We start from the raw sequence: 56,731 nt of genomic DNA, 5'->3' as shown, positions 1-56,731 counted from the left end.
TTCCATAAAATTTTATTTATGATATAAGTATATCATGGCGGCAGGACGCCATCATTTCTTTTTGTCTTATTATATAGAAGTACCCATTTTATTAAGCATACGAAATCTAAAAAGTTCTTTTATTTTTGAGAAAGTGTGTTATAATTAAATCGTAAGTAGTAAGTAATAAGTAGTAAGTATCCGGGAGAGGAGTTGTTACTTATGGAGGAATATAAATTATCACAAAAGGCGGCACTTGCAGGCCTGAACACCCTGGAATCCAATCATAATACAACGGCAAAAAGTGCTGTGGTCCGGGGGATTGCTGCCCTTATGTCCCTGGAACCCATGCTTTCTGACATGGACGAGGGGCAGGCAGCAGGGTTTAAAGAATGCCTGAGCAAAATAATACAGGATGTAAAGAAGCTGGACAAAAGAAAGATTAAGAAGATTGAGAAAGAAACGGCAGGATTTTTAAAGGCAGAGGGTGTTCTGGAGGAGGTTCCGGCTCTGATTGCATGCGATATGAATTACGAAACTGCCGGAGTGAAGATTTTAGAATACCGAAGCAGTGAAACAGAGTACAGAAAAGTAGTAGAAAGCGTGCGTGCTGAGGTTTTGGACGCCGGGATGCCTTCTGTGGAAACTGTTTGTCTGCTGTGGATGTTCCGGGAATCCTGTCTGATGTCTGAGTTCTTTTCATCATCAGAACAGACAGAAGTAAAACAGCGGATCGGTGATATTTCAACACAGAATGAATGTTACCGGATTCTGTTTGAGGCAGAGTTCCACAGTGCATTGGGAAATTTCAGCACCGGATTTTTAAAGGCAAAGAAAAACCTGTTTCAAAATCCATACCTGGAAGGGGTAAATCTGCTGTTTCCGTTTCTGGAAAGAAGAAGTGCTGTTTTTATTGACATGGTAGTTCTTGGTTCAACGGTGGCAGGCCGGAGGGAAGCAGTTCTTTGCTATTTAGCCGAACGGGGCCATTATGCAGAGGAAGTCAAAAACGGAAGCGAGACTCTGCTGCGCATAGACAACAGCTATTACAGAATTTTTCCTACAACAAAGGCAGTGTATAAATTACCGGTACAGGGCATAACCCTGGTTCCGGCTTATCAATAGGTGATGCCATGTCCAGACAGAGAAGTATGGATAAGATTCTCTCATCCGAGTATGTGACAATAGGGGAGCTGGTCCGCCTGACCGGATGCCGTTACAGCACATTAAAATATTATACGGAGGAAGGGCTCCTTTTGTTTGAACAGGAGGAAGAGAATTTAACGCGCAGATACCGGAGAGAAGAGAGCACTGCAAGGATAGAAAAAATAAAGAAGCTTAAAGATGCTGGAAACACAATTTCAGAAATTAAAAATATTTTACAAAAGGAAGGCCGCTGAGGCCTTCCTTTTAACTGCCGGTTAAGTTTCATGAGGAAAAATAAAAAAGGATTCAATTGTCCGCGGCCTGAAGGATTGATACAATGAAATCAGAAAAGGAGACAGGCATATGAAGATCAATAAGACAATCCGGGAACTTAGAATAAAAAAAGGAATGACGCAGGAGCAGATGGCATCGCTTCTTGGCGTATCTGCACCCGCCGTGAATAAGTGGGAAAAAGCGGTATCCTATCCGGATATTACTCTGCTTCCGGCACTGGCACGGTTACTGGATACAGATTTGAACAGGCTCCTGTCTTTTAAAGAGGAACCTACATCTGAGGAAATCATAAAGTTTTTAAACGATTTGGCAGAGGATGCATCCTGCAATAGTGCGGAACATGCATTTCATATGGGAATGGAAAAGGTGCGGGCATATCCGAACTGTGATCTCCTGGTTTTGCATGTTGCCATTGCACTGGAGGGGATTTTAGGTCTGTATTCCTATGACGAATGCGCTGCTTTTCTGGATGATATTGAAAAACTGTATGAACGGACAGCACAGAGTACAGACCCAGAGATCAGAGACAGGTCACGTACCCTGCTGATCTATAAATATATAGACAGGGAAGAATATGAGAGGGCGGAAAGACTTCTGGAAGAGATTCCGGAGGAGCCTGTGATGGATAAAAAACAGGTTCAAACGAAGCTGCTGATGAAACAGGAACGCTGGGATGAGGCGGCATACGTTCTGGAGAGAAAGCTTGTGATGAGATTAAGTGATATTCAGGCAGTTTTATTGGACTTAATGATCATAGCACTGAAAGAACACAGAAATAGAGATGCAGATGAGATTGCGGATATATCAGAAAAGGCGGTGCAGCTGTTCGGGCTGTGGGACTATGGGGCTTATTCAGTGCCGCTTCAGCTTGCATTTACAAGGAAAGATACAGAGCAGTGTATAAAAATATTGAAGAACATGATTCCTGCAGCCCTTAAAAACTGGGAACCGGGAAAGACACCTTTGTATAAACGTATAGCAGCAAGAGCAGGCACAAAAAATTTGGGGAACACTATCCTTCCAAAGTTATTAAGGCTATTTGAAGATCCTGAAAATAAGGAATTTGAATTTCTTCAGAAAGAACCGGAGTTTCAGCAGCTTTTGGCAGAGTGGAAAAAACATTCAAACTGTTTGCAGTAAAACAGTTTGAATGTTTTTTTGTCTATTTCTGATTTAACTGTAAAGTCCAAAGCTTAACAGATAAGCTACGAGCACAGCAGCAGGTCCGGTTACAAGTCTTGTAAAGAGCATAGCCGGTACACCGGCGCTTACCGTTTCGTCTTCTGCCTCAGCCAGTGTCAGTGCAACCGGTACAAAGTCACATCCTACCTGAGAATTAATGGCAAACAGTGCAGGAAGGGAATAAGCGATCGGGATTGTGCCTTTTCCGATCTCTACGCCGAGGAGTACGCCGACTACCTGGGCAATGACTGCGCCGGGTCCTAAAACCGGGGACAGAAACGGGATGGCACAGAAGACAGACAGTCCTAAGAGTCCCGGAAGACTTCCGGCCAGCGGTTTAATGGCATTGGCAAGGAGATCACCGATTCCCGTATAATTGATAATTCCCACCATGATGCTGACAAAGATCATAAACGGAAGTATATTTTTCAGGACAATATCCAGGGTATCCCGGCCTGCCTGATAGAAGACATTGACGATACTTCCGATTCCCCGGCCCATACTTGTGATAAAGTTAAAAAACTTATTGCCGCCGGGATCTGTTGTTTCTTTTGCTTCGGCAGCAGGAGCTTCAGGAGCTGTCTGTTCTGTCTTCTCAGGTTCACAGGATACGGCCCCGCCGTTTAAGGAGATGCAGTCCAGGGTAGTGCCGGAGACAAAGTTATCTTCTTTTATGTATTTGCTGAGAGGTCCTGACGGAGAGATTGGGTGGATATCAATGGTCTTAACACCCATTTTCGGGTAAACGCCGCAGCGCAGTGTTCCGCCGCAGTCCACCACTGCGATAATGATCGTGTCGGGTTCCACTTTATTGTTAAATGCATCTACCACAGGGACACCCAGAAGGTCCGCAATCTTTTCGGCCAGTGGATGGATAGAGCCTCCGGTGACAGAAGCAACAACTTTTCGGGTTTCTGTCTCATAGACAGTCAATGGTCCGCCCCATCCGCTGGAGCCTTTTGTAATCGTTACAGCTGGTTTCATTTTGCAGCACCTCCTTTATTTCTTGCCATGATTTTTTTCGTGAGAAACTCTGTGGCATTGCCGCGGATAAATATAACAATGACACCGGCCAGCAGATACCGCACAGCCAAAGGCATGGTGGAATAACCAAGCTTTGTAATGCCGGCAGCGATACCGGTCCAGACAAAAAGTTCCCCTGCATTGCCGTGAGGAAACAGGCCTGTTATAGGGTGGGCAAAAGAGAAGCAGGCATCAATGAAAGCAGGCTTTTGGTCTTCCTCCACGAACCGCCCCATGGTATAGCACATAGGGTTGGTAAGGAAAAACAAAGAGATCACCGGAAGCAGAGTGTAGCGCAGCAGGCGGAAACGTGTCAGCTTTTTAGAAAAGTTCATGACCCGGTCTTCCCCAACCAGTGTGATGACCGCATTGATACAGGTGAGCAAAATCAGCAGATTCGGAAGGATTCCGGTGATCAGTCCCATCAGGTTTTCTCCTCCGGCAGAGACAATTCCGGTAAATCCCTCGGCCAGTTTTACAAATACATTCATAAGTTCATCCTCCTTAACATGGACAGACAGCAGTTTTTCGTTTTTCAGCAATTTGTTTCAAGGCTGATGCATAAGCGGCTTTCTCATTTTTCTTCTTCATCAAAGCTTTTGCATCTTTGGCAGAACATCCGATGAAGCCTTTTTTCTGATGAAATTTTGAAAACACAGTCCGCCCTTTCATTTCATAGTAATCTACAATTTCCTCCGAATGGTTCACCACCACCAGTACAATCACGCCCGGGCGGAAGGCAAGGCCGGATTTTGCAAAACCGGCAGCCAGGATATTCGGGGTGTGTCGGCAGGCCTTTTTCAGATCTTCGATTGACTGGTACATGCGTTTGATCTGAAACCAGCCTAAGGCTGCCTGAGCTGTCATTGTGACCATCAGAATCCCAAGAACATAAGTAATCATAAAGCGGTTAGCACCTCCTTGATATGAATAGGTTGACAAGCAGTTTCACGTGAACACTTAACATGTGTTGATACTAGCCCGCACTCAAAGTGAAGTCAATTCTTCTGAATGTTTTGGAACATAATTTACGATTGTACAAAAATAAATACAAAAATCCGGAGGGTTCCGTAACATTTGTTCCAAGTCTTCACTTTTGATTGACGGAGGTTCAGAAAGGAAATTATGATGGGGATGAATTTCAAGAAAACCCTGAATTATAAGAAAGAGGTGCAGACTATGCAAACACAAGCAATCAGACTTTACGGAAAAGGGGACCTGAGGCTGGATACCTTTGAACTGCCGCCGCTGCAAGAGAATGAAATTCTCGTGAAGATTATTTCGGACAGCGTCTGTATGTCTACCTATAAGCTGGCTAAACAGGGAGCATCCCATAAAAGGGCAAGACCGGACCTGCAGGAACACCCATCAATCATCGGACATGAGATGTCAGGTGTTATCATTCAAGTGGGGGATAAGTGGAAAGGGGAATATAAAGAGGGACAGAAATTTACTGTGCTGCCAACAGTCACTCAGGACGGACAGTTAAAAACAGCCGGATATTATTATGAAACTTATGGAGGAGACTGTACCTACTGTATACTTCCGGAGGAAGTGATGAGACACGGATGCCTGATCCCGTTTGAAGGAGATTCCTTCTTTGAGGCATCTTTATCTGAGCCGACAGCCTGTATCATTGCCGGGTACCGGAGAATGTACCATACATCGGAAGAAGACCATGAACACCGCATGGGCGTGAAGCCCGGGGGAAGCCTTGTGATCTTCGGAGCCTGCGGCCCTATGGGACTGGAATGTATTGATTATGCCCTTCAGCTGGAAAACGGCCCTTCCAAAATCATTGCGGTCGATATGTCCGGAGAAAGGCTTGAAAGGGCAGAAAAAATACTTGTCCCTGAACCGGAAAGCGGCAGGGAATTAATCTTTGTGAATGCAGGAGAATGTGAAGATTTAGTGGAAGAACTGAAAAAATTAAATAATGGCAAAGGCTATGATGATGTGTTTGTTTATGCTCCCGTGGAATCTTTGATTGAACAGGCAGACCAGGTACTGGGAAAAGACGGGTGTATGAATTTCTTTGCAGGACCTGTGGAGCAAAAGCTTTCTGCAAGGATCAATATGTACAATGTGCACTACTCCTACACTCATCTGGTCGGATTTACCGGAAGCACCAATGAGGACCTCCGCGATGCCCTTAAACTGATGGAACAAAAAAGAATCCGCCCAACGGTTATGGTGACCCACATCGGAGGATTGGAGAGTGCCATTGAGACGACTCTTCATGTACCTGACATCCCGGGCGGGAAGAAAATGATTTATACCCAGATTGACTTGCCGCTGACAGCTATAGATGATTTTGCAGTGCTTGGAAAGAAAAATCCGCTGTTTAAAAAGCTGGCGGAATCCTGTGAAGCTCATAATGGATGCTGGAATGCAGAGGCAGAAAAGATATTATTGGATGCATATGAAGCAGGATGTGATGGCTGAATACCTTTCAGTTCTGCTATAATCGGGGAGGAAGAGGGAATACGTTTTTTTGTGGGAGGGAGACCAATGGCAGATGCAGAAGAAGTCAGAATGCTTGCGGAAATTACGCGGCTTTACTATGAGGAAGAATGGACCCAGCAGAGAATTGCAAAGAAGTTTAATATGAGCCGTTCGCTTGTATCTAAGCTTCTTTCAAAAGCGAGGAAAATCGGGATTGTCGAGATCATTATCCATGATGAGGAATTCCATCCGTACAGAAAACTGGAGGAAGAAATAAAAAAGCGGTTTCAGATCAAAGAGGCTGTTTGTGTCAGCGTGGAAAACAGTGAGAAGCCGGTAAAAACAGTGGGTGCGGCTGCTGGCAAATATTTGGCGAGGAAACTGTCCTCTGTAAAATATGTGGCTATGACAGCAGGTAATACAACCCGTCAGATTGCGGAGAACTTTTCATCCGGGGTACCGTTTGACCATGTGACATTTGTGCCCATGTCCGGAGGACTGGGAGAAGAACGGTGGGAGATCCAGGCCAATGTGGTTTGTGAGAGAATGGCAAAAAACAGCGGCGGAAACAGCCTTCAGCTGCATGCGCCCATTGTTCTGGACTCAAAAGAAGCAAAAGAGATGCTCATGAAACAGCATTTTATTAAAAGTGTTATGGAAAAAGCCCGGAATGCAGATCTGGCGGTTGTAGGCCTGGGAAGCTCCCCGCAGTATTTTGAACTGACAGAATCCTATCTCCACGGAATCAACCGGGAAAAGGATGACATCAGCAGACGTCTGATCGGAGATATTTCTTATAATTATTTTGATAAGGGCGGGGAATTGATCGACTGCAAATGGAATCAGCAGCTTATGTCTTTGAATATTGGCGAGATTAAACAGATCCCGGAAGTGATCGCTGTGACAGAGGGAGCGGAGAAAGCCGCAAGTGTGTATGCGGCTCTCAGGCATAAGATTGTGGACGGGCTGGTTACGGATGTTCAGACGGCACAGGAACTGATAGAGATGGATAATAGAAGGCTCATGGGAAAGGAAATGAACTTTTAGAGGAGACTGTTTAAAAAAGGGCCAGGTGAAGTGCAGTTTCCTCTATGTTTTACTGCGGTCAGAAATAAGTATAAATCAGGTTTAGAACGATTTTAACTGTAAAGTATAAGATAGATGCACAGGAAACGTATCTTCCTATTTTACTTCCCAAGTCATTGGGATGTCTTATGGCTGTGACAATTCCTAAAATACTGAATGTCAGATATAAATATAAACTATAGTGAAGCCCATCCAGTGAGATGATGCCATTTTGATTACCTGACCAAATTGGGATTCCAAATCGGGCCAGAATCATGTCTCCATAACAAATCATAGGAGGAAAGGTAAAACCAAAAAATAAGGTAATTATGCTGATGACGATTGAATATGTCCCCAAACCGGGTGTTTTGCTGCTGACATATCGGTTTGTCAGACAGAAGATTGACTTATACAGCGCATATCCTAATACACCTCCCAAGGTATTGGCGATAAGGTCATCAATATCTGCCAGTCGTCCCACAAAGAAAAACTGAACACATTCTATGATTAGCGAAAGAGAGAATACAAACAGTATGGTTCTTTTCAGACTGCGATTTTCTTTCTTCTGTACTAAGGGGAGAAAAACTCCCATTGGAAGGAACAGCAGAACATTCAGAATGATATAGGAAAGATCTTCACCAATGAAAGGAATTAAGTTGTAGTTATGGGCACCATGAAGGCTCCAGGCATCAAAAGAAAACATGCCGGTGACAATTCCTATAAAAATCAAATATATAGTAAAGAGGCAATGCAGAACCCAATTTCCGTTTTTTAATGACTTGGTTTTTCCCATAACCTTTAAAACTGCAGCAGTCATTCCATATATAATAAGTCCTGCAGTTAGTGCCTGAGCAAGAAGTATGGCCCCTTTTGAAAAATTCTCTCTCATATTTTTTCCCCTTTCTTCCAGCGAATCACAGACAGCAATGTCAAGAAACTTCCAACAGACAGAAAAAATATCACTGTTGTCAGTCTCGTACGGATAAATATATTCCGGTGATTCGGATATAGGCCTAGAAGAATTATTTGGCTGATCAAATAAGCAGAAAATAGCCATCCAAAATAAACGGACAGATGCTTAATTGTGACCTGCATCAGATAATTTCCCGGTTTGATAAACGATTCTCTGTATAATTTTCTGACAGCCAGCATTAAAGCCAAAGCGGATAAGAGAAAGATCAACAATGTTTGAGCAATGGACAGATGGTATAAATTATATTTTATTTCCGGTGGAATGATATATTCATAACCGGTTTCTTTTACAATTTTTTTTATTTGACGGGCCATTTCATGATATTCTTTTTTGTTATTATAGTGAAGATAGCCTTCGCATTTGTCTGACAGCAGAATTTTTTTAAATTCTAAAGTGTCCCCTGTGGATAATTTAATACTGGGCATGATTAAATAATTATCTAAATTGATATTTTCTCCATCTATGCTGGCGGTTGTATTTTTATCAAGAAACCCTATGATTTTGCAGCGGATATTTTGGGTCGCCAGATAGGAGTTTTCAAGAATGGAGTTTAATTTAAAAATATGTTGATAATTTGCACCTGCCACTACAGGAATAATTTGTCTGGAGGTTTTTTTGTATGCAGATTGGTCAAAAAAACTTCCAGAATGTACTTTAAGGTTTAGATTTTGTTTTTTTACATAGAGTTCTGATACCTGTATGGATTTTAAAGGTGTAATCAACATACCATTGACTTTTTGATTTCCCTCACCATTAATGAAATTCTTACTACCATTAAATCTTTTATTATAGATAAAATTTTGATTTGAGATTTCATAATAATCGATATTTTTAATATTCAGAAGATGTTGGTATACTTGTTGTAGTGTTTCCAGAGAGTTTTTTTCTCTTAAGAAATTCTCATAACTGTGGCCTTTTCGATCATAGTTATCGCTTAAAAGCCAGTCACCCTGATCATAATTCTGTGGAATTACAGAATTATTTCTTTCTATAAGCAGTCCATAGGAATAGACAGATGACCCAAATACAAATATAAACATAATCAATAGAAAGACCAGATAATTTTTAATATTTTTATTGAAAACCATAATATACACTTGAAGAATATAGATTTAACAGGCAGCAATTTTTTGTAGCCCAGCCTGTACTATTATCTACTTTACCCTTCCCCCATATTTTTTAGAAGTCTTCCAGCAGCCGGTTGAATAATCCGCCCATAACTTAACTGTTACATAATGTTTTGACTTGCTGTTACGTAACCCTTTCCATTTCCTTTAAGGTACCCTTTTTTCCAATTTTTATGTGATTTTGCTTCTGCTGCTGTAATCTCTTTGACTGAAACCCAATGTTTTGATGCTTTTACTCTTTTATCCATTGCGAAAGTGGAAGATGGTGCGGAAAATAAAATAGTTGTAACTAATAAACTAATCAAAAGTCTTTTCATGTTAATACCTTTTTTTCTTGTAATATTAATAAATTCCATTATATGCATATAATTTGTTATAATATACCAGATGTGTATTTTGATGTCAAGACTAAAAATCAAGTTGTATTTTTTGATAGAGAATTAATAAATTTAGAAATGCTCATGGGAAAGGACTAATATCCTTTCCCATAACAGTCCCAAAATGCTTTTACTGTGTCTGATACTTCCGATGGATGATATAGCAGATTTAAAGAAATGGTGAACGAAGTTATTTTTTTCTTTTTGGCGCTGTATGCGGTGACTTTAATAGTGCGCCAGCCGCTTTCATTGGAAAATTCCATGCTGTGTATATCTTCCCAGTGAAAATACTCTCTGCAGTGAAGAGGAACAGAGTCATAGATAAGACCCTTTTCATCAATCTCAAGACAGGGATGTTTTCTTGTTATTTGTACAATTCTTGTAATTCCCAGATAAAGCATGTAACAAATGGCTCCTATGCAGAACACAAATTTAACGAGACTCATTTGTATGTTATCTCTTAAAACCCACAATATAAATGCAATAGAGGCGCAAACGCAGAGAAAGATAATGACAGATGATTTTATGATCCACGGTTTGTCATAACAGGCAATAAAGCTGTTTTCGTTTTTCATTTTAAATCCTTTCTTTTATCTTTTGTTATACTGAAAAGCTTATGAAAGCTTTTCCAGAAGAGTTTCCAGCATCCAGTCACAGGAAGCAGTTACGGATTCAATATCTGAACGGCTTAAATCAGGATAATGGATGCCGCATTGTACGCAGACAGGTTCTCTCAGGCAGTCCCAAAGTGTTTTAGCCCAATGGCCGCTGATATATGCATCTTTATGGCCGGGAAGCTGTATGGTTTCATTTATTCCATTATAACCCATAAAGCTGACTGCGCCAATATGGGTGCGGCTTCCTCCGGAGATATTCACCTGGATTCCTTCTTCCAGGCGGATGATACGGGCACAGATTTCGCAGCCGAACAGTTCTGTTTTTAGCATAGTCTGGTCTGTCATTTTCTTACCCTTCCCAGCGCTGAAATTCACTGTATATTATTCCAAACTGGTCTAAAATTTTACCAGTGATGTGTTTTGTCATATCTTCCACCGACTGAGGATGATTGTAGTAGCTCAGCACAGGCGGCAGGATAACGGCCCCTGCCTGTGAAACCTCATACATATTTCTCAGGTGGATATTGCTGAGAGGACATTCCCTTGTCACAAGAACCAGTTTTCTGCGTTCTTTTAATGTAACATCGGCGGCACGCAGAAGCAGATTATCGCTGTATCCGCTGTAAATCCCCGCTAAAGTTTTCATACTGCATGGGACTACGATCATTCCGTCCATGGGATAGCTTCCGCTGGCCGGGGCTGCGCCGATATCTCTGTTGTCATAGACTGTATGGGCAAGGCTGCAGAATTCTTCCAAGGGCAGGCCGGTTTCAATAGAAAATGTCTTTGCGGCACTGTCTGTATAAATTAAGTGGGTTTCTATTCCAGCCGCTTTTAATGTCTGCAGCAGTTTTGCAGCGATTGGCATGCCGGATGCTCCGCTGATGCCTACTGCCAGCCGTTTTTTATCCATAGTTTATACCTCCCGTTTTTTAGGTTCAGAAATCCACGGACTGGGATCTACATCCAGGAACTGTGCACGGCGGAACCGCTCTTTTAATGCAAAAGGAACTGTGCAGTCAAAAATGGTTTTGCATGCAATACCGTGATCCCGAATGCTTGCTGAAAAATCAGGGTCATTGGAAGGATCCAGCGGATGGCAGCGGACACCGGGAATGGTAATCAGATCGGAGTCCCCCTGGAACCGTGTGTTCATAGCCCACAGAACATCATTCATATCAAAGCAGTCTACATCCTCGTCCACAAGGAAAATATGCTTCAGTTCACTGAAGGCTGAAAATGCCAGGAGAGCAGCCTGTCTCTGGCGGCCTTCATCGCTTGGATCCTTCTTTTGAAATTGAAGTACTGCCATATATTTTCCTCCTCCTGAAGAGCAGCAGTATACATTTTTAAGACGCCCAGGCATGGCTTTTTCAATCATGCCGATGATGCTTGCCTCTGTGGGGATACCAGCCATGGATACATGTTCTTCACTGGGGCCGATGCATGTCTGCATGATGGGATGTTTCCGATGGGTTACAGCTTTAACTTTGATCAGCCGGCACTGGCTGCTGGCCGGACCGGTATAACCAGGAAACTCCGGCATGGCATATCCTGTACGGGTGTTTTTGTCTTCCTGTACCCTTACTCCGGGGATGACTTCGCCTTCGATGACATACTCTGCGTTCGCAATGGCATGCTCGCAGACAGTCAGACACCGGCATAGTTCAACCGGTCTTTGGCGCAGAGCACCGGCTATAGACAATTCGTCAAATCCCAGCGGTGTGGTTGGAGGCTCAAAGCATGAACCAATCTCAATGGCAGGATCAACCCCGATACTGATGGAAATCGGAAGTCTCTGCCCTAATTCCTCTGCACGCTCAGCCATGGCGCCGATATGCCGTGCGCCGGGAGTAAAAAAGATGGAAAGTTCATCTTTGCCCTGGATGCAGAGCCTGTGTATGGTTACATCGCTGAGGCCGGTATCCGGGTGGGATGCATAACACATACCCAGAGTAATATAAGGGCCGGCATCCACGGGCGTGTTAGTAGGGGCCGGCACCAAAGTTCTTAAGTCAAAGTCCGGGGAGTCTGCAAGGTGAACCGTTTCCTGGGATTTACCCTGTCCGTCTATAACAACTGGTGCAACAGGGTGTTCGGCACATTCGTACAATTTCCATCCAAGTTTTTCAGAAGGGCAGTCCAGCAGAGCAGCCACCCGCTCCCTGCTTGCCAGAATCCCTATGGCAGCTTTGGCATCGGGATGACCCTTTATGTTGTGAAACAGCATAGCGGGCCCTTCCTTCGTCGGGCGCATAACAGTCCCTCCGGATCCCACATGGCGGTAAATGCCGGAAAGCTCGGCCATGGGTTCTACAGGCACATGAGTCTCCAGAAGCTGGCCCGGTATTTCCTTTAACCGTTTTAAAGCGCTCCGAAGATCGGTAATTTGATCAGACATAAATCTTACTCCTTTTATTTTATGATTTTTCTGTGAAACAGGGTTCTTTTGTACCTATATTAGCAAGGGGCCGGTAGTGAATCAATTCGATCTGTAGTATAATTGATTCCATAATGGAATGAATAGGAGGCGCCTATGACCTTTGAGCAATTAAGTGATTTGATCGCTGTGGCAGAAAATGATACCTTTCTGGAAGCGGCGGAAACTTTAAATTTATCCCAATCCACGCTGTCTAAAAAGATCATGAAGCTGGAAAGAGAATTGAATGTGAAATTATTTGACCGGAGCAAAAGAAAGGCGGAACTGACTGAGGCGGGGCAGGTATTTTATCAGGAAGCCTGCCGCCTTACTAAGAATTATTCTGAAATGCTGACAAAGCTGAGGCCTTATCAGGCGAATCATAAACAGAAGCTTCGTATAGGAACGCTGCCCATCTTAACCCAATATGACCTGACAGCACGCTTAAAAACATTTACAGAACAAAACCGGCAGATTGATTTCTCTTTTGAAGAGGCAGAGGAGGCAGAACTCTTGGTAGGGCTGCGCCAAAAAAAGTATGATTACATCATTGCACGCCATAACCTGTTTTCAAAGCTTGGATGTGTTTCTTACCCGCTGGCGGAAGATGAGCTGACAGTTGTGCTTCCAAGGAACCACAGATTATCCGGCCGTTCCTCTATAAAACTCACCGATCTGACTGAGGAAAAATTCATTTTAATGAATCCATACACCTCGGTATATGAGCTTTGCATCCAGCTGTTAAAGGAAGCGGGAATTACACCTGAAATTATACGGACGGGACGTGTGGAATCTATTATCAGCGGAGTAGCTGTGGGTGAAGGATTGAGCCTTCTTGCGAAAAGCAACTTTCGGATTTTTCATGCAGATCAGGTGAAGATCCTTCCGTTAGATCCGCCCCAGACTATATCCGTGGTACTTGCAAAACTTGAAGGGACATCACAGACTGAGGCAATGAAGAAATTTGCAGAATACATCTGCGGTAAATAAAATGTTATACATATAAAAACCGGAACTGCTCATCCTATCGTTATAGCAATAACTGACAGAAGGAGAATCCGGATGAACTGCCGTTTAGAGTTGGACCAGGTGAAATATAAAAATAATGTACAGATGAAAATTGCAGCGCATTGTGCGCAGGTGTTTGCCGGGGTGAAACCGTCAAACACGGTGACTCTGGACAGGGAAGACACAAGTACTCTGATACAGTCACTTAAGGGAACCAAAATCCGGTGCAGTCTGATATATGCCGGAGTAAAAAGGTGTGTATGGCTGCTTTACAGGGAGCAGGAACTCAGGCAGTATCTGATGAAAACAGAGCATCAGAAGTTTATAAAAACCTGCGGTTATCCGTCTGTTCAGTTAAACGACATTTTTATAACCCTGCAAAAAAATTATGAAAAATATAAGAGAGGAGAAAAAGGATTTCCCCATGAACTGGGCTTAATCCTTGGCTATCCCCTGTGCGATGTAGAAGGGTTTATCCGGTATCAGGGACACGGTTATCTGTTTTCAGGGTACTGGAAGGTTTATGGAAATGCACAGTATACGAGAAAGTTATTTGAAGTTTATGACCTGGTAAGGTATCAGATCATAAAACAGGTACAGTGCAAAAAGTCCTTGGCACACATTGATGCATCCTACAGTAACTACAAGATTCCAAAAACAATATTAAAAACAGCAGGAACATCTGCTGTCCCTGCCGTACTAATTTGATATTTGATCAGAGCATGATAACGGTTACGCCCATATCTCCTTCTCCGAATTCTCCGTCCCGATAGCCGGAAATACGTTTTTGTTTTTTCAAAGTTTTTAAATAATTATGAACACCCTTCCTCAAAGCGCCGGTTCCCTTTCCGTGAATGACAGTAATCTGTCCCAGGTTTGCCAGACAGGCGTCATCAATAAATTTGTCCAGCTGGGAAACAGCTTCGTCCACAGTCATACCCAGAACGTTAATCTCCGGACGGATGCTGGAAGACTTATTGATTGCCGTCCGCCCGCTGTTTCTGGCTTCATTTCTCGCATTTTCACGTTTCACCTGTTTTACGCTTTTCGTGATCTCCAGATCTTTAACATTAACTTTAGAGCGCATCATGCCCATCTGAACATACAAATCACCTTTGGTATTTGGCAGTGTCTGTACGGTACCGCTCAGAGAAAGACTGGTTACATAAACCTCATCTCCTATCTGGAAATCTTCGGGCTCATGTTTTTTGGTATTCCTTTTTTTAGAACGGTAGGCCATATCCTTTTCCAGGCCGGACATCCTGCCCCGCAGGTCGCTGCGCATATGCTCCATTTTCCGGTTTGCATCTTTTCCGGACTGTTTTTTTAATTTATTGTACTCTTTGATGGTCTCATCGGCAGTTTCCTTTGCCTCGGAGATGATCCGGTAGGCTTCCTCACGGGCTTCCCGCAAAAGCTTATCCCGTTTTTCTTTTATATTGTCCTGGCGTTCCTTCAGGCTTTTTCTGAGTGTTTCAATCTCTTTCCGGTACTCAAAGATTTCTTCCTGTTCCTGTTCAATGGTCTGCTTGCTCTTTTCAAGGTCAGCCAGTATGGTCTCAAAATCCTTTACAGACTGGTCGATCTGGCCGGAAGCATGTTCAATGATATGGTTATCAAGTCCCAGTTTCCTGGAAATAGCAAAAGCATTGCTCTTTCCGGGGATACCGATCATCAGCCGGTAAGTCGGAGAGAGGGTTTCCACATCAAACTCACAGGAGGCATTTTCAACACCTCCGGTGGAGAGGGCGAACATTTTCAATTCGCTGTAGTGGGTTGTTGCCATTGTTTTCACACCACGGTCATGAAGATCTGTCAAAATAGAGATAGCCAAAGCGGCACCTTCTACGGGATCCGTTCCGCCGCACAGCTCATCCAGCAGCACCAGAGAACTCCTGTGGGCGTTTTGGATAATAGAGACAATGTTGGTCATATGGGATGAAAAAGTACTTAAATTCTGTTCAATACTCTGTTCATCTCCGATATCTGCAAACACTTCCTCATAAATCCCCAGGCTGGAACCCTGGAATGCAGGAATGTGAAGCCCTGCCTGGCCCATGAGCGTAAATAAGCCCACGGTCTTTAAAGATACGGTCTTGCCTCCGGTATTGGGCCCGGTTATAACCAGCATGGAAAATGAGTCGCCGAGTGTTACATTGATCGGCACCACTTTTTTAGGATTCAGCAGCGGGTGGCGTCCCTGTTTGATATTAATGACACCGTCTTCCCGGAAAACAGGTTTGCTGCCGTCATAGTCTTTGGCATATTTAGCTTTTGCAAAGATGAAATCCAAATCAATCAAAAGCTTTTGATTCTGAGCCAGTCCATCCATATCATAGGAGGCCTGTTCACTCAGCAGAGATAAGATGCGTTCGATCTCTGTCTGTTCCTGGCCTTCCAGCTCTTTCAGCTGATTATTCAGTGTGACAACAGCCATAGGCTCGATAAACAAAGTAGAGCCGCTGGATGACTGATCGTGGATCATACCCTTAAACTGTCCGCGGTATTCCTGTTTTACCGGAATACAGTAGCGTCCGTTTCGCATGGTCACAAGGGCATCCTGCAGCATGTCCTTGTTGGATGAAGAACTTACCATAGCGGTGAGCTGGCTGTGGATCTTTTGATTGGTCAGTTTCATATTTCTGCGGATATCTTTTAAGGCAGAAGAAGCATCGTCACTGATTTCTTCCGGGGAAATGATACAGTGCTTAATATCCTTTAATAAGCCGTCCATTGGCACCAGAGATTCAAAGACAGAATCCAGTGAGTCGGCATCTGCCATGTCATCCCGCTGTGCGCCGTAAGCCAGAGCATTTTTCACAGCCTCCAGGAGTCCGGCGATCTCCAGCAGCTCCCCGGCACTTAATGTCCCTTTCATTTTCAGTCGTTTCAGAGAAGCCCCCAGATCCTGGACGCCAAAAAAAGAAATGCTCCCCTGCTTATAAAGCCTTGTAAGGGCATCCTGGGTCTGTTCCTGGGCCAGAGAGATCTCCGGTTCCTCTGTCATAGGCCGCAGCTTTTCACAGGCTTCTTTTCCAAGCTCTGTGGTGGCATAGGCCGCCAGCCGTTCAATGACCTTGTCGTATTCTAATGTATTTAAAACTTTTTGATTCATAGCGATTCCCTCAGTTTGTTTGAAAACCATTATTAAAGAAGGTTTTCCTTTTTTGATTCAGAAAAAGTGTAGCATAAAACAAAGGGCATGTAAACGAGGCAGACGGCAATTTTCCAGTGGATTTTCAGGGAAGTTTATGTAATAATAGGGAAAGTAAAAGAGGTGCGGGCTTTGAGACGGCCCTAGAAAGGTTAAATTATGAGATATATAAGTGAACTGCATGAAGGAGATATGGTTTCTGAGGTATTTTTGTGCAAAACAAAGACATCCGGCACATCAAAATTTGGGAAGACCTATTATTCACTTTCGCTCCAGGACAAAACCGGAATGATCGACGGAAAAGTATGGGAGCTTAACAATGCCATCGGTCATTTTGAGGCTATGGATTATATCATGGTCAAGGGGAAAGTCACAAACTTCCAGGGAAATAATCAACTGAATATTGAGATGATCCGGAAAGCAGATGAAGGAGAATACCAGATTTCTGACTACATGCCGTCTACAAAAAAAGATATTGATGAAATGTTTGACGAACTTTTGGGGATGATCGAAAAGGTGGAGAATCCTTTTTTAAAAAAGCTTGCCCTGAAAGTCTTTGTGGAAGACAAAGAATTTGCAAAGAAATTTAAGATTCATTCCGCAGCGAAAAGTGTACATCACGGATACATCGGAGGGCTTTTGGAGCACTCTGTCAGTGTGGCAAAATTGTGTGAGCAGTATACCGTGCTGTATCCCCAGTTAAACAGAGATCTGCTCGTCACATCGGCACTGTTCCATGATATTGGAAAAGCAGAAGAATTGTCTGCATTTCCTGAGAATGATTATACAGATGAAGGGCAGCTGGTGGGACATATCGTCATGGGAACTATCAAGCTTTCAAAACTCATGGATGAAATCCCGGGCTTTCCTGCAAAGCTTGCCAATGAAGTGAAGCACTGTATCCTGTCCCATCACGGAGAGCTGGAATTTGGCTCACCGAAAAAACCTGCACTGGCGGAAGCTCTTGCACTGAGCCAGGCTGATAACTTAGATGCAAAAATGGAGACATTTGCAGAAGCAATCGAGAAGAAGCAGGAAGGCCAGGAATGGACCGGCTTCCAGCGTTTATTTGATACAAAGATCAGAGAGACATCCATTTAGCAAGCATAAATGGAGCGTTATATATAAGAGGTGCCTATGGAATTTAAAAAGAATCAATTAGTGGAAGTAGAAATTGATGATATGGGCAATGAAGGAGAGGGCATCGGCCATGCAGACGGCTATGCCCTCTTTTTAAAAGATGCCGTAGTGGGGGACAAAGTACTGGCCCGCATCATCAAAACAAAGAAGAACTATGGATTTGCAAGGGTTGAAAAACTTCTGGAGCCATCCCCGGACCGGGTGGAGCCTAAGTGTCCTTCTGCACGTCCGTGCGGAGGCTGCACGTTGCAGCATCTTTCTTATGAAAAGCAGCTGGAGTATAAATTTAATAAGGTGAAAAACTGCCTGGAGCGGATCGGCGGGATCGAGAATGCAGCTTCTCTGATGGAACCAATCTATGGGATGGACGAGCCGTATTATTACCGAAATAAAGCTCAGTTTCCGGTAGGGCGGAACAAAGACGGAAAACTGATTACTGGATTTTATGCGGGAAGAACCCACGCGATTATCGACTGTATCCACTGTTCTATCCAGCATCCGGTGAATGAGCAGATCCTTACCAAGGTGCTTGACTATATGGAGAAGAATCATGTGGAGCCTTATGATGAGGAGGAACACAGGGGGCTGGTGCGCCATATCATGACCCGGGTCGGGTTTGTTACCGGTGAGATCATGGTCTGTCTTGTTGTAAACGGAAGGAAGAAAGATCTTTTGAATCTTTCTGAGCTTGTTGAGTCATTGAAAGAGATTGAGGGTATGACCAGCATTTGTGTGAACAGCAACAGGGAGAAGACCAACAGGATTTTGGGAAGTAAAGTAGAAGAAGTCTATGGACCGGCTTATATTTATGATTATATTGGGGATGTGAAGTACCAAATCGGGCCGCTGTCATTCTTTCAGGTAAACCCAAGACAGACAAAGGTGCTTTATGAGAAGGCACTGGAGTATGCCGGTCTATGCGGGGATGAAACTGTGTGGGATCTTTACTGTGGGATTGGAACGATTTCTCTGTTTTTGGCCCAGAATGCAAAGCAGGTCTATGGGGTTGAGATCGTTAAGGAAGCTATTGAAGATGCCAGGTTAAATGCTGAGATGAACCATATGGGGAATGTTCAGTTTTTTGTGGGGAAAGCGGAAGAGGTTCTGCCGCGGGAGTATGAAAAGAATGGGGTTTATGCAGATGTGATTGTTGTTGACCCGCCTCGGAAGGGGTGCGACAGGACACTGCTTGACACTATGGTGAAAATGGGGCCTGAAAGAATTGTTTATGTAAGCTGTGATCCGGGGACTTTGGCACGGGATTTGAAGGTGCTGGGGGAAGAAGGATATGGCGTGGAGAAAGTGGCGGTTGTGGATCAGTTTGGGCATACGGGGCATGTGGAGACGGTGGTGCTGCTCTCCCACAAATAATCTGATAGAGCAATCAATGTAAAAGTGAAGTTTGGCAAGAGTGGAGATTAAGTGCCGTTTGACAATATTGCCAAGAGAGCCGAAGCTTACAAGCCGAAAGAGCGAGTTACTTATAAGATGATTAAGGAGTACATAGAAGCGAAATATGGCTTCAAGGTACATATTGCATATATTGCAGAAGTAAAACGGGATTTAGGCTTACCGATGTACGATGCACCTAATACGGTAGAGGAATTGAAACAGCCGAGGAAGCATCCGACAGCAGAAAAAGTGGAAGCGATTAAGGATGCGTTGAAGCATTTTGAAATTATTTAATTAGTTTTAACTTATAGATATGGAGGAGATTTTTTGAAAGAACTAGAGATTGAAATAAATAAAATTAAAAATATAAAAAAGGGGAAATTATCAATTCCGCTTCGTCGAGGTATTTATGGTATTATTGGGAACAATGGTACAGGGAAAAGTACAATTATGACTTGTTTAGCTCAAGTTGTGTTTTCTCATAGTTTAGATGCATTAAGAGATGAAGATATAGTAGAGGAATCCTATGTTTGGTTAAGTGATGGAGAAAAAACTGCTAAATGGCATCGTCAGAATGATGCATGGAAGTCAATAGAACCCCCAAGGAAAAGAGTTCATTATAACGGTATGTACGAAGGCAGCTTATTCTATGGTACTAGATTCAATGATTCCAAGATTGTTGATGATTTGCTTTATATGGAAAAAATTGATAGTCGTGATATAATAGAAGCAGATGATTATATCAAAGATAATCTGAGCTATATTTTGCATGGTAATTATAATTTTTACAGGACATTGAAAAGAATTCGTAATAAACGGATAGCAGCAATTTTAGAATTGGAGAATACACCCTACTTTCAAGAATTTAGAGGAAAGTTAGTGAGTCAGTATAGGATGAGTTCTGGAGAATGCCTTTTAATATCGCTGTTACATTTTATATATAATGCCATAGTTAGAAGATCATTGCCTCAAGATCAACCCATAATAATGTTGATTGATGAAATTGAGTTAGCTTTACATCCGATTGCTGTTGTTAGGTTGCTTGAGTTGTTAAGTGAACTAATAAAACAGCATCATAATTTAGTAGTAATTTTATCTTCACATTCGCCAGAGGTTATAAGAATTATTCAACCTAATAATTTATTTCAGATAGAATTATCTAAGCAAGAAGAAGGGCTGATAGAAGTGAATACTCCTTGTTATCCGAGTTATGCTATTAGAGATGTGTATATGCATGATGGCTTTGATTTTGTAATATTGGTGGAGGACTATTTGGCTAAAAAGATAGTACAAGCTATTATTGATGAAAAAGATATATCTAGAAGTAAGCTCATAAATATTTTGCCAGTTGGAGGATGGAGTAATGTACTGAATTTACAACATGAATTGTATATACATTCTACTTTTGGTGCAGGAACAAAGATTTTCAGTATTTTGGATGGTGATATAAAAGAGAGTGTTGGACAACAGTATAAGGATTATCCCAAACTTTTTATACCAATAGGAAGTATTGAAAAATTTTTAAAAGAAGTATTGGTTACGAATGTGAATGCACAAATAAAGAAAGAAATAAACGATAAATTTTTTAATGTGAAATCTGTAGATAATCTTATAGCTGAATATGTCAAAACAAACAAAAAAAAGGACGAAGACGGAAAAGAGTTGTATAAAATAATTCGTGTTGATTTTGAAAATCGTTCTATAGCCGAGATGACATTTGTAGAAAACATATGTAAAATTGCTAAAAAATATATTGATTTTTCCAAATTTGAAACTAATTTAGAAAAATTTTTAAAAAGCGAATAATTACAGTTGATGCAAATCAAAATCTTATAGTATAAGGAAAAGTTAAAAAATATATTGTGAACATTTGAAGTGACAGCTAGCTTATACTTATTAACAGCAACACAGGCAGCTGCAAGGCGTGCAATTGCATCCCTATTTATCTTTTTCCTTTGAAATTACATACGAACAGGCAGTAGCTTATCGTAAGCTTACTGGAAATTCTGTTCGCAAAAACAGTTGGAAAGATCTGACTGTAGAAGTTTCTATTACGCTATGACAAAAAGTGTCGTTGAGAAATCAGCGGCACCTTTTGCGTGCCAAAACAAGGTTAGGTGATATATTTGATGTTTGAAGAAAAAAGAGGATTAAAGATTGCTATCTAGGTAAAGGGATTTTCAGAAAGAGAGAAAAGAGTGTTTCCAGATAAAGACCCGATGAAGATATGTAAAGAATTCATCTAGTCGCAAATAGGAGAGAGTCTTGTTAAAGAATATTATGATAATTATTCAAAGAGTGGTTATCTTCCTATGCTTAATCAGATGATTGAAGACGCATTGCATTATTTTAAAATGATATAAGCTTAATTGAGGGTGACTGAATGCAAGATAAAACAGATTTAATACGTTTGCAGATTATGCATATAATCTTACATCAGAGCAGAAGGAAACATTTAATAAAGAAAATTCATATTGGAAAGACTTTTTCAATGATAGACAATAGAATAATTGCAGTTTGTATTGGATGAGAAGAAAAAATTCTTTGAATGTAAACTGTGATTTATATTTATGAAGGTGCAATCGGCACATTGGTTTTATGAAAAATTATCCGTTATGATGAAGATACAAAATATGAAACGGAGGAATTCTAATGAAATCAATTTATGAAACTACTGGCAATGGGAATGAGCAACAAGGCGATTATATGTATCCTAATATCCGTGTGAATGTTGAAAATGAGTATCATATCGGTGTATGGGGACAGCGATATCGTAAACTTTTACAAGAACATTACAAGATTATTTACTTCAACTTTTTAACGAAAGGTACGCTTTACGAATATCTTGCCCAGAAGGAAAATGTAACAGAAAAACTCGAGGTAGACAAATACGATGTTATGGGCGCAAAAGATGAATAATATCCGTAGCAGAGCTACAGCAATTGTGAATAGTGAGGTGATTTCTTGTTTTCAAGCAGATGTACCGAATGAAGTAGAGAACATTTCTGCTACAACTACTACGGAGGAAATTCAAGAAATCACACAAGAAATACCTTTGGCAGATGGTGATACGCTTGAACATAATGCAGATAATGTACCGGGGATTGGTGATGTTGAGAAAGAAGAAATAACGTCATTGGTAGCAACAAAATCTACAACGGAAATTGCAGAAATTACAACAAAATAAGAGCCAACAAAAGAAAAAATCACTGTCACAACAGTTTATAAATCTGAGAAGAAAAAATTGAGATTAATCTTACAACACCGACAGTAATAGAAAATAAGATTGACATTGATTATTGCATCAATTATGCAAAGAATTTTGCTCAAAATATCGGTTTAGAAAATAATAATTCTGCCACAGAATGTTAGGATAATCCTATATCAATTACATCAAGAACAACCCATACAATCGCAAATATTGAAAGTCATTAGAACAGATACAAGAACTTATAAGGCTTTGAAAGTGACTGCATTTGGTACGAAAAGGTGAATACAAATGAATTTGAAATCTACATAGGATACATTTAATACAACAGAAGGCAAGGGAACTGAACCCTTGCCTTTGTTCATTTTTATACAGTAAATGAGATGCTATTTTATCTTAGCGAGCAGTGCATTTGTATATCTAGGGGACTATCCCAAAGATTGTGTAAACTTTCAAATTGATGTAAGATAAAACTACTCAGTTTGAAGGTTTTATTATGGTAAGAATAAAAGACACACCACAGAAAGCAGCCATGCGTGACATGATGCGTGATTATCTGAAAAACAATGATGTCAGCATCAAAAGTGGTACCGATGTAAACTCTGTCATGCGGGATATGATGTCTGTCCTGTTGGAGGGCGCGCTTGATTAAGAACTGGGGGAAGAACTCGGTTACTCCAAGTATGATTACCGCAACAAAGAGACGGATAACAGCCGAAGCGGTCACTCACAGAAAACCATGCATACCAGTTATGGGGATATGGAGGTCTCTATCCCACGAGACCGCAATGGAGAGTATGTACCAGCGTTAGTTAAGAAATACCAGAATACGGTTACCCAGGACATGGAGGAAAAGATTCTCTCAATGTATGCCAAAGGCATGACAACAGGCGACATCGAATTCCATATGAAAGAGCTTTATGACATTGATATCTCTGACAGCACTATCTGCCGGATTACCTATAAGATTCTGCCAATCGTCAGAGAATGGCAGGAACCCTCTTGAAGAAGACTACGCAGTGAAGGACGGATTGTGAAACGGGCTGTTTATATTGCACTGGGGATTGATATGGACGGAAGAAAAGAGGTTCTCGACATGTACGTAGGTGAAAATGAAAGTGCTAAGTTCTGGTTGTCCATTATGAATGGATTGAAAAATCGAGGTGGGGCAGATATCCTGATTGCCTATGTGGATGGACTTACCGGTTTTTTGCAAGCGATAGAGGCTGTTTACCCACAAACGAAGGTACAGCAGTGTATGATCCACCAGATTCGCAATTCCACAAAATTTGTATCCTACAAGGACATTAAAAAGCTGATGTCTGATCTGAAGCGTGTGTACGCTGCGTCAACAGAAGAGACTGCTTTGAATGAACTAGATACTGTTTAAAGATAAATGGGATGGAAAATACCCAAAAATCTATAAATCCTGGCATGATAACTGGGCGAACCTGTCTACCTACTTTAAATATCCAGAACCTGTGAGACGCCTGATTTACACAACAAATGCAATAGAAGGATTAAACCGTCAGCTACAGATAGTAACCAAGTGTAAGACGATTTTCCCCTCAGATGACAGTTTGTTAAAAATGCTGTATCTGGCTACAATGGACATCAATAAAAAATGGACAGGCCACCGTCAGGAATGGGGCAGATTCACTCATAGCTGGAGATTTATTTTGAAGAGAGATTAGAAAATCGAAGGATATAAAAAGCACCTGATTCTACCAGTTTTATTGACATGTAAAAAATGGTAGTATAATGCAAATAAGGGCAGATATCTCTGACCTTATGTGACTATTAACCTATCTTATATCAGTTTTTTCTGTTTACACAAAAAACTGATACTCTCTCATATCTAGATACACAAATGTCTCGTTAGGTACTCTAAGACTTATCAGAGTAAATGTATTGTTCAATAGATGCTAATTTATCTTCATCTAGATCATTGATTTTTTCGTTAAATGCAATTTCTCGTTCGTCTATAGTTTCAACACACTCGGATAACCATTCAATTTCTTCAAAAGAAAATCCATATCGAAGCATCCATATCTCGGTTAAGTCTTCTGTCCCATATTTAATCAGTTTTGCCAATCTCTCAGCACGATTATCTTGATATTCAATAGAATACTGATGAAAAATAGCATAAAACAGATCACTTAGCTTAAATCCAATGAGTTTATCAAGAAAATCATATGTATCATAAACAATTCGGTCATAGTCTACATCTTTTCCTTTTGTCTCAGAAGGAAACAAAGGAAAGGCACGAAGGTTTTTGTCAGGGATATCATTATATCCTGCAATATATCGAACTGTCAGATTATCAGCTGTTTCTTTTAGCCCTTTCTGCGATAACAAGCGTCTTTGTGCAGCTTTTGAAACATAAGCGTATCTTTCCTGACATATTTTGCTGAATGTTTTTCCGTGCACTTTCCAAATCATAATTTTTATCGCTGAATCGAAAATATATTTTTCTGCCGCAGTTAATTCTCGACCAAGGTATTGTTTATATAAGCATTGAAAATCCTCATATACCTCTTTGGCAACTGCATTTGGCAATACAAACCCCGTATCTGTAAACATCATATCAAGTAGGGTAGGAACAATAGTAGTGACACTATCGGATTTTAGCTTCTCTAGGTCTTTATTTGTCAGGTTATATTCATCAGAAAATTCACCAGTTTTAATTGCTTCTTTATATTCCTCGTATTTTTTATCCATTGTATCATCTGTTGTATCTAGTCGAGATTCTGGGGAAAGAGTGTTCTTTTTTCGACATACATTACGAAACCTGCTCATTGCATTTGGGCGTAATATCACGCTACCGTAATCGAATACTGGTTTGTTTGTTGAACGGCCTGCTCTACCAATTAGGTTTTTAACGGAGAGTGTCTTACTTTCTTCAAGTCTGTTAAGATAGACTACATCAAACGGCATGTTGATACCCTGTTCCAAAGTAGAAGTTGCAAAACAGATTCTACAGAAACCACGCTGTGTAAAATGTTCTAATATTAGGCGGGCAGTTAATGGCATAGAACCGTGATGAACAACGATACCGCATTTTAATTTTTCTAGCATATCAGAACTATAAAAAAACTTTTCAGTTGTCGAAGCGCCGATATAATCCTTTAGATTTTCTATCATATTCAAAGCAATTGAGTCATCAATCGGGTGGCACATAGAGATATACTTTTGAAACTGACTATATATCTGTTTACTGTAAATATGTGTTTTAGAAACATAGATAAGTACGCTACCACCTTTTTGCAAGGCAGCTTCAATAGGATCGAAAGTTGATTCTAATTTATGTCTTCCAAGTATTTTTGGGTCGCTGCCAAAGTGGTAAAATTTTTGATTAGTCGTATCGTGAGTATAAAAAATTTGTCCAACATTTTTTAACTCATAATTATTGTACGCTGAAGTCGTATCGATAATCTTAATATCATTCTTTTGTAATTGTGCTTCCGGATTTTCAACAAATGGATGTGCAAAAACAAATTTTGCATTAGGGAAATATTTGAGTGCTCGCCTTACAATACTGTCAAAGTAAAGACCACGAACTGAGTTTTCATCGCTAAGTTGAGCTTCATCAAATAGAATCAAATCTATTTTTAGCCAATCTTTATTTTTAAATAAATCTTTTGCTCGTTCGGGAGTCAATATAAAAATATTCCTGTTACTATGTTTTGTGTTTATTTTATCAACAAAAGTTAAAATATTTACCTTTTTTCTATTTACGATGTTACTCAAGCGAGTATAATACTCGTTGATTAAAGCTCTTGAAGGAACAATAACAACTACATCGTTTGAGTAGGCAGATATAAGATTACGGAAAACAAAGGATTTCCCTGTGCTTGTTGGTGCAGAGAAACTAAAATATTGTAATTCCTTGATTTTTTTGAGAATATCTGCTTGCATTGGTGTATAGTCATTTCCAAGCTCGTCTTTAAGTTGATTATGGTACATCTCAAAAATTGACCCAGTAAGACTTTCGATTTTGGGATGTTTGAAAAACAACCCCATTGTTTCAATAATATTCTGTTCATATTTCCTAAAATATTCTGGTTGGAACAATTTTATGTAAGAAATGACTTCCAATACCACAGAGTTATTGGGACCATTTTTGTAAATCTCAGATTGAACATAATTGATAATCTGATCTAAATCTTCCCCTTTGCGTATTTTAGCAATAATATTACCTTTTTGTAATATAGTATTCATAAGTCAACCGCCACCAAGATAATTTCCTCATATTGAAGTAAGAACTGAAAATCTTCACGTTTTTTTATATTTTTTATTATTTTGTCTGTACTTGTGACTTTTGCTGAGAAAGCAGCAGAAAATCCTTTTCTTCCGTCAGCAGCTCCTTGTAACGCTGATAATGTACAGAATGGCTTTAATTCTGGAAGATCCTCAATATCTTTCCCATTTTTAATGAAACCAACAATTTGAGGTAATGCCGACGAGTATGCTGTTGTAGCAGAAACATACTTTGCTTCTCCAAAAATAACAGTATCAGTAAGATTGTTCTGTGAATGAAAATCAAATCCGGGATTTCCAGAACGCTTTTTTGCTACAAGTTCATCGAGTGGAATGTCCAAATAGTCAAGTTTTTGAATCATAGTTTCTCTAGCCAATTCGGATACAACATACTCTCCAGCGTCTTTACTAATGCTGTCATTGATACATTGGTCAAATTTTGTCTTTATGTCATTTATGGTTTTCTGGGCACGAGAAGCAAAAGCCTTTTTCTCAAAGTCTTGATCAAATTTATTTAGCCAAGATAAGTCCATAAGTATACGTAAAATATCTGATAATGTTTCAGATATATCTTCAGGATCTATCCTGAAAAATTGAACTTTTGCAGGTGATAACTCAGTTAACACTTTATGGTCAGTTATTATCAATGAAATCACCTCACTTCAAAATATTGCTCAATATAATCCAATTTTCGCATTGAATATCATCAGAATATTCGTCCATACAAATACAAAGTTCATCGGTTGTAGCATCGTTTCGCACGATACCACCTTTAAGTTTATATTTATCAAGATATGCTTTCAGCACATCAAATTTCTTTGGAGTAAAGATGTCTATATCTTGACTATTTCCACTACGGTCGAAACCGCCTTTTGTTTCTATAATCCATATATCATTACCTGAAGAGAGAATGTAGTCAGGGTAGAATAATTTCTGCTTACTTGAGTTATCTTGGTAAACGACAGATAAATATTCGTTTCCTTTATCGCCGTTCTTGTACCACCAATCCACGCTATCTGAGTTTTCGCAGAACTTTTCAAATTTAACTTCAGGAGCAGAGCGTGGTGCGGCAGAAGACAAGTAGTTTTGATAAACATTTTTTCTTCTTACCAACTGAGTTTTCGCATCGCCATTGTATGTAAATAGACAAGCACCAGGGATATGAAAATCAAAAGTAGATGTAGCTGGTAAATCTAACTGCAACTGTGCGATTTCGGCGGCCATTGCTTCACGCACCAAATATTTAAGTCTATCAGCATTATTAAGCACAAAAGAATAAACCTCTCTTGGCTCAAGAAGCAGCACTTTACGACTATAATTAAATTTTTTGTCAAATAATTTACGGATAATGGTATTCATAAAAGAATATTCCATACCAATCTCTAAGCCGATTTGACCGATTTTTTGATGATAATCTCGTCCGTGAATATGTGTATTAAGCTTTTCAGATACTGCGATGGAGTTCATATCTTTTGATGAAAAATCAAGAGTAGATGTTTCTCCTGAAATTGTATGTTTAATAATATTCTCATCAAATACGAAACCAGCAGTCTGCAAGCGTGTCTTGTTCTCAGTAGTTCTAGCACTAACACCCAATTTTTTTTCCATATATGAAACGATAGCAGTTAATGCCTTTTGTGGATTCCTTGTAGAAGTAACCATCGTTCTCTGTTCGCCAGTGAGAGTGATATTCTTAAATTCATTCTTTAGGAAAAGGGTAGTAGCATTAAGTGCGTTTTTGCCTAGAGCCAATTTAACACCAGCAGTAAACTTTTCATCAAGGGTATATAAGTAGCAACAATCTAGTAGATCGCTTCCATAATGTTTAGCTTCAGGCATACGGCGAATACGACCAATAGTCTGTATTTCAAAAGTTTCGTCCATGTTGTCACGAAGTTTAACGAGAATATGTGCTCTAGGGCAGTCCCAACCAGTAGCAACTGCTTGCTTGATGATAACGGCAGATATCTCTGAATTGACACTATCTATATTTTCTAGGTTTTCGTGTTGATTTGATAACCATACGGCTAACTGTCCGTTCTCGTAGGTTAATCCTTGTTTTTCAAAATATTTTTCTACACCATCTTGTAAGTTATCCGATTTGTTAGGTAACTGAACAACGATAAGAGGGTTAATATCAGCTTTTCTTTGTAAAAACTCTGAACGAAGTTCTTGTTGCTTTACAAGTGCTTTTTCAAGTAAAAATGCAGTTTGATTTTCAGTATCAACACTTTGAGGAAAGTCAGGGTTGATTACAAGCATTTTCTTGATAAGACCTGCGGCAATAACTTCACTTTCAGGGATTTCAATGATCTTTGCTTTTGCGATACTCTTAGGTGTAGCAGAACAACGAATAATCTTGTCGGTATTAAAATACTGAATAATTTCATCTGCTTTAATGGTATTATTTTGATGGCTTTCATCCACAATGATAACGAAGTTCAAGCAGTCATTTAAAGCGTTTTGAATATGCTCTATAAAATTTGTACGTTCACTATCTTTAAGAGCGTTATTGCCTTTTTTAGTGAGTTTTTCCCAGTTGATAAAGCAACTGTCATTTTCCTCAAAACCAGTAGTCATAACATCGGATAAGAGCTTTGTTTGTGAAGCGTGAATGTATTTATCCATCTTCGCTTTGCTCTGTTCTTCAAGATTACCTTTACCCGGTGTGAGCCATACGAATACTGTTTTTGAATATGACTGAATGTACTGGTGCATAAAATAAGTTAAAATGATAGTTTTACCACTACCCGTAGGACTTTTTAAGATGATGTCACGGGCAGAAGTGTCCATTGCTTCAAACAATGATTTCACAGCATTAAGCTGAAATTCTTTTAGTTCCATCTTTAGTCCTCCTGTAAATCCCTGTAATAATAATCAGGGATAATATTGACTTCAATTTCACGCTCGGAAATTGCAAATTCTTGTTCTTCACTTGGTAGGAGGTCGTGTCCCATATAAAGCTTCTTACAAGAAGAAAATGCGTCTATATTAGTAATAAATTCTTCTAACTCGTCCTCAGTAAGTACAAACGCTATTTCCTTATTGCTAGTGAAATTAAGGCTATTTTCAAGCTCAACCAGTTCTTTTATATGAGCAAGAAGTTCATGGGCATATTCATAGTACATACGCTCTGAAATTGGAATATAGTCTACTTTGTAATATTTAAGAGAATCAGAACAGCCTTCTTTGTCGATTACACGCTTAATACGTTTATAAGTAACATCACGGCATATGTTATTCTCATTGTTGGTGCAAAGAATGAATTTTCTATTGCCACCATCCTCGGCATTCAACTTTATTACGGCGTGTCCAGTAGTACCTGAGCCCGCAAAGAAGTCGAGAATAGTGAGATTATGTTCTGGTTTTAGGGAAAGTAAATACTGGAGCATTTCTAAATTTTTGGGGTTGTTGAAATTAGAACGTTCTCCCATTATTTGCGATAAAGTGTTGGTTCCTTCATTTGTTGAAAATTGAATAATGCTACGAGAATTACTTTTTTCTATGGAAACATAAAATAATCGACCGTCTATTTCTTTAATATTATCAATGCTAACGAAAGTGCGTTTTTTTACAGCATAATTAGGTTTTTTTCCGGTAATAATGATGTTGTCTTTTTCAGTATTGAATTTATCTAGAGACCAAGTCCAGCATCCTAGTTTTCCACGCACTTTAGGAGGGAGAATTGGAAAATATCCATTTGAAAGCAATGAACTATCGTGTGAATATATTTCATCTATGCTATTGGATGTTTTTGCAAGTTCTATATCATAATCCGGAAGCCCAATTTTATCATTTGTTTCAGGGTTGAAATATACAGTGTATCCTAAATTTGGACGAGCATTAAGTGTTCCACCTTCACCTCGTGTTGTAATGGCATCGCCTATATAAAAATAACGATTTCCTTCTTTCAAAGCAGGACGCATTTTTTCTGTTTTATGTATTAAAGTTGGTTTTACACGTGTTCCATTTAAGTAGATTGGATTTTTTCGATAAGCAAGGATATATTCGTGATTTTTTTGAATATTTATGGTGTCGTTCTTAGCATTCATTTTATCTTGAATGATTGTTCCCATATAATTATCAGCACCAAAGATTTCATCACATAGTATCTTTAAAGGTGCTTGCTCATTATCATCAATAGAGATAAAAATAGCACCATTTCGACATAAAAGCTTTTTGGCAATTATTAGTCTTTTAGAGATAAAAGAACTCCATTTACTGTGTTTAAATAAATCATCTGTGTTTATAAATGTATCATCATATATAAAGTCTTTGCTTCCAGTATTGTAAGGCGGATCAATGTATATCACATCAATTTTACCTTTATGAGTTTTTTCTAATAATTTAAGTGAAGCAAGATTATCTCCTTCAATGAGGAAGTTCATATTGCCACCATTATTTATGAATAAATCTTCATTTTCCGTTAAAACGGGTGTATGTGTAGATAAAACTTCATCAATTTCCTCACGATGTTCCTCGAATACAAGACCGTACTTTTTACCATTCACATCTTTTTCAAGGTCGGAAAGGTAGGATAGTAGGTTGCCAGTGTTTTCATCTTGAGGAGCAGATGATACAAAAGTGCGTAATTCTTTGATTTTGGCAATCAAATCTTCACGCTTTTGCTTTGAAATGTTTATACTCATAAAAATCCTCCATCATCGGGCGAAGGATAGAGTATCGCTCTCCTAAGTCCGAGTTAATTGTTCAAGTCCTTATGGGGACGGGAGTTTTCTCTCGTCCTCTATATTTTTCTAAACTGTTTTTGTAAATTCAAGAATGTCATCAACTTTGCAGTCTAAAACATTACAAATCTTTTCAATACTTTCCATAGAAACATACTGATCTCTTTTTAAGCGAGTAATAATATTTGCACTGACTTCAGCTTTACTTGCAAGCTGAGCATTGGAAATTTTCATATCAATTAGTAAGTGAAATAACTTATCGTATTTAACAGCCATAACAGTCCTCCCATTACATTAAAAATATCCAATAATAGTATATCACGAAATCGTTAAAAAGCCAATAATTATTACACAACATCACCGTAAAAGGGGCGTAGTTTATTTCTTAAAACTATGTCTAAGAAATAGGTTGTCATTCTGATTTTTAATTCCAAACAAGCGAAGGGAATTTTTATTAATATCCGATATCTTGATGTATGTTAGTACAAACAAGTGAGAGGACTTTTATCCCCTCAATATTTTTACAACTGAATGATTGGCTGAATAAAATATGACCTTGTGAGGATATGAGCAAGGCAAATTCTGTGAAATTTAGAAAGGCATACAGAAACAATATTCAGGTAGACAGATAAAAGCACTTATTCGAAAAATAGAGAAGAAAAATATATTAGTAGGATAAATACCTTGGTTTGAACATTTCGAGGGCTTACAGAAGAAAAAATGTAAATAGTGCCCCGAGATGTTACAAAAAATGATGGTTGGAAATGAGGTGGTAAATTGCCCCGAATGAGTAAAAACAGAAAGTTGGAATGGAGATTTTTTCTCAATTATAGAAAGCGAATCACATATAACGATGTTTGTCGTAAATGTCAAAGGGAGTGCAAGCAGAATTTCTGTGTTTTGGTTATCCAATGCCTAAATTATGTGAGAAAGGAGCAAAGAAAGAAAAATGAATAAGTATTTTACAATATCGGAAGCACAGTGCTCCGTTTTCTACAAAGTGCCAAAGGGGCTGTTTACTGATGATAAATACAAGAAAGTATCTACTGATGCAAAAAAGCTGTACGCATTGTTACTAGACCGAATGTATTTAGTCAGTAAAGAAAGGTCGAATTGATGAATACGGCAGAGCCTATCAGGTATTTACAGTCAAAGAGGCTCAAGAACTGTTAAACTCCGGTCCTCACAAGATAATTAGGTTGTTTAAGGAACTTGAGAACATTTATCTAATAGAGCGTAAGTATCGGGGACAAGGGAAAGCAAGCCATATTTACCTGCTGAAATTATAAGAAGTAGACTTTTGGGACTTCTAAAAGTCGGCATAATAGAATGTAGTAATACTAATAGAACTAGATATTTACTATTTGAAAAAAATATCTCTTTCATTTAAATATATTAATGTATATAGATATCTCCATATTAAGAAGCAATGCTTTTTGCGGGTAGTAAGGAAAGGACAATATTATGGCTAATAAAAATAGAATTAAATTTGAAAACATAGTATTTTTTTCTAAATATTGAAGGTGGTAAAATAAATAGAGAAGTAAAGAAATGCGTTCTGTATCCGAGAGTTAGTACCAAGATTCAGGTTGATGGATAGCCTTGTGGATCAGAAAAATAGTTTCAAGAGGTTTGTAAGCCGTAAGGGAATGGAGATTGTTAGTATTTATGAGGATGCAGGGAAATTAATAGAAGGGCAACCTGCATTTAAGAAAATGCTTTCCGATATAAAGAATGGATTGTAGATAGAGTACATTTTTGTTTATAAATTTTCTCGTTTGGGAAGAAATGCAGCTGACATCCTAAATTTTTTAGAATTTGTTCAAGCTTATGGGATAGACTTTATCTGTATTGAAAAAGGGATTGACTCATTCCAGACAAACGACAGGCTCTTAAAAGCTGAATTCATCCCCTAAGGGTAAGTGAACAGGATTGCGATAATGTTGAGTAGACAACTTATATATCACAGAAAATAAATAATATTTTTAGTTGTATCTAAGAGGGGTGCTTTTTCTGCGCATATGAAAAACTATGAATACATGATATAATTATTAAAACTAATCCAGACAGAGGAGATCTGTTTATATAAAAATAACATAGAATTCAATGTTAAAGTGAAATACATAGAACGTGGTATTACAAAGCCTCAGCTTACAACGATAAGTCCGTATTTCAATCGCATTATCAAAAAACAGGCCGGTGTTATGAATAAGACATTTGTACAGGTTCCTGAGACACATGGGTAGGATATTGAAATTACCTTTGTTAAGAAGAAAAGAGTAGGAGAAATGTATTATGGCAGATGTATATAAATTTAAAGTAAGCCTCTGTGAATTGGAAGACATCATATGGAGAGAGATAGAAATCTCATCTATTTCCAGTACAGCAAAACTTGGTTATGCAGTACTGGCGGCATTTGAAAGTACAGCAAGCCATTTGTTCAACATAAAGTATAAGGGAAAGCGTTATGAAATTGTGTTTGAAGAGAATGATTTTGATTATGAGCCTGCTATTGATCCAATCAAGACAAAACTTTCTGCATTAAATCTTAGTGTGGGAGATAAGCTGAACATGGAATATGACTACGGCGCTGGCTGGGAATTTGAGATAGAATTATTATCTGTCGTTGAAATGAAACGCGGAGCAGGAACGCATTATCCATATGTGACAGATGGCAGAAGTAAAGGAATTATTGAAGATACATCTCCGTATGAATTAATTGAAATAGTTGAAAAAACAGATAGGGATGGTATTTTACCTCAAATTCTGAATCTGTATTCTGGAAAAGAAGTACCGTGGGATTACAGGGAATTTGATTTGGAATATTGTAATATGTTTTTTAAAGATAGGGTACAGCAGATACAAGATGCTTATGAAGAATATGAATAAAAATGAGCTGGTCAAACATTGTTTATAATCTTCTTTTATCTATAAATAAAGTTTAAAAAGAGGTTCCGAAATGGAATATAAAATAAGAAAAATGTATCCAAATGAATATTCCTGCCTCCAAGAGTTTTTATACGAAGCAATTTTCCAAAGAGATACAAAAAATCTTTTGCCAAAAGAAGTAATCAATGATCCAGCATTAAAGATTTACATAGAAGACTTTGGAAAGGAACACGACCATTGCTTATGTGCCGAAGCAGACGGAAAAATTGTTGGGGCAGTGTGGACACGTATTATTCCAGGGTACGGAAATATAGATGACGATACTCCCGAATTTGCAATTTCCCTTTACAAAGAGTACCGGGGGAAAGGAATCGGAACAAAATTGATGCAGGAGATGCTGGCTCTTTTGAAAGTAAAAGGGTACACAAAGGCTTCATTGTCAGTACAGAAAGACAACTATGCATTTAAAATGTATCAGGATCTCGGTTTTAAAATAATCAATGAGACAGAGGAAGAGTTTATTATGGTGAATGATTTGATCAAAACAGTTATTTAGCCGCTAATGCAAGGAGGAATTAGGTCATGAAAGAAGAAAAAACATCTCCAAAAGATGCCGTCAGTGAACTATCAATGCTTTTAATGTATCTTACAAAATTCGGAAGCTTGGATAGATTTTCATCAGAAGAAAATAAAGCATGGAAAGGGTATCCCTTTCAAGTATTAGATGAACTTGAGGAAGAAGGGCTGATCGATCAAGGAAGCCACCGCTCTAAATCTGTGCACATTTATGAAGAAGGGTTAGAGAAAGGAAAAGAATTGCTTGCCAAGTATAATATAAAGGACTGGGATGACTGATCACACAACAAGCATTAATTTAAGAAGAGAAAGGACTATGGTATGCCTATCAAGCTGGAAGACACAACAAAAGTCACAACACTGTTCGGAGACTGGCAGGAAACTTTAATTTGGTCTTGTCTTCAAAAGGTCATGGGAGACATCTACGTGGACAACAATTCAGACCCACAGTCTGCCATGGCTGTTCTCGGTGACTTCTGCTTTTTTGCGGGAAAAGCAGCGGAAGATTTGGTTTCCTATAAACCAGAAAACTGTTCCCGGGATTTTATGATTATGGTGTCCCAGAATGATGATTGGGCGCGGCTGATCGCCAAAAAGTATGGGGATAAGGCAAAACCGGTAACACGTTATGCTATAAAAAAGGAACAGGACATTTTTGATAAAGATTTTTTAAGGTCTGCTGTCAATTCATTAAAGCCAGGATATACTCTGCAAATGATTGATGCAGACCTTTTTGCGCTCTGCAGATCAAGCGCATGGAGCCGGGATCTGGTCTCACAGTTTACAGATTATGCTGCATATAAAAAACTTGGTATTGGAGTTGGTGTGCTAAAAGGAGATACACTTGCGTCAGGAGCATCTTCTTATGCAAGATATGCAGAAGGAATTGAAATAGAGGTCGACACAAAAGAAGATTTTCGGCGAAACGGATTAGCCTATGCATGCGGAGCAAAATTAATATTGGAATGTCTGGACAGAGGCCTTTATCCCAGCTGGGATGCTCAAAATCAAGCGTCAGTTGCTCTGGCTGAAAAATTAGGATATCATTTTAACTATGAATATAAAGCATTTGAAATATGGGGATATTGAATGGAAATTAGATTCCTAAACAAGAAAGATAACATCGATGCTGTGTGCGCTGTCTATGAGGCCGGTTGGAAAAATGCATATCGAGGCATTATCCCTCAGGAATTTCTGGATAATATTAAAAAAGAAAAGTGGCGTGCAGGAATTCAAAATCCTGAACTGAATTCATTCATTATGCTGGATGGCGAAAAGATAATTGGCACTGCTTCCTACTGTGCTTCCAGATTTATGAGCATGAAGGGATTCGGAGAAATCGTGTCGCTCTATCTGCTTCCGGATTACTGGGATAAGGGATATGGCAAAAGGCTTCTGCAGGCAGCAGTTGATGGACTGGGTGAGCTGGGCTATACACAGGTTTTTCTGTGGGTTTTAGAAGAAAATGTGAGAGCCAGAGCTTTTTATGAGAAGTTTGGCTTCCGAAACAGCGGTGATTGTCTGAATGATAATATCGGAGGAAAAGATCTGAGAGAACTGCGCTATATCTATAAATTCAAACCTCAGAGTACATAATTTCACAAAACTATTCATTTTATCAGGAGTAAGACACTATGGGATTTTCAGAAAAAGTAAAAGAAGAAGCAAGAAGAAAAGCAGGCTTCAGGTGTGTTATATGTCAGGAGCCATTTGTTGAGGTTCATCATATCATTCCTCAAAATGAAGGGGGAGAAGATACAATTGAGAATGCAGCCCCTCTTTGTTCCAGATGTCATGATCTATACGGGGATAATCCTGCAAAAAGAAAACAGATCCGTCAAATGAGGGATTACTGGTTTGAAACCATGGAGAAGAGAAATAAGGAAGGGCTGGATGTATTAGGGCCTATAGCTCCGGATCCGGACAGAGTGAATGCTTTAAGAGATAAAGGAATAGCGATTCAGCATACTGTTTTTGCAGAAGAAAATTTTCAGACAGCGGCCAGAATGATATATAAACTCATATATTCTGCACAGCAAAATTTTCCGAATCAGAAACGTGTGCTGTACTTGGATATTGAAGGGCATAGAAATAAGGCAGGCGGCTATGACCATGATATGCTGGAGCTTCAGCAAGACTTTATCCTCGGATTTCTGATGCCTTATGTTACCGCTGTACATATGCCGCTGATCAGTGTTGAAAATAAGAAACTGCAGAAGAATGAAATATTAGAGGACCTAGCGATTTTTGCAGAGGATGAGAGTATTAAGAAATAAGGCGGGAAATTCATATATTAAAATATGCAGAAGGTATTAAAGAATAATCAGAGGAGACTCCGTATGAAAAAGGGTGCCATAATCTATATCATAAAGTTATTTATTCAAAGGGCTCTCGGTATCCTTCTATTCTTGTCAGGCTCAGAAGGATATCTTGGAACATGTGCTGCAGTTTACTTTGGTTTCTATCTTACAACAACAGCCATATCAAGTGCTGTCATGTATCATGTGAATCCGGAGACACTGAGCGAGAGGAGCAAGACAAATACGGATTCACCGGTCTGGGATAAAATTCTGCTGGCAGGTTTCTGGTTGCTGGCATATTTTTTAATTTATTATATTGCAGGTACGGAAACAATCAAACATAAAGAGCTTGGAATCATATTTTGGGCAGGTATTTTTCTGCAAGTCTGCTCCAGTATTCTCACGGTAAAAGCTATGATTGTCAACACTTACCTGGAATCCACAGCTCGTATTCAGAAAGACCGGGGACAGACAGTATGTAAAGAAGGGCCATATCAAATCGTCCGCCATCCTGCCTACTCTGCCATTCTTATATGGTGTGCAGCAGCGGCAATGGTATTCCAGGCACCGATGACGGCAGCGGCGGCATTTACGACAGCGGTCTTGATCGTCATAAGGACTTATCTGGAAGATCAAATGCTGAGACGCGGTCTGGAAGGTTATGAGATATATACCCAAGAAGTAAAATACCGGCTGATACCATTTATTTGGTGAAAAAGATAATAAAGAATCTCTGCACACATAAAGCTGCCTTTTGTAAGGTGGTTTTCTGAAAAACTGTACATAGAATCAGAACCCGGCTGCACCCGATCAGCAAGAAGGAGGAGAACAAGTGAAAATCATTTCCGTAGATAATGAAAAAATGGCAGTGGAATATATGTCCGGACTGGTGCAGAAAGTAATACCTCAGGCGGAATTCGCCGGGTTTACAGAGGCTTCCGATGCATTGGACTATCTGGCTGAGAATGCGGCGGATGTAGCTTTTCTGGATATTGAGATGGGTGAGTATAACGGCATCGACCTTGCAGGACGTTTCAAAAAAATATGTCCCAAGATCAATATTATCTTTGTAACAGGATATTCAGATTATACAATGGATGCCCTGAGACTTCATGTCAGCGGTTATCTGATGAAGCCTGTCCGTGCAGACGATCTGCGCACAGAACTTGAGAACCTGCGCCATCCGATTCAAATTCCGGTACATCAGCGGGTGAGGATCCAGACATTCGGCAATTTTGAAATTTTTGTGGACGGCAGGCCGCTTAAGCTTCCCCTTACGAAATGCCGGGAATGTCTTGCCTATTTGGTGGACCGCAAAGGAGCGCTTGTTACCGTGGCAGAGCTGGCAGGGATTTTGTTTGAAGACAAACCCTTCAGCAGTGCATTAAGAAATAGTGTTTATCAGATTACATTTAATCTCACAAAAGCTCTCAAGGAGGCCGGAGTGGAGGACATTCTTATCAAGCAGTCCAGAAAGCTGGCCATTGATCCGTCTAAGGTAGACTGTGATTATTATCGGGCGCTCTCCGGAGACGTAGGTCAGCTGAATCTGTTTGCCGGAGAATATATGAGCAACTACAGCTGGGCAGAGTTCACTGTAGGGGAACTTTTGTATTTGAAACAAAAGTTATAAAGCGCTCCGTGGCCACGTTGTTCTGACATAGGAAATCCCTTCAGTATCCCTCAAGTTCATTATTAAGAATTGCATAAGAATTGTGTTTTATAATGAAATTGGGATATTGGGAAATAAAATTATCATCTGCGGAAAGAGGGAGAACCTATGAAATCAATACAGACAAAGTTTGTCCTGCTGATATTAAGCAGTGTGATGCTCTGCTCGCTGGTGATTGGAGGCGGGGCAATACGGAGTACAAAGGGAGTCATAGATGACTTTTCTGTACGTTTTATGAATCTGCAGTGCCGCGAGGGGGCAGAAAAGTTCAACAGCCAGCTTGAACGGACAGAACAGGCGGTGAATACACTGTCTGTGTTCGCTTTAGATGAATTAAAGAGTGTAAAAAAACTTAAGACAGATGATGCCTATGTAAAAGCATACACAAAGCATCTTGAAGAGGTCGTTGTGAATGCTGCCAATAATACAGAAGGGGCGCTGGCAGTGTATGTGCGGTTTAACCCGGAATTCACAAAGCCGGATTCGGGTCTGTTTTGGAGCAAAACAACCACGAACGGAAACTTTCAGCGGCTGAAGCCTACGAATTTTTCAAATTACAGCCCGACAGATGTAGAGCATGTTGGCTGGTATTATCTTCCGGTGCAGAACGGAAAGCCTATGTGGATGGAGCCGTATTTAAACCAGAACATTAATGTACGCATGATTTCCTATGTGGTTCCCCTGTATAAGGAGGACGAGGTAATCGGAGTTGTGGGTATGGATATTGATTTTGGGATATTTGAGAAGCTGGCGGACGATGTCCGTGTGTATGATACGGGCTATGCATTTCTGAGCAGTGAAGACGGGAGGATTATGCATCATCCCAAATATTCTCTGAACACAAAATTAGTGGATGTAAATAAGGAGTTCCAGCCCCTTGTCCAGGAACTGAAAAGTGAAACCAGTGCCAGCAGCCTGTTTACTTATACACTGGGCGGGAAAACTAAGAAAATAGCCTACCGCACGCTGGATAACGGGATGAAGCTGGCGATTACTGCTCCTGTTAGTGAAATTAACGCTGAAAGGAACGGGCTGATTATCAGGAGCCTGATTTTATTAGCTGTAATATCACTGCTCTTTGTAATTATTACAGTGGTGTTTACAAAACGTATTGTAAGGCCGCTCAAAGAACTTAATGAGGCTGCCAGGAAAATAGCAGCCGGGGATCTGACCATCACCTTAACCCAGCAGTCCAAGGATGAGGTGGGAATGCTGACTGACAGCTTTCAGCAGACCGTAAACCAGCTTCAGAAATATATCAGTTATATTAATGGCCTTGCTTACCGTGATGCTCTGACTGGAGTAAAAAACCATACAGCATATAAAGAAGTTGAAAACCGCCTGGAAGAACAAATGCGTATTGGTGAGCCGCGTTTTGCCCTGGTTGTGATGGATATCAACGGTCTGAAAATAGTCAACGACCGGTATGGCCATGATTTTGGGGATATGCTGATCATGGACGCCTGTAAGTATATCTGCAAAATATTTAAACACTGTCCGGTATACCGTATCGGAGGGGATGAATTTGTTGTAATCCTGGAAAATGAGAAATGTGACCGATACGCACAGTTTATGGAGGAATTTGCTTCCGGCATGGAAGAATATAACCGGACTGCGCAGCCGGACAATCAGATCTCGATTGCAGCAGGGGTTGCTGTCTATAACAGCCAAAGTGACTTGGTGTTTGCCAATGTCTTTAAGCGTGCAGATGATGCGATGTACCAAAATAAAATAGATATGAAGGCGAAGCAGCAGGACACGGCGGCGGACGGGGACAACACACTTAAATAAACAGCATTTTTACAGCACATTCGAGCAGCAGCAGAGCCATGAGGACGTTAAAAAGCCGATAATGCTGCCGGATTAATTTTTGAAACACATTTCCAAGGCATGCCCATACCATGGTGGCAGATATTCCAATAGCACTGATGATCAGTGCAAAGATCATCAAAATAAAAAAGCTTTCATTTGCCGGAAGAACGTAGCAGGTGTAAATTGTAACAGCATAGAGAATGATTTTTACATTTACAAACTGCAGTAAGAAGCCTTCGATAAATGAGGGCTCTTTTTTTGCCCCTTCAGAAGGGGATTTACTGAGAGCAATATGAAGAGCAAGCCAGACAATATAACCGGCGCCCAGATATTTCATAATCTGAACAAACCCCGGAAGGAAAGAGGCAAGGAAAAATGTGAAAACGGCACTTAGAGCCATAACACATAAAAATCCAAGGCTTATGCCGATGATCGTATTTCTGCTTTTGCGGAAGCCATACATGGTTACAGAATTGAGAGCCAGAAGATTATTGGGGCCGGGGGTATATGCAGTTACCAGGGAATATGGAAAAAATAATGCTAAAGTAGACAATATCATTGAAAAACCTCCTTTATGTGATTATAATATTACAATAAGATCATAAAGTAAAATTAAAGTATTTTAAAATACAATTCGAAAAAAATGAATGGTTGGAGACTCATGGAAATAAAAAATTTAAAAACTTTTATGACGGTTTTAAAAGAAGGCGGGTTTGGGAAAGCGGCAAATAAGCTTGGATATACGCAGTCCACGGTGACCCTGCACATGCAGCAGCTGGAGCAGGAACTGGGGATCCCCTTATTTGAAAAAGTAGGAAGAAAAATGGTTCTCACCAAAGCCGGGAAGCGCATTGTGCCTTATGTAGAGGAAGTGCTGAATTCGGTTGAGAAACTTCGGAGCAGCCAGGAGCAGATAAAAGATTTAGAGGGAAACCTTACGATTGCCATGGGGGAGACACTGCTGTGCTATAAAATGCCTCCGATCTTAAAGAAGTTCCGGGAAATGGCGCCGAAAGCCCAGTTAATGCTCCGTTCCACGAACTGCTATGAAATAAGGGATTCACTGAAGGAAGGAAAGGTGGATTTAGGAGTGTTTTATAAAGATGTAGGAGGCTGCGAGGACTCATTGGAACTATATCCGTTTAAGGAAGTTTCATTAACGCTGGTTGCATCCAATAATACGAAAAAACTCTATCCTGACTTTATATCTCCCGGACAAAAAATGAAAATACCATTTATCATTGATGAACCAGACTGCATTTTCCGGCAGATATTTGAGGAATATTTGAAAGAAAAAAATATTACGCTGGATCACACCATAGAATTGTGGAGTATACCGACCATTAAGAATCTGGTAAAAAACGATGTGGGAATATCCTATCTGCCGGCTTTTACTGTTCAGGAAGAACTGAAAAAAGGTGAGCTGACAGAGATCAATACGGAGTTGAAAGACCGCAGGATTACGGCTGTATGTGCACACCATAAAAATAAGTGGATCAGTCCGTTAATGCAGCTGTTTATAGATCTGGTAACAGAGTCAGAATCAGATACAGGGAGATGATAAGATGAAAAACTTTAGCCGGAAGAATCTGCTGTTTTCCCTCTGCGGTTTAAACTGCGGACTGTGTCCCATGAACATAGACGGATACTGTCCGGGATGCGGAGGAGGAGCAGGGAATCAGTCCTGTAAGACTGCATGGTGCAGCTTGGAGCATGATAAGGTGGAATATTGCTTTCAGTGCAAAGAGTATCCGTGTGAACAATATAATAGTATTGATGAGTTTGATTCGTTCATCACACATCAGAACCGGCAGGCGGATTTTAAAAAGGCAGAGGAAGGCGGCCTGGAATTTTATACTGCTGAACAAAAACAGAAATTGGAGATGCTTCACTTTCTTTTACAGAACTATAACGACGGGAGGAGAAAGAGTTTTTATTGTACAGCTGTAAATCTGCTGGATTTTGAAGACGTAAAAATGGTGATGCAGCGCATCCGGGATGAGATTCCGCCGGATAGGACAGGACTGAAAGAGAGAGCAAAAGCAGCAGCAGAGATATTTCAGGAAAAAGCATCAAACAAATGGTGCTGAAATTGAAAAAGAAACCTCGGAAAAGAGTTTAATGATTTGCAGACAGTAAGGGAGGAAAGCTATGATTCAGAAAAAAGAGATTGACGGCGGCAGAAGTTTTGACTGGGGAAGAACTTCAAAAGATTATGCCAAATACCGTGACATTTATCCGCAGGAGTTTTATCAAAAACTGCTGGACCATAAGATTGGCTTAAAAGGCCAGAATATTTTAGATATAGGAACGGGGACGGGAGTTCTGCCGCGCGGCCTGTACCCGTATGGAGCCAGGTTTACAGGGATTGATATTTCTGAGGGACAGATCAGGATGGCAAAAGAGCTGGCAGCAGTACAGAACATGGATATCAGTTTTCAGTGTACGCCTGCGGAAGAGATTCCTTTTGAAGAACACAGCTTTGATGCAGTGACAGCCTGTCAGTGCTTTACATATTTTGACCACACAGTTCTTTCGGAAAAGATCAGCAGGGTGCTGAAGGATAACGGAAGATTTGCTGTGCTGTATATGGCATGGCTTCCCATGGAGGACGAGATTGCCGGAAAGAGTGAGGAGTTAGTGCTTAAGTATCATCCTCTGTGGAACGGGTGCAGAGAGACAAGGCATAAAATCCAAATACCTGAGGTTTATAAAAAATATTTTGAGATTGAGGCAGAAGAGGTTTTTGATCTGTCTGTTCCCTTTACACGGGAGGGGTGGAACGGACGCATGAAAGCGTGCAGAGGGATCGGAGCATCCCTGCCGGAAGAACAAGTGGCTGCGTTTGAAAAAGAACATCTGAAATTGTTGGAACAGACCGCCCCGCAGGAATTTCAGGTTCTTCACTATGCGGCTGTGTCCTTCCTCAGAAAACAGGATTGACAGATTGGGGAGATTTGGATGAAGATTACATATTTAAAAAAACAGAATTTATTTGATGATGCAAAAAATATCAGGGAAGAAGTGTTTGTAAAAGAACAGGGTTTTGTCAATGAGATTGATGATACAGACAAAAAGGCGGTCCATATCGTCTGCTACGATCAGGAAAGACCCATTGCGGTGGGACGATATTTTCAGGGGGAAGAAAAAGGAGTTTATAACATCGGAAGAGTTGCCATTATAAAAGAATACAGGGGCCGGCAGATCGGCAGGTATATCATGGAAGTGATGGAGCAGAATATCCGGAAAGAGAGCGGAAGGACAATTTATCTGTCAGCCCAGGCCAGAGTGCAGGATTTTTATAAAAAGCTCGGGTATACGCAACGGGGAGAGGCTTTTATGGAAGAGCACTGTCTGCATATTCCCATGAAAAAAGATCTCAGGGAGGAAAGATAAAATGACACTGCGTTTTTATTTACCTTTGATTCTGGTAATCGTTTCTAACCTGATTTATCATAATGTAGCGAAAGGCACGCCGGCGAATGCAAATACGTTTCTCACGTTAACGCTTACTTATCTTGTCAGTACACTTGTATGTGCAGCTGCTTATTTTGCCGGAAGGGGAAAGCTGTCTGCAGATATGCGCAGCATAAACTGGACCAGCTGGGCATTGGGGTTAGCGATTGTAGGCATTGAACTTGGTTATATTTTAATGTACCGCTGTGGATGGGAGATCAGCAGGGGGAGCCTGGCAGCCAATGTCTGCGCTGCGGTTGTACTTATTCTTATTGGCGTACTGTTTTACAGGGAAATTATCACCCCGGCTAAATTTGCGGGAATCGTGTGTTGTATTATCGGTCTTATACTGATAAATTATCATTAAAGAGCCATCCGAAGGAATGATCCCAAGGATAAATATTTTAAAAAGGAGAAGGCATTATGGCGAATTCAAAGGATAGATTTAAAAAGATTTATAAGCAGGGGAAGATGACAGTGACAGAAATCTGGGTGGATCAGGTAACCGGCATCAATTACCTGTATCATGTAGACGGCTATTCCGGAGGGCTTACTCCGCTTTTGGACAGAGATGGGAAGCCGGTAGTCTCTCCTGTTGTGAATGGCTGCCAGGAGTATTAAAGGGAAGCCGGTCAGTAAGGAAGTATGAATAATAAAATAAGGAGCACACAGATTTACAAAAAGTCCCGCAGACCGATTTTCTCTGCGGGACTTTTTTAGTTTTCAGGAAATTTGGTACATACAAAGAAACAGATTTTTATAGTTCACCGCGGTTTTCCCTTTCTGCCAGATCTTGCATAATCTGCGGATATATTTTATCTAACCGATAAAAAATAAGAACAATAATGGCAGCGGCCCAAATGAAGAGTATGCCATATTGGTAAAGGTTTACGATCATCTGTTTTGCAGACTCAGGCTGTATCGCGCCGCCGGTTGCGGAACTGATAAATCCGCTCATGCCAAGCAGAGAAGTAACGATTGCAGCTGACACACCGCTGCCGATCTTAAATCCCAGGGAGCCGCCGCCGAATATAAGGCTTTCCTGGCGGATGTGGGATTTCCACTGACCGTATTCAATGACATCACCCATCATGCCAAAGATAACAGCAGTGATCGGTGCCTGTCCGACAGCCCGGATAATGGTGATGGCAAGCATCCAGTGAAAGCTGTGCTGATTTAAAAGCAGAGCTGCCTGTGAACCTGCAGCAATTACACATCCTGCAAGACAAAGATTTCGTTTACTGAACTTCTTAAGTAAGACAGGACAAAGGAGAGCCCCAGCAATAAGGGTAATATTTTCCCCCATATAGAGAATACTGTACCAGGTGTCGTTTCCAAAGATATATTTACAATAATACGGTGTCAAAGTTCCCGCAAGAGTCTGCTGGACAACAGTGACAGTCCAGAGAATCAGAGTTGCCCAGAAATACCGATTGGATAACAGTGCCCTCAGAGACTTGCCGATGCTTACTTTAGGGGTTTCTGTTTTTGTAGTAATCTGTACATGTTCTTTGCAGTTAATGAAACATATAAGCAGTAAAATGAATGCCAGTGCAGACCATAGGATCATTGCTTTCACCCAGGCAGCTTTATCATCTCCAAACAGCTTGACTATAGGCAGGGACAGGGTGACTGCGATCAGGCGGCCCACCGGAGCCAGTGACATACGGACGATAGAAAGCATATCCCGTTCATGGGATGATCGTGTCATCATAGCGGATAATGTGCCGTATGGTACATTGATCGCAGTATAGCATACTGTAGCCAGCAGGTTATAGGTAATAAATATGTACCAGAACTGCAGCGTTGCTGAAGTCTGGGGGATAGTGAACAAGGCGATGGAGCAGATCACATATGGTATGGACATCCATAGGATCCAAGGCCGGGCTTTTCCCCATTTTGATTTCGTTTTTTCAACAATGATCCCCATGATCACATCGGAAGACCCGTCAAAGAAACGGGAAATCAGCATGACCAATCCTACTGTTGCGATGGGAACACCGGCATAGTCAGTATAGAATAGTGTCAGCAGAGAGTTGACCATTCCGGCCATGACAATATTACAGGCAGTATCGCCGCAGCCATATGCAAGCCGGTTACGCCAGGACAGCCTGACCTCGCCGCTGTCCTGCTGCTGTATTGTGTTGCTGAGGGTTTGTGACATAATCATTCTCCTTAAAATTACTGAAAAGGTTTACATGAATCATACCTTTATTTAGGTGATCCATTCGTGATACTTGCAATCAATTAATGTTTTGAATTTCTGTCCGTTTGTTTCCGCTGTATTAATTATTGCACAGTGCGATATCCTGCACCATGGCAGCACTTGCTGTGGAATATTCAAAAATTGCTATATATGTTTAAAGAGCAATTTTTGAGTGTTTTTATATCCAAAATAGAGATTGTATGTTCTGTCGGAATCCATCAGACTAATAGCATCAGCAAATATCAATCTATAAATGTTGTAAAGGAGAAAAAATGAGACTTTGTTTAAACACAGACGGATTAGGGCATCTTTCATTTGAAGAAATGGTGGAGACTGCAGCACAGATAGGAATCGAATCATTGGAAATTGCATGCGGCAACTGGTCGAGTGCACCCCATATAGATCTGGAAGAAATGGTTGCCAGTGCTTCAGCCAGGGATAAGTATATGGATAAGATCAGGTCAAAGGGGCTGGTTTTGGAAGCCCTCAACTGTTCAGGAAACCAGCTTGAACCGAACGAGACTGGAAGGGCACACCAGGAAGTTGTGGAAAAAACTTTTTGTCTGGCAGAGCAGCTGGGGATTAAGAGTATTGTTATGATGAGTGGACTGCCGGGAGGCAGTCCGGCAGACACAACCTCCAACTGGGTTACTACCTGCTGGCCTATGAGCTGTCAGCAAATACTTAAATACCAATGGGAGGAGGTCTTAATTCCCTATTGGGAAAAGACAGTTAAGCTGGCAGAAGAACATGGTATTACTTCCATTGCTCTTGAAAACCATGGTGCACAATGCGTCTATAATGCAGAAACACTCCAAAAACTTAGAGATGCAGTTGGTCCCATGATCGGTATGAATCTAGATCCCAGCCATCATATGTGGATGGGAGGAGACGGTATTGAGATGGCCAAGGCACTTGGTGCAGAAGTTATTTCCCATGTACATGCGAAAGATCTGCGCAAAGAAAGAGGATTGTTTGCGGCAAACGGCGGTCTGGAAACAAAATTTTTTGATAACTACAGCCAGCGCTGCTGGAATTATGTTGCACTTGGTTTTGGAGAAAGCAAAGAATGGTGGAAAGAATTTTTTGCCGTACTTAGTATGATGGGCTATGACGGTCCGATTTCTTTAGAGATTGAGGATAAGACAATGCCTGCCCTGACTGCAATTAAGAAATCTATTGATTTTCTGCATGAGGTTATGCCGCGTGATTTTAAAGATCAGAATGCATAAACGAAAGAAGGGAATGCACAATTTCATGTGCATTCCCTTCTTTGTTAACTAAAATGGTATTTTCCGGAAAGCTGTAGGTGTCATACCTACCCTCTGTTTAAATAGGCGGATGAAGTTGGAGGTATTATCAAAGCCGCATAATTCAGCCACCTTTTCTACAGAATGATGTGTCGTTGCAAGCATTCTTTTAGCATTCTGCAGTCTCATATTTATAAAGTATTGATGGGGTGTCATCCCCATGTGTTTTTTGAAATAACGATTAAAATAAAACTTACTTAGATTAATATTTTCTGCCAGTTCATCCAGAGAGATGGGCTGGTTAACGTTATCTTCCATATAGCGGATGGCTTTTTCTATTGATTCGTTTGCGACAGAATGAACTCCGGAGCAGTTTTCAGCAAGTTCACATAATATCATATGAATGTATACAGAAATGCGATGTTCACTCTGTGTATTGGACTGGCCTTTGGCCAGGCTTAACAGATTAGAAAATATATTATGAAGTATAACAGTCTGCCCATTCCGGATAAGAGCCCCTTTGTTGAGTCCATAGATCAGATTTGTATACTCTGCACTTCCTACACCGGTAAAGTGGAAAAAATGAAACTTCAGTCCTTCCCCGGCATGATAACTGTGCTGCTGGCGGCAGTCGATAAGCACAATGTCATTTTTATGGGCAGTAAAATTTTGTCCGCCGAAGGAAACTTCCATTTCTCCTTCATCTACAAAGATCATAAGAATTGATTCCCAATAGGGATGAGTAGCTGTGTATCGGGGATCACAGAAAAAAATTCCGATATGCTGCAGACAGTAGAGCGCCTTTGAAGCAAAATCGGACGGCAGCAGAAAATAGATTTCGGAAGAGTCCATAATTCCTTCTTCTAACATATGCATAAGATAGACCTCCTGTGAGAGCTTTTTTTGAATATTACAGGGCAAGTACAGAGCTTGGTTGTAAATCTATACTAACATACAATAAAGGTGCAATCAAGAAAGCTACTTTCTGAATCTGTCTGAAATTCTTTCATTAAAAATTATGAAGGTTCGATTTCCAGAAAACAAAAATAACGAATAGAAAAGGAGAATTCATTATGGGAGAAAATTATCAAAACAAACTTTGCTTAGTAACAGGAGCAGCACGGGGTATCGGAAAGGCCTGTGCTGAAAAATTTGCAGAATATGGTGCAGATATCATAATGGTTGATATTAATAAAGATGTGCTGAATGCTTCTTCAAATGAAATTGCACATAAATATGGATGTAAGGCCTATCCATATGTGGTTGACATCAGTAACATTGATGAATGTGTGTCTTTTATGAACAGCGTAAATGAGAATATCGGAACCGTGGATGTCCTGGCTAACTGTGCCGGGATCACAGTTTCTAAATGTATGATCGACTTGACTTTAGATGAGTGGGAGCGGGTCATAAATGTAAATCTCCGGGGGATATGGTATCTGAGCCAGCTTTTTGCAAAACAGCTTAAATCAGCAGGAAAAGAAAAAGGAAATATCGTTTCTATTTCATCACAGGCATCAAAGATCGGAGAATATGCAAATGGTGTATATTCTGTTTCCAAGGCTGGAATCAACTCTCTGACCCAAGTACTTGGTCTCGAATATGCCCAGTATGGGATTTCTGTTTCTGCAGTTTGCCCAGGCTACGTGAATACAGAAATGGTGCAGGAAGTATTCCAGAAACGCTCTGCTGTAGAGGGGATGTCTCCGGAAGAATACGAAAAAGAACTGACAAAAGATGTGGCCTTGAAAAGAATGTGTGAGCCGTCTGAGGTTGCAGATCTTATGGCATATTTGGCAGGTGGAAGGGCGGATTACATAACCGGAGTAACCGTAACCATTGCAGGCGGGAAAACATTAATTTAATAAAATGTATGAGGCTCATTCGGCTGCTCATTACAGTCTGAGGGTTCGGTTGAGATTAGTTTGTTTCTCTATAAGCATTAAGAAAAATACAGTTTATATTTTTTTGGACGGGTAAGGATGTACTAAGGCACTCAAAACAGTCGCAGGTCTGACGCAGCTCTGCAGCAGAAGACTGTTTGAGTGCCATTTTGTTGTAGGAAATTTATGAAGTCAGGATCACATCTTTGTCCGGACCGGAGTACAGGGTTTTTATAAAAAATTCAAGTATACGATGGCCGGCTGCTAATGTTTGTGCTGCTATAACTCTGATTTTTATTAGTATCTTGTTTTATAAAGAGATATTGTCTCCGGATAAGTTTGCCGGAATTAATGTTGAATGTAAGAATATAAGAAACAACACATCAAAAGCTGTCCTGAACGGGCAGCTTTTGGTATAATGTAAAGAAAGGAGTATGAGATGACAAAAGAAAAATTAGCATTAGAAATTATAAAACGGCTGAAAGAGGAATATCCAGATGTGGGATGTACGTTAGATTATGATCAGGCGTGGAAGCTTTTGGTGAGTGTACGTCTGGCGGCACAGTGCACAGATGCCAGAGTCAATGTTGTAGTACAGGATCTTTATGAAAAATATCCGGATGTCAATGCGCTGGCGGAAGCTGACGCGGCAGACATTGAAGAGATTGTAAGGCCGTGCGGGCTTGGACGGAGCAAAGCAAGGGATATCAGTGCGTGCATGAAGATACTGAGAGATGAATACGGCGGGGGGATTCCGGATAATTTTAAAGATCTGATGAAGCTGCCGGGAGTGGGGCGGAAAAGTGCAAATCTTGTGATGGGCGATGTCTTTGGGGAGCCAGCCATTGTCACAGACACCCACTGTATCCGTCTGGTCAACCGGATGGGATTGGTGGACCAGATCAAAGATCCGAAAAAGGTTGAAATGGCCCTTTGGGAGATCATACCGCCTGAGGAAGGAAGCGATTTCTGCCATCGGCTTGTATTCCATGGAAGAGATGTCTGTACTGCCAGGACGGCTCCTCACTGTGAGATGTGCTGCCTCTGGGATATTTGTGCAAAAAAAGGGGTATAACACAAGAACAGTGGGACAAAAAGGAAAGAGGGAACTGGTATGAAGAATAAAAAGCTGCTGAAAACTAATGCTGCGGTCAGTATAGTTCTGCTTATCGGTTTTCTGCTTACATCCATATTCAGTTATAAGGCTAATTACAAAGCATCTTTGGATAATATGGAGCAGGTATCAGCCCTCTGACAGACCATTTATCAAAAGAGTCTTCTGAGGCAGACAGCAGCTATGAGAAACGAACAAGAGAGTATTTAAATTCCTATCAGAAGAAATATCATTATGACTCTGTGTTTTTAGTCTCAGCATCCTCAAAGCGTTATTATAATTTTAATGGGCTTGACCGGACGCTGAACCAGCATAATCCGGAAGACCAATGGTATTATGATGTGCTCAAAAGCAAAAATGAATATACCCTGAAGGTGGATAATGACGAAGTCCGGGGTGCGGACAACAAGATCACTGTATTTATCAACTGTAAGATACAGGACCGCAGCGGGAAAGTTATCGGTGTGGTAGGTGTAGGAATGAGAGTGGATTCTCTCAAAAAGATGTTTCAGAAATATGAAAAGGAATCCGGCCTTGAAGCCTGTTTTGTCGATAATGAAGGCGTTATCCAGGTTTCTACTGCATACACAGGTTATGAAAAAACAGACTGGTTTCAAATAACCGGAGATGAAGATCACAGAAAAGAGATTCTGGGCTGGAAAAATGAAAAGTCCGACCTGAACATGTGGATCAGCCAGTCCGGAGACAGCAGCGGGAAAAGCTTTATATCCACCCGTTATATACCGGAACTGTCCTGGCATCTGATCATAGAACAGAAGACAGGCAGGCTGATTGACGACATGAAACAGGAGATTTACAGGTCCGGATTTATGATCGCAGTCATTATACTTGCAGTATTATTTATTATCACATCAGTGATTAAGAATTTTAATAAGCAGCTGACTCATCTTATGAATGAAAAACAGACACTGTTTAAAAATGTGACGGAGCAGCTCTATGAAAATATTTATGAATTAAATATCTCTAAGAACTGTCCGGCAGGAAAAAGCACGGAGCGGTATTTTGAAGGCCTGGGGGCAGGAGATCTTCCCTATGACCAGGGGCTCAGAGTGATTGCCGAGAAACAGATAAAAGAGGAATTCAGAGAAGGCTATATAAATACATTTACTCCGGAAAATGTTCTGAGGGAATACGGAAAAGGGAACTATCATCTGCAGTATGATTTCATGATTTCAGAGGACGGGTCTCAATATTTCTGGATGAGAATTGATGCCTATACATTTTTGTCATCGGAAGATAACTGTATCCATATGTTTACTTACAGAAAAAATATTGATGAGGAAAAACGCAGGGATCTGCAGATGACAAAAATGGCAGAGACCGATGAGATGACAGGCTTTCATACAAGAAAGGCTACCGAGCGGTGTATTGAAAAGCTCTTGTCAGAGAATCAGGGTTCCAAGTATGCATTTTTGATTTTTGATATAGATAATTTTAAGCAGGCAAATGATCAGTTCGGCCATGTTTTCGGCGATATGGCCATCAAAGAGTTTACTGCGGTGATACGCGGGCATTTTCGCGAAAGTGATATTCTTGGGCGGATCGGGGGCGATGAATTTGCAGCGTTTATTCCGGCAGAGGAGATCAAAGCTGTGGAGACCAAGGCAGGCGAAATTGCTGCAGACCTGGACAGAACCTTTACCGACGGGGTATCAAGCTGGAAGATGTCTGTCAGTATCGGTATTTCCATTGCCCCGCAGGATGGAACAGATTTTGTGACACTGTATAAAAATGCGGATGCAGCTCTATATCAGACTAAAAAGAGAGGGAAAAACGGATACACTATTTTCAGAAGATAGATAACCATAAAACGGAGTAAGTCAATTTTTGATTTACTCCGTTTTATGATTGAAAAATAAGATCCGGATGGCCTTAAAAGTGCTGCTTTAACAGAGAAAAAGGGAAACGCTTGGCAGACAGAGTATCCCGGTCTGATTCTGAAGGGTAAGGTTTCCATCTGGCATACAGAATGTAGTGTTTTGTGCTTCCATGAGGGATGATGTTTACCTGCTCTCCGCTGAATGGATCGTCATACCATCCGAGGAACATAACATCAGGAAGGGGTTCCGGAGGGTTCAGAATAAGATCAGGGGAATCAGCTGTATAAGAGGCAGGGTTGGGGTTATCTGCGCCCATCAGGTTTTCATACCGGATTTTGTAATGGGCAGGAGCCAGAAGGATCAGTGTGCGGTCAGGGTTCAGGCTGAACTCCCAGCCATGGAATCCGTCAGAGGGGCTGCGGAATTTATCAGCATCCGGGGGCTGCAGTCCAAAATATTCGGAGGCAGAGGCGCAGACGGTGATCGGGGCTTTTTCTTTGTCAGGAGTAATATACTCTGAGGCTTCCAGACGAATGCAGGCATTGGGATGCAGGGCAGTCTGTAAATAAAGCTGTGAAGACTGATCTTTGAGAAAGAGGCTGTCATAAATATTTTGTGCCCCTTCAAGGATCAGGGAACTGCCGCTGCCAATATAAATGCCGCGGCCTTCTTTTCCGGCAAGGTTTTGAGCAAGCCGGGCAGTGCCTCTCAGGCTCACCGCATTGTGGGAACCAAGGGCCAGAATCCCGCCTCCGCTGCCAAAGAGAGCAGTATTATCCTCAATCGAACAGTCATATAAATTTGTATCCAATGATCCTTCCTCTGAATTTAGAAAAATCCCGCCGCCAGATTCTGCCTGGTTATGTTGAAAGAGTGCAGAGGACAAAGAAAGACTTCCGGTCTGCGCCGCAGAGTTAAATAAAAGTGCCAGTCCGCCGCCGGATTTTTCTGCGATGTTTCGGAAAAAAGCGGTTTGTGATACATTCAAAGTACCAGAACCTGAGGATTTCAGAAAGACGCCGGCTCCCTGTCCGCCTGAGCTGTTTTCTGAGATCATGCTGTCAGTCAGGTGAAAGAAAAACTCACAAATACCGGCAAGGAAAGCAATTCCGCCTCCGCAGGAAGATGCTTGATTTCCTCTAATCTCAGTATTCATCAGTGCCAGGCGGACAGGCGCGTCAGCTGAGCTGTTGCTGAAAAATAATCCGCCGCCCTGGCCGCCTGCTTTGTTTTTGGAGACAGAACTTTGAGTAAGTGTGACAGATGCCCCTGTGCGGGAAGCCAGACAGAGTCCGCCGCCGTTTTCTCCGGCGCTGTTATCACAGATAACAGCACCATCCTGAATATCCAGCTGATCTTCCTCATTTGCACCGTGGAAGAAAATGCCTCCTCCGTAAGCAGCAGTATTTTTTGAGATGCCGGCCTTCCCTGAAATTGTGAGAGATGAGGAAGCGCCCTGGCCTTCACGGAAGCCTGAGAAATTGATGCCTCCGCCGAAACCGAGGGCTGCATTATTTTCGATGGAAGCCGAATCGGAAACTGTAAGAGTACCTGCGGCCTGTTTTTCAAAGGAGCGCAGGTAGATTCCGGCACCGTGGGCTGCTGTATTGCCGGTGATCAATGCCCTGTCAAGGATACAAAATTTATCTTCCGGGTGTCCGGCAGCCGCCATGACGGCACCGCCGCAGGTCCTGCAGGAGCATCCGCAGATTTGTGCGTTTCCGTCCATAATCAATTGATTCGGATAGGAACTGTTTCCCGAAAAACAGACACCGCCGCCCTCCGTAAACGAGAAATTGTTCTGAAGCACTGCCCTGTTTTTCAGATGCAGAATTCCTCCGGAGATCAGAATTAAGGAACGGTTCCCGGGGTCTTTGAGAGAATGCTGATTCTTTTGTCCATCCAGCACGATGTTTTTCAGCGTAAGGCAGCCTCCTTCGGCAACCTGAAACATAAAAGAAGGGAAGGACGGGTCTTTATACAATGAGGCTGGGGACTCACCGGAGAGGCCGCCAAGCGTCAGCGGATAGTGAACCGTAATCTGGCTGGAAACAGTGAAATCTGAGACTGCCTGAATCTGGGGTTCTTCGGAGGCCACAGCGTCAAGCAGCTCAGCCTGATTGGAGACGCGTCTCAAAATTATCACCTGCTTTTTCAGTTTAATGTTATATTCAGTATATGCAGAGCAGAAGGGAATGGGGAGAAGATATGGAGACAAATTAAAAAAACAGTGTCCAAATGTTTTCTTGGACACTGTTTTTTATGATATAAAATTTAGAACATTTTATCCTGCGGGAACAGTGATTTTACATGATCTACTTCTTCCTGTGTTGCAGGCGCTGCAGGAACATAATATTCACGTTCTCTTGCAAGTGTATAGATCTCATCCTGGGACATTTCGCACTGATTTCTCATCTGCTTTAATGTCTGTTTTAATTCCTGGTTTTCTGACTGTGCAATCATTTCACCGTAGCGTGTAAGCTCTCCGTTTACTCCTGCCAGAGTATCGGCTACCATTGTCTTATCATCTAACATGTCGTCTCCTCCTTACTTAAGAAACTGCATTAATTTCTGTTTGCTGTCCATTGCTGACTGCGCAGACTGCTGAAAAAATTTCTTCAAAGCCGGGTCAGTTGCCTGTTCTGCATAAGCCTGCATTTTGCAGTGTGTTGTGTCAAAACCGCCGATTAAATGACGAAGGTTCTGTAAATCTAACATAGATATATTTGCCATTGTAGTGCCTCCTTTAAAATTTTATTACTCCATTAGTATCCCAAACAATTTTTATAGTATGCGAAATGAAAACAGCTGTATAAATTTGATTGATTTTGTAATAAAATAAAAGCTGTTATGAAGAGAATAATTTTATTTTAAATTTTTTTTAAATCTTATGTGGGACAGTAAACCGGTCAAAATATCAGGATTTTATAACAGGAGGTTTTTAAGTGGAACATCAATACATATGGGAAAAAACAGGGAGCGCAGAATTTTCCAAAGTCTATGAGTTAATGACAGAGGCGTTTCCACCGAGTGAGATCAGAAATGAGGAAGGACAGCGGAGTCTTCTGAGTCACTCCGGATATCAGCTTTATACTGCAGGAAAGGGAGAAGAGGTTCACGGGCTCTTGGCAGTTTGGGAATTTGATACCTTTGATTTTATTGAACATTTTGCGGTGGACTCTTCTTTAAGGGGGAATGGACTGGGAGGCAGACTGCTGCAGGATTATCTGAAGGCTGCGAAAAAAACAGTGTTTTTGGAAGTGGAAGCGCCGGTAACAGAGCTTGCGAAGCGGAGGATCGGATTTTACGAAAGGTCCGGCTTTTGTCTTAACGATTATGACTATATACAGCCGGATCTGCAGAAGGGACATGAACCTTTGCTGCTGAAAAATATGACGTATCCCCGCAAGTCTTCCGCTGAAGAGTTTGAGTATATGAAACAGCGTATATTTGATACAGTTTACAGGTCCTGTCCCAGAACTTGAATTTTATGAAAACTAATAAAATAAAGTCTTTCGTGTGATACTTTATAGAAGTGGATTTATTATCTTAAAAATCACAGGAGGGAATGAAATTATGGAACCACGAAAACAGCGTATTTTCGGTTATGTCAGGGTGTCGGCCAGAGACCAGAACATCGACCGGCAGATGGTTGTAATGGAGAAGCTGAAAATATCCAAAAACAATTTATTCATTGATAAGCTTTCCGGCAAAGATTTTAACCGTCCTAATTATAAGCGGATGGTTAAGAGGATGAGAGCCGGGGATGTTTTGTATATTAAATCCATTGACCGTCTGGGCAGGGATTATACAGAGATCATAGAGCAGTGGAGAATTCTCACCAAAAAGAAAAAGGCAGATATCGTTGTGGTGGATTTTCCTCTGCTGGACACGAGAAAAAAGGATAAGGATCTGACCGGAACTTTCATTGCTGATCTGGTCCTGCAGATTCTTTCTTATGTGGCGCAGACTGAGAGAGAAAATATCAAACAAAGACAGAAAGAAGGAATTACGGCGGCGAAGGCAAAAGGAGTCCGGTTCGGACGTCCGGCCAAAGATGTACCGGACAATTTCTTTGAAATTTATGAAAAGTGGAAGAAGAAAAAAATCAGTCTTCGCGAGGCGGCAAGAAGGCTTGAAGTGGATCATAATACTTTTAAAAAATGGGCTGCCCAGATTACAGGCTGACCTCTGTTTCAGCATCGGTGCATGGTGAAAAACGTAGACTTTTTTCC

63 protein-coding genes and 2 pseudogenes are annotated in these 56,731 nt (G+C 40.8%); 43 read left to right on the top strand and 22 right to left on the bottom strand.

Features of this window, described 5'->3' with window-relative positions:
* Positions 1–201: 201 nt before the first annotated feature.
* From KH180_RS10490 to KH180_RS10480, 3 genes are all read left to right on the top strand, one after another.
* The gene (locus KH180_RS10490; protein WP_290760039.1) at positions 202–1,104 is read left to right on the top strand and encodes a hypothetical protein; all 903 of its coding nucleotides are present in this window, start codon (positions 202–204) and stop codon (positions 1,102–1,104) included.
* An 8-nt stretch (positions 1,105–1,112) separates the two neighbouring features.
* On the top strand, positions 1,113–1,379 hold the full coding sequence (locus KH180_RS10485; protein ID WP_290760037.1) for a helix-turn-helix domain-containing protein: 267 nt from the start codon (positions 1,113–1,115) through the stop codon (positions 1,377–1,379).
* Positions 1,380–1,488: 109 nt separating this feature from the next.
* A complete protein-coding gene (locus KH180_RS10480) occupies positions 1,489–2,559 on the top strand; it encodes a helix-turn-helix domain-containing protein (RefSeq protein WP_290760035.1) in 1,071 nt (356 codons plus the stop codon).
* A gap of 33 nt (positions 2,560–2,592) precedes the next feature.
* Here the strand turns inward: KH180_RS10480 and srlE are convergent, their stop codons facing one another.
* The 3 genes from srlE to KH180_RS10465 are packed head-to-tail and all read right to left on the bottom strand — an operon-like array spanning position 2,593 to position 4,527.
* The gene (srlE, locus tag KH180_RS10475; RefSeq protein ID WP_290760033.1) at positions 2,593–3,585 is read right to left on the bottom strand and encodes a PTS glucitol/sorbitol transporter subunit IIB; all 993 of its coding nucleotides are present in this window, start codon (positions 3,583–3,585) and stop codon (positions 2,593–2,595) included.
* Positions 3,582–4,115, bottom strand: coding sequence for a PTS glucitol/sorbitol transporter subunit IIC (gene srlA / locus KH180_RS10470; protein ID WP_290760031.1), 534 nt, complete (start codon positions 4,113–4,115; stop codon positions 3,582–3,584). Before srlA ends, srlE begins: the two co-directional genes overlap by 4 nt.
* A gap of 13 nt (positions 4,116–4,128) precedes the next feature.
* Positions 4,129–4,527: a transcriptional regulator GutM gene (locus KH180_RS10465; protein WP_290760029.1), complete on the bottom strand. Its 399-nt coding sequence runs from the start codon at positions 4,525–4,527 to the stop codon at positions 4,129–4,131.
* A 276-nt stretch (positions 4,528–4,803) separates the two neighbouring features.
* Here KH180_RS10465 and KH180_RS10460 point away from each other — a divergent pair, with 276 nt between their 5' ends.
* Positions 4,804–6,069, top strand: coding sequence for a zinc-binding dehydrogenase (locus KH180_RS10460; RefSeq protein WP_290760027.1), 1,266 nt, complete (start codon positions 4,804–4,806; stop codon positions 6,067–6,069).
* Between the two features lie 66 nt (positions 6,070–6,135).
* On the top strand, positions 6,136–7,116 hold the full coding sequence (locus tag KH180_RS10455) for a sugar-binding transcriptional regulator (protein ID WP_290760026.1): 981 nt from the start codon (positions 6,136–6,138) through the stop codon (positions 7,114–7,116).
* A 58-nt stretch (positions 7,117–7,174) separates the two neighbouring features.
* Here the strand turns inward: KH180_RS10455 and KH180_RS10450 are convergent, their stop codons facing one another.
* The 7 genes from KH180_RS10450 to KH180_RS10420 all read right to left on the bottom strand — a co-directional run bounded on the left by KH180_RS10450 (position 7,175) and on the right by KH180_RS10420 (position 12,629).
* Complete coding sequence (locus KH180_RS10450) at positions 7,175–8,023, bottom strand: VanZ family protein (protein ID WP_290760024.1); 849 nt, start codon at positions 8,021–8,023, stop codon at positions 7,175–7,177.
* A complete protein-coding gene (locus tag KH180_RS10445) occupies positions 8,020–9,195 on the bottom strand; it encodes a hypothetical protein (RefSeq protein WP_290760021.1) in 1,176 nt (391 codons plus the stop codon). The genes KH180_RS10450 and KH180_RS10445 overlap by 4 nt, the downstream gene beginning before the upstream one ends.
* Positions 9,196–9,335: 140 nt before the next feature.
* Complete coding sequence (locus KH180_RS10440; RefSeq protein ID WP_290760019.1) at positions 9,336–9,551, bottom strand: hypothetical protein; 216 nt, start codon at positions 9,549–9,551, stop codon at positions 9,336–9,338.
* A gap of 155 nt (positions 9,552–9,706) precedes the next feature.
* On the bottom strand, positions 9,707–10,057 hold the full coding sequence (locus KH180_RS10435) for a hypothetical protein (RefSeq protein WP_290760017.1): 351 nt from the start codon (positions 10,055–10,057) through the stop codon (positions 9,707–9,709).
* A 168-nt stretch (positions 10,058–10,225) separates the two neighbouring features.
* Positions 10,226–10,573, bottom strand: a complete 348-nt coding sequence (locus KH180_RS10430; RefSeq protein WP_290760015.1) for a hypothetical protein — start codon at positions 10,571–10,573, stop codon at positions 10,226–10,228.
* 4 nt (positions 10,574–10,577) lie between these two features.
* Entirely contained in the window at positions 10,578–11,141 is a 564-nt protein-coding gene (locus tag KH180_RS10425) for a UbiX family flavin prenyltransferase (RefSeq protein ID WP_290760013.1), read from the bottom strand.
* Between the two features lie 3 nt (positions 11,142–11,144).
* Positions 11,145–12,629 (bottom strand): UbiD family decarboxylase, encoded by a 1,485-nt coding sequence (locus KH180_RS10420; RefSeq protein WP_290760011.1) that lies wholly within the window; start codon positions 12,627–12,629, stop codon positions 11,145–11,147.
* A 135-nt stretch (positions 12,630–12,764) separates the two neighbouring features.
* On the opposite strand from KH180_RS10420, the gene KH180_RS10415 reads away from it, so the two are divergent.
* On the top strand, positions 12,765–13,637 hold the full coding sequence (locus KH180_RS10415; protein WP_290760008.1) for a LysR family transcriptional regulator: 873 nt from the start codon (positions 12,765–12,767) through the stop codon (positions 13,635–13,637).
* Between the two features lie 72 nt (positions 13,638–13,709).
* Positions 13,710–14,363, top strand: coding sequence for a DUF3793 family protein (locus KH180_RS10410; RefSeq protein WP_290760006.1), 654 nt, complete (start codon positions 13,710–13,712; stop codon positions 14,361–14,363).
* Between the two features lie 7 nt (positions 14,364–14,370).
* On the opposite strand, the gene KH180_RS10405 is transcribed toward KH180_RS10410, so the two are convergent.
* A complete protein-coding gene (locus KH180_RS10405; protein ID WP_290760004.1) occupies positions 14,371–16,770 on the bottom strand; it encodes an endonuclease MutS2 in 2,400 nt (799 codons plus the stop codon).
* A gap of 198 nt (positions 16,771–16,968) precedes the next feature.
* On the opposite strand from KH180_RS10405, the gene KH180_RS10400 reads away from it, so the two are divergent.
* The 10 genes and pseudogenes from KH180_RS10400 to KH180_RS16980 all read left to right on the top strand — a co-directional run bounded on the left by KH180_RS10400 (position 16,969) and on the right by KH180_RS16980 (position 24,243).
* The gene (locus KH180_RS10400; RefSeq protein ID WP_290760002.1) at positions 16,969–17,910 is read left to right on the top strand and encodes a 3'-5' exoribonuclease YhaM family protein; all 942 of its coding nucleotides are present in this window, start codon (positions 16,969–16,971) and stop codon (positions 17,908–17,910) included.
* Between the two features lie 36 nt (positions 17,911–17,946).
* A complete protein-coding gene (rlmD, locus tag KH180_RS10395) occupies positions 17,947–19,320 on the top strand; it encodes a 23S rRNA (uracil(1939)-C(5))-methyltransferase RlmD (RefSeq protein ID WP_290760000.1) in 1,374 nt (457 codons plus the stop codon).
* Between the two features lie 51 nt (positions 19,321–19,371).
* Positions 19,372–19,635 carry an RNA methyltransferase gene (locus tag KH180_RS10390; RefSeq protein ID WP_290759998.1) on the top strand — a complete coding sequence of 88 codons (264 nt, stop codon included), beginning with the start codon at positions 19,372–19,374 and terminating at the stop codon, positions 19,633–19,635.
* A gap of 33 nt (positions 19,636–19,668) precedes the next feature.
* Positions 19,669–21,147 carry an ATP-dependent nuclease gene (locus KH180_RS10385; RefSeq protein ID WP_290759996.1) on the top strand — a complete coding sequence of 493 codons (1,479 nt, stop codon included), beginning with the start codon at positions 19,669–19,671 and terminating at the stop codon, positions 21,145–21,147.
* Positions 21,148–21,753: 606 nt separating this feature from the next.
* A pseudogene (locus tag KH180_RS16995) lies at positions 21,754–21,846 on the top strand (DUF7675 family protein); the annotation flags it as partial.
* A 147-nt stretch (positions 21,847–21,993) separates the two neighbouring features.
* On the top strand, positions 21,994–22,260 hold the full coding sequence (locus KH180_RS10380; protein ID WP_290759994.1) for a TnpV protein: 267 nt from the start codon (positions 21,994–21,996) through the stop codon (positions 22,258–22,260).
* Complete coding sequence (locus KH180_RS10375) at positions 22,253–22,528, top strand: hypothetical protein (RefSeq protein ID WP_290759992.1); 276 nt, start codon at positions 22,253–22,255, stop codon at positions 22,526–22,528. Before KH180_RS10380 ends, KH180_RS10375 begins: the two co-directional genes overlap by 8 nt.
* 517 nt (positions 22,529–23,045) lie before the next feature.
* Positions 23,046–23,201, top strand: a complete 156-nt coding sequence (locus tag KH180_RS16990) for a hypothetical protein (protein ID WP_442859917.1) — start codon at positions 23,046–23,048, stop codon at positions 23,199–23,201.
* Between the two features lie 3 nt (positions 23,202–23,204).
* Positions 23,205–23,939 (top strand): annotated as a pseudogene (locus KH180_RS16985) (IS256 family transposase).
* Complete coding sequence (locus KH180_RS16980; RefSeq protein ID WP_442859919.1) at positions 23,929–24,243, top strand: transposase; 315 nt, start codon at positions 23,929–23,931, stop codon at positions 24,241–24,243. The pseudogene KH180_RS16985 and the gene KH180_RS16980 overlap by 11 nt, the downstream one beginning before the upstream one ends.
* A gap of 193 nt (positions 24,244–24,436) precedes the next feature.
* Here KH180_RS16980 and KH180_RS10365 read toward each other — a convergent pair whose 3' ends face one another.
* From KH180_RS10365 to KH180_RS10345, 5 genes are all read right to left on the bottom strand, one after another.
* The gene (locus tag KH180_RS10365) at positions 24,437–26,770 is read right to left on the bottom strand and encodes a DEAD/DEAH box helicase (RefSeq protein ID WP_290759990.1); all 2,334 of its coding nucleotides are present in this window, start codon (positions 26,768–26,770) and stop codon (positions 24,437–24,439) included.
* A complete protein-coding gene (locus KH180_RS10360) occupies positions 26,767–27,456 on the bottom strand; it encodes a hypothetical protein (RefSeq protein ID WP_290759988.1) in 690 nt (229 codons plus the stop codon). Before KH180_RS10360 ends, KH180_RS10365 begins: the two co-directional genes overlap by 4 nt.
* Positions 27,457–27,466: 10 nt before the next feature.
* Positions 27,467–29,653, bottom strand: coding sequence for a DEAD/DEAH box helicase (locus KH180_RS10355; RefSeq protein ID WP_290759987.1), 2,187 nt, complete (start codon positions 29,651–29,653; stop codon positions 27,467–27,469).
* A 2-nt stretch (positions 29,654–29,655) separates the two neighbouring features.
* Positions 29,656–31,458, bottom strand: a complete 1,803-nt coding sequence (locus KH180_RS10350; RefSeq protein ID WP_290759985.1) for a site-specific DNA-methyltransferase — start codon at positions 31,456–31,458, stop codon at positions 29,656–29,658.
* 108 nt (positions 31,459–31,566) lie between these two features.
* Positions 31,567–31,773, bottom strand: a complete 207-nt coding sequence (locus tag KH180_RS10345; RefSeq protein ID WP_290759983.1) for a helix-turn-helix domain-containing protein — start codon at positions 31,771–31,773, stop codon at positions 31,567–31,569.
* A gap of 673 nt (positions 31,774–32,446) precedes the next feature.
* Here KH180_RS10345 and KH180_RS16975 point away from each other — a divergent pair.
* From KH180_RS16975 to KH180_RS10295, 13 genes are all read left to right on the top strand, one after another.
* Entirely contained in the window at positions 32,447–32,614 is a 168-nt protein-coding gene (locus tag KH180_RS16975) for a replication initiator protein A (protein WP_442859916.1), read from the top strand.
* Positions 32,610–32,786 (top strand): hypothetical protein, encoded by a 177-nt coding sequence (locus KH180_RS16970; protein ID WP_442859918.1) that lies wholly within the window; start codon positions 32,610–32,612, stop codon positions 32,784–32,786. The genes KH180_RS16975 and KH180_RS16970 overlap by 5 nt, the downstream gene beginning before the upstream one ends.
* Positions 32,787–33,101: 315 nt before the next feature.
* A complete protein-coding gene (locus KH180_RS16770; protein ID WP_330624519.1) occupies positions 33,102–33,242 on the top strand; it encodes a hypothetical protein in 141 nt (46 codons plus the stop codon).
* Positions 33,243–33,275: 33 nt separating this feature from the next.
* A complete protein-coding gene (locus KH180_RS16860) occupies positions 33,276–33,413 on the top strand; it encodes a hypothetical protein (protein ID WP_334300443.1) in 138 nt (45 codons plus the stop codon).
* A 379-nt stretch (positions 33,414–33,792) separates the two neighbouring features.
* Positions 33,793–34,386, top strand: coding sequence for a plasmid pRiA4b ORF-3 family protein (locus tag KH180_RS10335; RefSeq protein WP_290759980.1), 594 nt, complete (start codon positions 33,793–33,795; stop codon positions 34,384–34,386).
* A gap of 70 nt (positions 34,387–34,456) precedes the next feature.
* Positions 34,457–34,942 carry a GNAT family N-acetyltransferase gene (locus KH180_RS10330; RefSeq protein WP_290759979.1) on the top strand — a complete coding sequence of 162 codons (486 nt, stop codon included), beginning with the start codon at positions 34,457–34,459 and terminating at the stop codon, positions 34,940–34,942.
* 26 nt (positions 34,943–34,968) lie between these two features.
* Positions 34,969–35,241: a DUF6429 family protein gene (locus KH180_RS10325; RefSeq protein WP_290759978.1), complete on the top strand. Its 273-nt coding sequence runs from the start codon at positions 34,969–34,971 to the stop codon at positions 35,239–35,241.
* A 42-nt stretch (positions 35,242–35,283) separates the two neighbouring features.
* On the top strand, positions 35,284–36,051 hold the full coding sequence (locus KH180_RS10320; protein WP_290759977.1) for a GNAT family N-acetyltransferase: 768 nt from the start codon (positions 35,284–35,286) through the stop codon (positions 36,049–36,051).
* Positions 36,052–36,558 (top strand): GNAT family N-acetyltransferase, encoded by a 507-nt coding sequence (locus tag KH180_RS10315; RefSeq protein ID WP_290759976.1) that lies wholly within the window; start codon positions 36,052–36,054, stop codon positions 36,556–36,558.
* A gap of 38 nt (positions 36,559–36,596) precedes the next feature.
* A complete protein-coding gene (locus KH180_RS10310; protein WP_290759974.1) occupies positions 36,597–37,238 on the top strand; it encodes an HNH endonuclease in 642 nt (213 codons plus the stop codon).
* Between the two features lie 63 nt (positions 37,239–37,301).
* A complete protein-coding gene (locus KH180_RS10305) occupies positions 37,302–37,976 on the top strand; it encodes a methyltransferase family protein (RefSeq protein WP_290759972.1) in 675 nt (224 codons plus the stop codon).
* A gap of 118 nt (positions 37,977–38,094) precedes the next feature.
* On the top strand, positions 38,095–38,895 hold the full coding sequence (locus tag KH180_RS10300; RefSeq protein ID WP_290759970.1) for a response regulator: 801 nt from the start codon (positions 38,095–38,097) through the stop codon (positions 38,893–38,895).
* Between the two features lie 147 nt (positions 38,896–39,042).
* A complete protein-coding gene (locus KH180_RS10295; protein ID WP_290759968.1) occupies positions 39,043–40,725 on the top strand; it encodes a sensor domain-containing diguanylate cyclase in 1,683 nt (560 codons plus the stop codon).
* Here the strand turns inward: KH180_RS10295 and KH180_RS10290 are convergent.
* On the bottom strand, positions 40,718–41,305 hold the full coding sequence (locus KH180_RS10290) for a LysE family transporter (protein WP_290759966.1): 588 nt from the start codon (positions 41,303–41,305) through the stop codon (positions 40,718–40,720). The genes KH180_RS10295 and KH180_RS10290 overlap by 8 nt on opposite strands.
* A gap of 102 nt (positions 41,306–41,407) precedes the next feature.
* On the opposite strand from KH180_RS10290, the gene KH180_RS10285 reads away from it, so the two are divergent.
* The 6 genes from KH180_RS10285 (at position 41,408) to KH180_RS10260 (ending at position 44,823) form a co-directional block, all read left to right on the top strand.
* Positions 41,408–42,307 (top strand): LysR family transcriptional regulator, encoded by a 900-nt coding sequence (locus KH180_RS10285; protein WP_290759964.1) that lies wholly within the window; start codon positions 41,408–41,410, stop codon positions 42,305–42,307.
* Positions 42,308–42,311: 4 nt separating this feature from the next.
* Positions 42,312–42,836, top strand: coding sequence for a DUF3795 domain-containing protein (locus KH180_RS10280; protein WP_330624518.1), 525 nt, complete (start codon positions 42,312–42,314; stop codon positions 42,834–42,836).
* A gap of 61 nt (positions 42,837–42,897) precedes the next feature.
* Positions 42,898–43,689, top strand: coding sequence for a class I SAM-dependent methyltransferase (locus KH180_RS10275; RefSeq protein WP_290759962.1), 792 nt, complete (start codon positions 42,898–42,900; stop codon positions 43,687–43,689).
* Positions 43,690–43,707: 18 nt separating this feature from the next.
* Positions 43,708–44,142, top strand: coding sequence for a GNAT family N-acetyltransferase (locus KH180_RS10270; RefSeq protein WP_290759960.1), 435 nt, complete (start codon positions 43,708–43,710; stop codon positions 44,140–44,142).
* Between the two features lies 1 nt (position 44,143).
* Positions 44,144–44,569: an EamA family transporter gene (locus KH180_RS10265; protein ID WP_290759958.1), complete on the top strand. Its 426-nt coding sequence runs from the start codon at positions 44,144–44,146 to the stop codon at positions 44,567–44,569.
* Positions 44,570–44,625: 56 nt separating this feature from the next.
* Positions 44,626–44,823 (top strand): DUF6440 family protein, encoded by a 198-nt coding sequence (locus KH180_RS10260; protein WP_290759956.1) that lies wholly within the window; start codon positions 44,626–44,628, stop codon positions 44,821–44,823.
* Positions 44,824–44,959: 136 nt separating this feature from the next.
* Here the strand turns inward: KH180_RS10260 and KH180_RS10255 are convergent, their stop codons facing one another.
* Positions 44,960–46,366, bottom strand: a complete 1,407-nt coding sequence (locus KH180_RS10255; RefSeq protein WP_290759954.1) for an MFS transporter — start codon at positions 46,364–46,366, stop codon at positions 44,960–44,962.
* Between the two features lie 314 nt (positions 46,367–46,680).
* Between KH180_RS10255 and KH180_RS10250 the strand changes: the two genes are divergently transcribed.
* The gene (locus KH180_RS10250; RefSeq protein WP_290759952.1) at positions 46,681–47,640 is read left to right on the top strand and encodes a sugar phosphate isomerase/epimerase family protein; all 960 of its coding nucleotides are present in this window, start codon (positions 46,681–46,683) and stop codon (positions 47,638–47,640) included.
* A gap of 48 nt (positions 47,641–47,688) precedes the next feature.
* Here the strand turns inward: KH180_RS10250 and KH180_RS10245 are convergent, their stop codons facing one another.
* Positions 47,689–48,534, bottom strand: coding sequence for a helix-turn-helix domain-containing protein (locus KH180_RS10245; protein ID WP_290759950.1), 846 nt, complete (start codon positions 48,532–48,534; stop codon positions 47,689–47,691).
* 197 nt (positions 48,535–48,731) lie between these two features.
* Between KH180_RS10245 and KH180_RS10240 the strand changes: the two genes are divergently transcribed.
* From KH180_RS10240 to KH180_RS10225, 4 genes are all read left to right on the top strand, one after another.
* Complete coding sequence (locus tag KH180_RS10240; protein WP_290759948.1) at positions 48,732–49,523, top strand: SDR family NAD(P)-dependent oxidoreductase; 792 nt, start codon at positions 48,732–48,734, stop codon at positions 49,521–49,523.
* Between the two features lie 457 nt (positions 49,524–49,980).
* A complete protein-coding gene (locus tag KH180_RS10235) occupies positions 49,981–50,616 on the top strand; it encodes an endonuclease III domain-containing protein (protein WP_290759946.1) in 636 nt (211 codons plus the stop codon).
* Between the two features lie 39 nt (positions 50,617–50,655).
* A complete protein-coding gene (locus tag KH180_RS10230) occupies positions 50,656–50,796 on the top strand; it encodes a hypothetical protein (protein WP_290759944.1) in 141 nt (46 codons plus the stop codon).
* On the top strand, positions 50,784–52,475 hold the full coding sequence (locus tag KH180_RS10225) for a sensor domain-containing diguanylate cyclase (protein ID WP_330624521.1): 1,692 nt from the start codon (positions 50,784–50,786) through the stop codon (positions 52,473–52,475). Before KH180_RS10230 ends, KH180_RS10225 begins: the two co-directional genes overlap by 13 nt.
* 73 nt (positions 52,476–52,548) lie before the next feature.
* Here KH180_RS10225 and KH180_RS10220 read toward each other — a convergent pair whose 3' ends face one another.
* The 3 genes from KH180_RS10220 to KH180_RS10210 form a co-directional block, all read right to left on the bottom strand.
* Entirely contained in the window at positions 52,549–54,633 is a 2,085-nt protein-coding gene (locus KH180_RS10220; RefSeq protein WP_290759940.1) for a hypothetical protein, read from the bottom strand.
* A 137-nt stretch (positions 54,634–54,770) separates the two neighbouring features.
* The gene (locus tag KH180_RS10215; protein ID WP_290759939.1) at positions 54,771–55,031 is read right to left on the bottom strand and encodes a spore coat protein; all 261 of its coding nucleotides are present in this window, start codon (positions 55,029–55,031) and stop codon (positions 54,771–54,773) included.
* Positions 55,032–55,043: 12 nt separating this feature from the next.
* Positions 55,044–55,229, bottom strand: coding sequence for a hypothetical protein (locus tag KH180_RS10210; protein ID WP_290759937.1), 186 nt, complete (start codon positions 55,227–55,229; stop codon positions 55,044–55,046).
* 212 nt (positions 55,230–55,441) lie between these two features.
* On the opposite strand from KH180_RS10210, the gene KH180_RS10205 reads away from it, so the two are divergent.
* A complete protein-coding gene (locus KH180_RS10205) occupies positions 55,442–55,981 on the top strand; it encodes a GNAT family N-acetyltransferase (protein ID WP_290759935.1) in 540 nt (179 codons plus the stop codon).
* A 91-nt stretch (positions 55,982–56,072) separates the two neighbouring features.
* A complete protein-coding gene (locus KH180_RS10200) occupies positions 56,073–56,684 on the top strand; it encodes a recombinase family protein (RefSeq protein ID WP_290759933.1) in 612 nt (203 codons plus the stop codon).
* The last annotated feature ends 47 nt before the right edge of the window (positions 56,685–56,731 follow it).

The organism is Anaerostipes sp. (assembly GCF_018381315.1).
Taxonomy (GTDB): Bacteria; Bacillota; Clostridia; order Lachnospirales; family Lachnospiraceae; genus Anaerostipes.
Note: the sequence above shows the minus strand (reverse complement) of the source record. Positions and strands in the feature narration are given on the sequence as shown.

Excerpts from the sequence above, each read along its gene's own strand:
- KH180_RS10465 (WP_290760029.1), bottom strand. The coding sequence starts at position 4,527 with ATGATTACTTATGTTCTTGGGATTCTGATGGTCACAATGACAGCTCAG.
- KH180_RS10235 (WP_290759946.1), top strand. The coding sequence starts at position 49,981 with ATGACAAAAGAAAAATTAGCATTAGAAATTATAAAACGGCTGAAAGAG.
- KH180_RS10435 (WP_290760017.1), bottom strand. The coding sequence starts at position 10,057 with ATGAGTCTCGTTAAATTTGTGTTCTGCATAGGAGCCATTTGTTACATG.
- KH180_RS10285 (WP_290759964.1), top strand. The coding sequence starts at position 41,408 with ATGGAAATAAAAAATTTAAAAACTTTTATGACGGTTTTAAAAGAAGGC.
- KH180_RS10305 (WP_290759972.1), top strand. The coding sequence starts at position 37,302 with ATGAAAAAGGGTGCCATAATCTATATCATAAAGTTATTTATTCAAAGG.
- KH180_RS10425 (WP_290760013.1), bottom strand. The coding sequence starts at position 11,141 with ATGGATAAAAAACGGCTGGCAGTAGGCATCAGCGGAGCATCCGGCATG.
- KH180_RS10430 (WP_290760015.1), bottom strand. The coding sequence starts at position 10,573 with ATGACAGACCAGACTATGCTAAAAACAGAACTGTTCGGCTGCGAAATC.
- KH180_RS10445 (WP_290760021.1), bottom strand. The coding sequence starts at position 9,195 with ATGGTTTTCAATAAAAATATTAAAAATTATCTGGTCTTTCTATTGATT.
- KH180_RS10260 (WP_290759956.1), top strand. The coding sequence starts at position 44,626 with ATGGCGAATTCAAAGGATAGATTTAAAAAGATTTATAAGCAGGGGAAG.
- KH180_RS10350 (WP_290759985.1), bottom strand. The coding sequence starts at position 31,458 with ATGAGTATAAACATTTCAAAGCAAAAGCGTGAAGATTTGATTGCCAAA.
- KH180_RS10460 (WP_290760027.1), top strand. The coding sequence starts at position 4,804 with ATGCAAACACAAGCAATCAGACTTTACGGAAAAGGGGACCTGAGGCTG.
- KH180_RS10295 (WP_290759968.1), top strand. The coding sequence starts at position 39,043 with ATGAAATCAATACAGACAAAGTTTGTCCTGCTGATATTAAGCAGTGTG.
- KH180_RS10330 (WP_290759979.1), top strand. The coding sequence starts at position 34,457 with ATGGAATATAAAATAAGAAAAATGTATCCAAATGAATATTCCTGCCTC.
- KH180_RS16975 (WP_442859916.1), top strand. The coding sequence starts at position 32,447 with ATGAATAAGTATTTTACAATATCGGAAGCACAGTGCTCCGTTTTCTAC.
- KH180_RS10380 (WP_290759994.1), top strand. The coding sequence starts at position 21,994 with ATGAAATCAATTTATGAAACTACTGGCAATGGGAATGAGCAACAAGGC.
- KH180_RS10415 (WP_290760008.1), top strand. The coding sequence starts at position 12,765 with ATGACCTTTGAGCAATTAAGTGATTTGATCGCTGTGGCAGAAAATGAT.
- KH180_RS10245 (WP_290759950.1), bottom strand. The coding sequence starts at position 48,534 with ATGCATATGTTAGAAGAAGGAATTATGGACTCTTCCGAAATCTATTTT.
- srlA (WP_290760031.1), bottom strand. The coding sequence starts at position 4,115 with ATGAATGTATTTGTAAAACTGGCCGAGGGATTTACCGGAATTGTCTCT.
- KH180_RS10375 (WP_290759992.1), top strand. The coding sequence starts at position 22,253 with ATGAATAATATCCGTAGCAGAGCTACAGCAATTGTGAATAGTGAGGTG.
- KH180_RS10335 (WP_290759980.1), top strand. The coding sequence starts at position 33,793 with ATGGCAGATGTATATAAATTTAAAGTAAGCCTCTGTGAATTGGAAGAC.
- KH180_RS10315 (WP_290759976.1), top strand. The coding sequence starts at position 36,052 with ATGGAAATTAGATTCCTAAACAAGAAAGATAACATCGATGCTGTGTGC.
- KH180_RS10265 (WP_290759958.1), top strand. The coding sequence starts at position 44,144 with ATGACACTGCGTTTTTATTTACCTTTGATTCTGGTAATCGTTTCTAAC.
- KH180_RS10400 (WP_290760002.1), top strand. The coding sequence starts at position 16,969 with ATGAGATATATAAGTGAACTGCATGAAGGAGATATGGTTTCTGAGGTA.
- KH180_RS10250 (WP_290759952.1), top strand. The coding sequence starts at position 46,681 with ATGAGACTTTGTTTAAACACAGACGGATTAGGGCATCTTTCATTTGAA.
- KH180_RS10200 (WP_290759933.1), top strand. The coding sequence starts at position 56,073 with ATGGAACCACGAAAACAGCGTATTTTCGGTTATGTCAGGGTGTCGGCC.
- KH180_RS10310 (WP_290759974.1), top strand. The coding sequence starts at position 36,597 with ATGGGATTTTCAGAAAAAGTAAAAGAAGAAGCAAGAAGAAAAGCAGGC.
- KH180_RS10320 (WP_290759977.1), top strand. The coding sequence starts at position 35,284 with ATGCCTATCAAGCTGGAAGACACAACAAAAGTCACAACACTGTTCGGA.
- KH180_RS10420 (WP_290760011.1), bottom strand. The coding sequence starts at position 12,629 with ATGTCTGATCAAATTACCGATCTTCGGAGCGCTTTAAAACGGTTAAAG.
- KH180_RS10440 (WP_290760019.1), bottom strand. The coding sequence starts at position 9,551 with ATGAAAAGACTTTTGATTAGTTTATTAGTTACAACTATTTTATTTTCC.
- KH180_RS16990 (WP_442859917.1), top strand. The coding sequence starts at position 23,046 with ATGGTAAGAATAAAAGACACACCACAGAAAGCAGCCATGCGTGACATG.
- KH180_RS10405 (WP_290760004.1), bottom strand. The coding sequence starts at position 16,770 with ATGAATCAAAAAGTTTTAAATACATTAGAATACGACAAGGTCATTGAA.
- KH180_RS10365 (WP_290759990.1), bottom strand. The coding sequence starts at position 26,770 with ATGAATACTATATTACAAAAAGGTAATATTATTGCTAAAATACGCAAA.
- KH180_RS10485 (WP_290760037.1), top strand. The coding sequence starts at position 1,113 with ATGTCCAGACAGAGAAGTATGGATAAGATTCTCTCATCCGAGTATGTG.
- KH180_RS10215 (WP_290759939.1), bottom strand. The coding sequence starts at position 55,031 with ATGTTAGATGATAAGACAATGGTAGCCGATACTCTGGCAGGAGTAAAC.
- KH180_RS10345 (WP_290759983.1), bottom strand. The coding sequence starts at position 31,773 with ATGGCTGTTAAATACGATAAGTTATTTCACTTACTAATTGATATGAAA.
- KH180_RS10490 (WP_290760039.1), top strand. The coding sequence starts at position 202 with ATGGAGGAATATAAATTATCACAAAAGGCGGCACTTGCAGGCCTGAAC.
- KH180_RS10230 (WP_290759944.1), top strand. The coding sequence starts at position 50,656 with ATGAAGAATAAAAAGCTGCTGAAAACTAATGCTGCGGTCAGTATAGTT.
- KH180_RS10255 (WP_290759954.1), bottom strand. The coding sequence starts at position 46,366 with ATGTCACAAACCCTCAGCAACACAATACAGCAGCAGGACAGCGGCGAG.
- KH180_RS10275 (WP_290759962.1), top strand. The coding sequence starts at position 42,898 with ATGATTCAGAAAAAAGAGATTGACGGCGGCAGAAGTTTTGACTGGGGA.
- KH180_RS10325 (WP_290759978.1), top strand. The coding sequence starts at position 34,969 with ATGAAAGAAGAAAAAACATCTCCAAAAGATGCCGTCAGTGAACTATCA.
- KH180_RS10480 (WP_290760035.1), top strand. The coding sequence starts at position 1,489 with ATGAAGATCAATAAGACAATCCGGGAACTTAGAATAAAAAAAGGAATG.
- rlmD (WP_290760000.1), top strand. The coding sequence starts at position 17,947 with ATGGAATTTAAAAAGAATCAATTAGTGGAAGTAGAAATTGATGATATG.
- KH180_RS10355 (WP_290759987.1), bottom strand. The coding sequence starts at position 29,653 with ATGGAACTAAAAGAATTTCAGCTTAATGCTGTGAAATCATTGTTTGAA.
- KH180_RS10270 (WP_290759960.1), top strand. The coding sequence starts at position 43,708 with ATGAAGATTACATATTTAAAAAAACAGAATTTATTTGATGATGCAAAA.
- srlE (WP_290760033.1), bottom strand. The coding sequence starts at position 3,585 with ATGAAACCAGCTGTAACGATTACAAAAGGCTCCAGCGGATGGGGCGGA.
- KH180_RS10280 (WP_330624518.1), top strand. The coding sequence starts at position 42,312 with ATGAAAAACTTTAGCCGGAAGAATCTGCTGTTTTCCCTCTGCGGTTTA.
- KH180_RS10240 (WP_290759948.1), top strand. The coding sequence starts at position 48,732 with ATGGGAGAAAATTATCAAAACAAACTTTGCTTAGTAACAGGAGCAGCA.
- KH180_RS10290 (WP_290759966.1), bottom strand. The coding sequence starts at position 41,305 with ATGATATTGTCTACTTTAGCATTATTTTTTCCATATTCCCTGGTAACT.
- KH180_RS10210 (WP_290759937.1), bottom strand. The coding sequence starts at position 55,229 with ATGGCAAATATATCTATGTTAGATTTACAGAACCTTCGTCATTTAATC.
- KH180_RS10455 (WP_290760026.1), top strand. The coding sequence starts at position 6,136 with ATGGCAGATGCAGAAGAAGTCAGAATGCTTGCGGAAATTACGCGGCTT.
- KH180_RS10450 (WP_290760024.1), bottom strand. The coding sequence starts at position 8,023 with ATGAGAGAGAATTTTTCAAAAGGGGCCATACTTCTTGCTCAGGCACTA.
- KH180_RS10410 (WP_290760006.1), top strand. The coding sequence starts at position 13,710 with ATGAACTGCCGTTTAGAGTTGGACCAGGTGAAATATAAAAATAATGTA.